The sequence below is a fragment of the Acinetobacter ihumii genome (genome assembly GCF_900625095.1).
Lineage (GTDB): Bacteria > Pseudomonadota > Gammaproteobacteria > Pseudomonadales > Moraxellaceae > Acinetobacter > Acinetobacter ihumii.
Genome location: NZ_LR130760.1, coordinates 62,125 through 119,795 on the forward strand (window position 1 = coordinate 62,125; position 57,671 = coordinate 119,795).

General features: G+C 40.6%; 49 protein-coding genes, 1 tRNA gene and 2 pseudogenes (1 of these 52 running past the window's edge). 39 read left to right on the top strand and 13 right to left on the bottom strand.

Annotated features, from left to right (window positions below):
- Positions 1–1,478 (bottom strand): alkyl hydroperoxide reductase subunit F (gene ahpF, locus E0D95_RS00350; protein ID WP_130804805.1); only part of this gene is annotated, 1,478 nt, incomplete at its 3' end.
- 545 nt (positions 1,479–2,023) lie between these two features.
- On the opposite strand from ahpF, the gene E0D95_RS00355 reads away from it, so the two are divergent.
- Positions 2,024–3,271 (top strand): OprD family outer membrane porin, encoded by a 1,248-nt coding sequence (locus E0D95_RS00355; protein WP_130802016.1) that lies wholly within the window; start codon positions 2,024–2,026, stop codon positions 3,269–3,271.
- A gap of 33 nt (positions 3,272–3,304) precedes the next feature.
- A complete protein-coding gene (locus E0D95_RS00360) occupies positions 3,305–4,702 on the top strand; it encodes an MFS transporter (protein WP_171478520.1) in 1,398 nt (465 codons plus the stop codon).
- A gap of 83 nt (positions 4,703–4,785) precedes the next feature.
- Here the strand turns inward: E0D95_RS00360 and benM are convergent, their stop codons facing one another.
- Entirely contained in the window at positions 4,786–5,700 is a 915-nt protein-coding gene (benM, locus tag E0D95_RS00365; RefSeq protein WP_130802017.1) for a benzoate utilization transcription regulator BenM, read from the bottom strand.
- A gap of 190 nt (positions 5,701–5,890) precedes the next feature.
- On the opposite strand from benM, the gene benA reads away from it, so the two are divergent.
- The 8 genes from benA to E0D95_RS00405 all read left to right on the top strand — a co-directional run bounded on the left by benA (position 5,891) and on the right by E0D95_RS00405 (position 15,496).
- The gene (gene benA, locus E0D95_RS00370) at positions 5,891–7,276 is read left to right on the top strand and encodes a benzoate 1,2-dioxygenase large subunit BenA (protein ID WP_130802018.1); all 1,386 of its coding nucleotides are present in this window, start codon (positions 5,891–5,893) and stop codon (positions 7,274–7,276) included.
- The gene (gene benB, locus E0D95_RS00375) at positions 7,273–7,782 is read left to right on the top strand and encodes a benzoate 1,2-dioxygenase small subunit (RefSeq protein WP_130802019.1); all 510 of its coding nucleotides are present in this window, start codon (positions 7,273–7,275) and stop codon (positions 7,780–7,782) included. The genes benA and benB overlap by 4 nt, the downstream gene beginning before the upstream one ends.
- A gap of 75 nt (positions 7,783–7,857) precedes the next feature.
- On the top strand, positions 7,858–8,874 hold the full coding sequence (benC, locus tag E0D95_RS00380) for a benzoate 1,2-dioxygenase electron transfer component BenC (RefSeq protein ID WP_130802020.1): 1,017 nt from the start codon (positions 7,858–7,860) through the stop codon (positions 8,872–8,874).
- Positions 8,875–8,904: 30 nt separating this feature from the next.
- Positions 8,905–9,690 (top strand): 1,6-dihydroxycyclohexa-2,4-diene-1-carboxylate dehydrogenase, encoded by a 786-nt coding sequence (locus E0D95_RS00385; RefSeq protein WP_130802021.1) that lies wholly within the window; start codon positions 8,905–8,907, stop codon positions 9,688–9,690.
- Between the two features lie 47 nt (positions 9,691–9,737).
- Complete coding sequence (benE, locus tag E0D95_RS00390; protein WP_130802022.1) at positions 9,738–10,958, top strand: benzoate/H(+) symporter BenE; 1,221 nt, start codon at positions 9,738–9,740, stop codon at positions 10,956–10,958.
- A 717-nt stretch (positions 10,959–11,675) separates the two neighbouring features.
- On the top strand, positions 11,676–12,611 hold the full coding sequence (gene catA / locus E0D95_RS00395; protein WP_130802023.1) for a catechol 1,2-dioxygenase: 936 nt from the start codon (positions 11,676–11,678) through the stop codon (positions 12,609–12,611).
- Between the two features lie 99 nt (positions 12,612–12,710).
- Entirely contained in the window at positions 12,711–13,970 is a 1,260-nt protein-coding gene (locus E0D95_RS00400) for a GTPase (protein ID WP_130802024.1), read from the top strand.
- A complete protein-coding gene (locus E0D95_RS00405) occupies positions 13,967–15,496 on the top strand; it encodes a dynamin family protein (protein WP_130802025.1) in 1,530 nt (509 codons plus the stop codon). Before E0D95_RS00400 ends, E0D95_RS00405 begins: the two co-directional genes overlap by 4 nt.
- A gap of 92 nt (positions 15,497–15,588) precedes the next feature.
- Here the strand turns inward: E0D95_RS00405 and catM are convergent, their stop codons facing one another.
- Positions 15,589–16,500 (bottom strand): cis,cis-muconate-binding transcription regulator CatM, encoded by a 912-nt coding sequence (gene catM, locus E0D95_RS00410; protein ID WP_130802026.1) that lies wholly within the window; start codon positions 16,498–16,500, stop codon positions 15,589–15,591.
- 103 nt (positions 16,501–16,603) lie between these two features.
- On the opposite strand from catM, the gene E0D95_RS00415 reads away from it, so the two are divergent.
- The 12 genes from E0D95_RS00415 (at position 16,604) to E0D95_RS00470 (ending at position 28,189) form a co-directional block, all read left to right on the top strand.
- Entirely contained in the window at positions 16,604–17,716 is a 1,113-nt protein-coding gene (locus E0D95_RS00415) for a muconate/chloromuconate family cycloisomerase (RefSeq protein ID WP_130802027.1), read from the top strand.
- A 17-nt stretch (positions 17,717–17,733) separates the two neighbouring features.
- The gene (gene catC / locus E0D95_RS00420) at positions 17,734–18,024 is read left to right on the top strand and encodes a muconolactone Delta-isomerase (protein WP_130802028.1); all 291 of its coding nucleotides are present in this window, start codon (positions 17,734–17,736) and stop codon (positions 18,022–18,024) included.
- 84 nt (positions 18,025–18,108) lie between these two features.
- Complete coding sequence (locus E0D95_RS00425; RefSeq protein ID WP_130802029.1) at positions 18,109–18,795, top strand: 3-oxoacid CoA-transferase subunit A; 687 nt, start codon at positions 18,109–18,111, stop codon at positions 18,793–18,795.
- 10 nt (positions 18,796–18,805) lie between these two features.
- A complete protein-coding gene (catJ, locus tag E0D95_RS00430) occupies positions 18,806–19,459 on the top strand; it encodes a 3-oxoadipate CoA-transferase subunit B CatJ (RefSeq protein ID WP_130802030.1) in 654 nt (217 codons plus the stop codon).
- 415 nt (positions 19,460–19,874) lie between these two features.
- Positions 19,875–21,080 (top strand): 3-oxoadipyl-CoA thiolase, encoded by a 1,206-nt coding sequence (pcaF, locus tag E0D95_RS00435; protein ID WP_130802031.1) that lies wholly within the window; start codon positions 19,875–19,877, stop codon positions 21,078–21,080.
- Between the two features lie 10 nt (positions 21,081–21,090).
- The gene (pcaD, locus tag E0D95_RS00440; RefSeq protein ID WP_130802032.1) at positions 21,091–21,894 is read left to right on the top strand and encodes a 3-oxoadipate enol-lactonase; all 804 of its coding nucleotides are present in this window, start codon (positions 21,091–21,093) and stop codon (positions 21,892–21,894) included.
- Positions 21,895–22,011: 117 nt separating this feature from the next.
- Positions 22,012–22,995, top strand: a complete 984-nt coding sequence (locus tag E0D95_RS00445; protein WP_130802033.1) for an AraC family transcriptional regulator — start codon at positions 22,012–22,014, stop codon at positions 22,993–22,995.
- A gap of 268 nt (positions 22,996–23,263) precedes the next feature.
- Entirely contained in the window at positions 23,264–24,511 is a 1,248-nt protein-coding gene (locus E0D95_RS00450) for a dienelactone hydrolase family protein (RefSeq protein ID WP_130802034.1), read from the top strand.
- 31 nt (positions 24,512–24,542) lie between these two features.
- A complete protein-coding gene (locus tag E0D95_RS00455) occupies positions 24,543–25,334 on the top strand; it encodes an SDR family oxidoreductase (RefSeq protein ID WP_130802035.1) in 792 nt (263 codons plus the stop codon).
- Positions 25,335–25,387: 53 nt separating this feature from the next.
- Positions 25,388–26,626: a styrene monooxygenase/indole monooxygenase family protein gene (locus E0D95_RS00460; protein WP_130802036.1), complete on the top strand. Its 1,239-nt coding sequence runs from the start codon at positions 25,388–25,390 to the stop codon at positions 26,624–26,626.
- A gap of 28 nt (positions 26,627–26,654) precedes the next feature.
- Positions 26,655–27,191, top strand: coding sequence for a flavin reductase family protein (locus tag E0D95_RS00465; protein WP_130802037.1), 537 nt, complete (start codon positions 26,655–26,657; stop codon positions 27,189–27,191).
- 50 nt (positions 27,192–27,241) lie between these two features.
- Positions 27,242–28,189 carry a SphA family protein gene (locus tag E0D95_RS00470; protein ID WP_130802038.1) on the top strand — a complete coding sequence of 316 codons (948 nt, stop codon included), beginning with the start codon at positions 27,242–27,244 and terminating at the stop codon, positions 28,187–28,189.
- A gap of 324 nt (positions 28,190–28,513) precedes the next feature.
- Here E0D95_RS00470 and E0D95_RS00475 read toward each other — a convergent pair whose 3' ends face one another.
- The 4 genes from E0D95_RS00475 to antA form a co-directional block, all read right to left on the bottom strand.
- Positions 28,514–29,572, bottom strand: coding sequence for an AraC family transcriptional regulator (locus tag E0D95_RS00475; protein WP_130802039.1), 1,059 nt, complete (start codon positions 29,570–29,572; stop codon positions 28,514–28,516).
- A gap of 578 nt (positions 29,573–30,150) precedes the next feature.
- Entirely contained in the window at positions 30,151–31,188 is a 1,038-nt protein-coding gene (antC, locus tag E0D95_RS00480) for an anthranilate 1,2-dioxygenase electron transfer component AntC (protein WP_171478548.1), read from the bottom strand.
- A gap of 8 nt (positions 31,189–31,196) precedes the next feature.
- Positions 31,197–31,688 carry an anthranilate 1,2-dioxygenase small subunit gene (gene antB / locus E0D95_RS00485; protein WP_130802041.1) on the bottom strand — a complete coding sequence of 164 codons (492 nt, stop codon included), beginning with the start codon at positions 31,686–31,688 and terminating at the stop codon, positions 31,197–31,199.
- 2 nt (positions 31,689–31,690) lie between these two features.
- Complete coding sequence (gene antA, locus E0D95_RS00490) at positions 31,691–33,106, bottom strand: anthranilate 1,2-dioxygenase large subunit (protein WP_130802042.1); 1,416 nt, start codon at positions 33,104–33,106, stop codon at positions 31,691–31,693.
- 208 nt (positions 33,107–33,314) lie between these two features.
- Here antA and E0D95_RS00495 point away from each other — a divergent pair, with 208 nt between their 5' ends.
- The 6 genes and pseudogenes from E0D95_RS00495 to E0D95_RS15980 all read left to right on the top strand — a co-directional run bounded on the left by E0D95_RS00495 (position 33,315) and on the right by E0D95_RS15980 (position 38,356).
- Entirely contained in the window at positions 33,315–33,734 is a 420-nt protein-coding gene (locus tag E0D95_RS00495; protein WP_130802043.1) for a RidA family protein, read from the top strand.
- Between the two features lie 15 nt (positions 33,735–33,749).
- Positions 33,750–34,421 carry a DUF1028 domain-containing protein gene (locus tag E0D95_RS00500; RefSeq protein WP_165443220.1) on the top strand — a complete coding sequence of 224 codons (672 nt, stop codon included), beginning with the start codon at positions 33,750–33,752 and terminating at the stop codon, positions 34,419–34,421.
- A 36-nt stretch (positions 34,422–34,457) separates the two neighbouring features.
- Positions 34,458–35,444 (top strand): LysR family transcriptional regulator, encoded by a 987-nt coding sequence (locus E0D95_RS00505; RefSeq protein ID WP_130802045.1) that lies wholly within the window; start codon positions 34,458–34,460, stop codon positions 35,442–35,444.
- The gene (gene argE / locus E0D95_RS00510; RefSeq protein ID WP_130802046.1) at positions 35,445–36,584 is read left to right on the top strand and encodes an acetylornithine deacetylase; all 1,140 of its coding nucleotides are present in this window, start codon (positions 35,445–35,447) and stop codon (positions 36,582–36,584) included.
- Between the two features lie 308 nt (positions 36,585–36,892).
- Positions 36,893–37,489 (top strand): annotated as a pseudogene (locus tag E0D95_RS15975) (amino acid ABC transporter permease); the annotation flags it as partial.
- A gap of 144 nt (positions 37,490–37,633) precedes the next feature.
- Positions 37,634–38,356 (top strand): amino acid ABC transporter ATP-binding protein, encoded by a 723-nt coding sequence (locus E0D95_RS15980; RefSeq protein WP_228258875.1) that lies wholly within the window; start codon positions 37,634–37,636, stop codon positions 38,354–38,356.
- Between the two features lie 179 nt (positions 38,357–38,535).
- Here the strand turns inward: E0D95_RS15980 and E0D95_RS00520 are convergent, their stop codons facing one another.
- Positions 38,536–39,261, bottom strand: a complete 726-nt coding sequence (locus tag E0D95_RS00520) for a class II aldolase and adducin N-terminal domain-containing protein (RefSeq protein WP_130802048.1) — start codon at positions 39,259–39,261, stop codon at positions 38,536–38,538.
- A 165-nt stretch (positions 39,262–39,426) separates the two neighbouring features.
- On the opposite strand from E0D95_RS00520, the gene E0D95_RS00525 reads away from it, so the two are divergent.
- The 3 genes from E0D95_RS00525 (at position 39,427) to E0D95_RS00535 (ending at position 42,775) form a co-directional block, all read left to right on the top strand.
- The gene (locus tag E0D95_RS00525) at positions 39,427–40,287 is read left to right on the top strand and encodes an ABC transporter substrate-binding protein (RefSeq protein ID WP_130802049.1); all 861 of its coding nucleotides are present in this window, start codon (positions 39,427–39,429) and stop codon (positions 40,285–40,287) included.
- A gap of 39 nt (positions 40,288–40,326) precedes the next feature.
- Positions 40,327–41,124 carry a phytanoyl-CoA dioxygenase family protein gene (locus E0D95_RS00530; protein WP_130802050.1) on the top strand — a complete coding sequence of 266 codons (798 nt, stop codon included), beginning with the start codon at positions 40,327–40,329 and terminating at the stop codon, positions 41,122–41,124.
- Between the two features lie 376 nt (positions 41,125–41,500).
- Positions 41,501–42,775: a flavin-containing monooxygenase gene (locus E0D95_RS00535; protein WP_130802051.1), complete on the top strand. Its 1,275-nt coding sequence runs from the start codon at positions 41,501–41,503 to the stop codon at positions 42,773–42,775.
- Positions 42,776–43,227: 452 nt separating this feature from the next.
- Here E0D95_RS00535 and E0D95_RS00540 read toward each other — a convergent pair.
- Both E0D95_RS00540 and E0D95_RS00545 read right to left on the bottom strand, forming a co-directional pair.
- A pseudogene (locus tag E0D95_RS00540) lies at positions 43,228–43,365 on the bottom strand (transposase); the annotation flags it as partial.
- 399 nt (positions 43,366–43,764) lie between these two features.
- Positions 43,765–44,940, bottom strand: a complete 1,176-nt coding sequence (locus tag E0D95_RS00545; RefSeq protein ID WP_130802053.1) for a hypothetical protein — start codon at positions 44,938–44,940, stop codon at positions 43,765–43,767.
- A 462-nt stretch (positions 44,941–45,402) separates the two neighbouring features.
- Here E0D95_RS00545 and E0D95_RS00550 point away from each other — a divergent pair, with 462 nt between their 5' ends.
- Positions 45,403–46,155 (top strand): class II aldolase/adducin family protein, encoded by a 753-nt coding sequence (locus E0D95_RS00550; RefSeq protein ID WP_171478521.1) that lies wholly within the window; start codon positions 45,403–45,405, stop codon positions 46,153–46,155.
- 3 nt (positions 46,156–46,158) lie between these two features.
- Here the strand turns inward: E0D95_RS00550 and E0D95_RS00555 are convergent, their stop codons facing one another.
- A complete protein-coding gene (locus tag E0D95_RS00555) occupies positions 46,159–47,046 on the bottom strand; it encodes a LysR family transcriptional regulator (protein WP_130802054.1) in 888 nt (295 codons plus the stop codon).
- Positions 47,047–47,477: 431 nt separating this feature from the next.
- Between E0D95_RS00555 and E0D95_RS00560 the strand changes: the two genes are divergently transcribed.
- From E0D95_RS00560 to E0D95_RS00590, 7 genes are all read left to right on the top strand, one after another.
- Positions 47,478–48,416 (top strand): sugar phosphate isomerase/epimerase family protein, encoded by a 939-nt coding sequence (locus tag E0D95_RS00560; protein WP_228258815.1) that lies wholly within the window; start codon positions 47,478–47,480, stop codon positions 48,414–48,416.
- The gene (locus E0D95_RS00565) at positions 48,417–49,493 is read left to right on the top strand and encodes an isopenicillin N synthase family dioxygenase (protein ID WP_130802055.1); all 1,077 of its coding nucleotides are present in this window, start codon (positions 48,417–48,419) and stop codon (positions 49,491–49,493) included.
- A gap of 10 nt (positions 49,494–49,503) precedes the next feature.
- Positions 49,504–50,307 (top strand): ABC transporter substrate-binding protein, encoded by an 804-nt coding sequence (locus tag E0D95_RS00570; RefSeq protein ID WP_130802056.1) that lies wholly within the window; start codon positions 49,504–49,506, stop codon positions 50,305–50,307.
- 22 nt (positions 50,308–50,329) lie between these two features.
- Positions 50,330–51,862 carry an amino acid ABC transporter permease/ATP-binding protein gene (locus tag E0D95_RS00575; protein ID WP_130802057.1) on the top strand — a complete coding sequence of 511 codons (1,533 nt, stop codon included), beginning with the start codon at positions 50,330–50,332 and terminating at the stop codon, positions 51,860–51,862.
- Positions 51,863–52,267: 405 nt separating this feature from the next.
- On the top strand, positions 52,268–53,227 hold the full coding sequence (speB, locus tag E0D95_RS00580; protein WP_130802058.1) for an agmatinase: 960 nt from the start codon (positions 52,268–52,270) through the stop codon (positions 53,225–53,227).
- A 247-nt stretch (positions 53,228–53,474) separates the two neighbouring features.
- Positions 53,475–54,425 carry a LysR family transcriptional regulator gene (locus E0D95_RS00585; protein ID WP_250645226.1) on the top strand — a complete coding sequence of 317 codons (951 nt, stop codon included), beginning with the start codon at positions 53,475–53,477 and terminating at the stop codon, positions 54,423–54,425.
- Positions 54,426–54,499: 74 nt separating this feature from the next.
- Entirely contained in the window at positions 54,500–55,459 is a 960-nt protein-coding gene (locus E0D95_RS00590; RefSeq protein WP_130804808.1) for a D-2-hydroxyacid dehydrogenase, read from the top strand.
- Between the two features lie 765 nt (positions 55,460–56,224).
- On the opposite strand, the gene E0D95_RS00595 is transcribed toward E0D95_RS00590, so the two are convergent.
- Positions 56,225–56,300, bottom strand: a tRNA-Gly gene (locus E0D95_RS00595).
- A gap of 64 nt (positions 56,301–56,364) precedes the next feature.
- Positions 56,365–57,671 carry the 3' portion of a cysteine--tRNA ligase gene (gene cysS, locus E0D95_RS00600; protein WP_130802059.1) on the bottom strand. The gene runs 115 nt beyond the window's last position, so the window shows 1,307 of its 1,422 coding nt (coding positions 116–1,422); its start codon lies beyond the right edge, outside the window — the gene reads right to left on this strand; it ends in the stop codon at positions 56,365–56,367.

Sequence of the window (57,671 nt, forward strand, 5' to 3'; positions counted from 1 at the left end):
GGCACAGTGGTACAGTCACCCGCTGCAAATACCCCTGCAACATTGGTTTCATTACGCTCATTGATGATAATCTCACCACGTGGGCTTAACTCCACCGAACCTTTTAAGAAATCGGTGTTCGGTAATAAACCAATCTGTACAAAGATCCCTGCAAGCTCTATGCTATGTTCAGTGTCTGTAGCACGGTCTTTATATTTCAACGCCGTGACCTGAGCACCATCACCGACCACTTCTGTTGAAAGCGCATGGGTTATGACGGTCGCATTGGGCAAACTATTCAATTTGTCTTGCAGTACTTGGTCAGCACGGAGCTTAGTATCAAACTCCACCAAAGTCACATGTTCAACAATGCCTGCTAAATCAATCGCTGCTTCAACACCAGAGTTACCCCCTCCAATCACCGCGACTTTCTTACCTTTAAACAGTGGACCATCACAGTGTGGACAGTAGGCAACACCACGAGTGGCATATTCCTGTTCACCCGGAACGCCCATTTTTCTCCAACGTGCACCAGTCGATAAAATCACAGTTTTCGATTCAACTTTCGCACCATTTTCAAGTTCAACTTCAACCAAACCTGAAGCCGTTTGATCAGCACCCACAATTTTACTGACACGTTGCAGATTCATGATATCGACATCGTACTCACGCACATGTTTTTCCATATCCGCCGCAAACTGTGGTCCTACAGTTTTTTGCACTGAGGTGAAGTTTTCAATGTCCATGGTGTCCATCACCTGACCACCAAAACGTTCTGCAATCATGCCAGTACGAATGCCTTTACGCGCTGCATAAATCGCGGCTGTACCACCCGCAGGGCCAGCACCCACCACCAATACATCAAACGCTGCTTTGGCGTTGATTGCCGCAGCATCTTTTTCTGCTACACCACTATCCAGTTTCGCCACAATTTCTTCCAAAGTCATACGACCTTGACCAATGTGATTGCCATCTTGGAATACCATCGGTACAGCCATGATTTTGCGCTCTTCCACTTCGTCTTGGAAGAAGGCACCATCAATCATGGTCGCAGTGGTATTTGGATTATAAATTGCAATCAGATTCAGTGCCTGTACTACATCTGGACAGTTATGACAGCTTAAAGACACAAATACATCAAAGTTGGCTGTTAAGTTTAAGCTTTTGATCTGATTTAAAACTTCATCAGAGACCTTCGGTGCATAACCTGAAGTTTGCAACAAGGCTAAGATTAAAGAAGTAAACTCATGCCCCATCGGTAAACCAGCAAAGAACACACGAGGTTGTTCACCGACTTTAGCAATCCCAAAACTTGGACGACGAGTATTCTGTCCGTCAAAACGCGCCGTGACTTGATCAGAAAGTTCAGCAATTTCAGTGACCAATTCTTTGATTTTGGCAGCTTTGTCTGAATCATCCAGCGCAGCAACCAATTCGATTGGACTTTCTAAACGTTCCAAGTAGGCTTTTAACTGAGTTTTGATGTTTTGGTCTAACATTTTAAATCTCCAAAGGAGTAAATTTTTAACTTGTTGAGAATATTACGATAAAACTTTTCTTGACTCAAGCATTAATGCAGTACGATCTTCAAAGTTAAGATGATGGTATGACAATTTTATATACTCCATAAACCCTTTAAATTAATTAGGTGGTTTATGTCGCACTTCAAGTTTTACTCTGCCAGGTTATGTCTGTATTGTAGTAAAGATAATAAGATTACATAAAATATAGGTTATTATCACATAATGATTAAATGACTAATATTTTGATATATTATTCATACTATAATGACTTTTTCTCATACTATTTTTTATAAATTTTTCTATTTGTTTTTTCAATAAAATCTCATTTTATTACATTTTTTCTTTTTACGTTGAATGTCTTTTTTTACTTCATAATATTGAGTCATCAAATATACTTAAAAAGTATAAATATATGTTTTTACGTGTATCGACAGCGCATAATAAAAAACATAAATTGAATTTCTAATTATATTTTCTACGAACTGGTCGGGAAGATCATTATTTAACTTACGGATGAAGTTATGTTGAATTTGAAATCAGCATTCAATTTAAATGCATATAAAAATGGAATTGTGTTTAGTGTAATCGGGGTCTCTACATTATTTTCAATATCAGGCTATGCCGAAGATAATTGGACCTTTAATTTAAAAAATGCCTATATTGATCGTAATTTTGACAATAGTGCTGTTAAGGATTTTGGCAGCTGGTCGCAAAGTGCTTCCTTGTTTTATAAGTCGGATTATTACTCGACACCAATTGAAAACTTATACATTGGTGTGGATGGCACGGTTCAATATGCAGTACGTTTAAGTCATGATAAAGGTGTTGCAGATACCGTATTACCTTTTGATAAGGAAGAGAAAAAACAAGCCCGTGATTTTTTGAAATATGGCGGAACACTCAAGCTCAAATATGATCAAACTGAGCTACGTGTCGGTGAGTTGTGGCCTGATCTTCCTGTAACCGCAGTGGATCGTAGTCGTCAATTATTGGCTTCTTATCAAGGGGTGAGTTTAAACTCGAAGCTTACGGAACAATTGAGTGGTGAAATTGGGGTCATCAGTAAAGTTTCACCACGTAATCAGGAAGGGTTTCATAAGCTTTCATTTACTAAAAATGGCATGACTTATTATTCAGATGGTTTGAATTATATTGATCTCAAATATCAACCTATTCAAAACTTAAAATTAGAATATTATTTTGGTAATCTGGATAATCTGTACAATAAACATTATCTGGGTGCGGAATATATCACTAAATTTTCTTCAGATTTATCGCTAACGTCTAAGCTTAAATACTTTAAAGCCAGTGAAGATAATAAAAACTATGAGATTGATAGCCAAAATATTGGTCTATTAGAGATTGCTAAATATAAAAACCACACGATGGGCGTAGGTTATCAACAAATTATCGGAGATACCTATCCTTTACCTGATGGTTTTTTGCCTGAAACCTATTTTATTAACTGGAACGCGACTGGGTTTTTCAAGGAAAACGAAAAGTCTTTCCATTTTATGTATGGCTATGATTTTAAAGATCATGTACCTGGCTTAAATGTCATGTTGAAACATGTCTATGGCTATGATTTTAAAAGTGCACAGGGGCAGCGCAATAAAGAACAAGAAACCAATCTGATTGTGAACTATGCCTTTCAGAATCCTGCCTTGAAAGGTGTGGCATTCCAGTGGTTATACATTCCTTACAGAGTCCGTTATGGCAATGATTTTGATGAAAATCGTGTGTTTTTAAGCTACACCAAGAAATTCTAAAGATTTAAATATTCCTTAGGGAAGGAGGAAAAGATGTCCAAGGAAATCAATGTCAATCAGATGATTGATGAATCCAAACTCACCCCATTTCATTGGCGTGTGATTATCTTAAGTACCCTGATCATTATTTTTGATGGATATGATTTGGTGATTTATGGCGTGGCTTTGCCTTTATTGATGAAAGAGTGGGCCATTGATCCCGTCACCGCGGGTTTTATTGGAAGTGTTGCGTTATTTGGCATGATGTTTGGTGCGCTGATCTTCGGTACCATGGCGGATAAATTAGAACATCTGAATATCAGTCGTAAAAAGGTGATCGCGGTCTGTATTATTTTATTTAGCCTTTGTACGGTACTTTGTGGTTTCTCTAAAACCACCACTCAATTTGCCATTTTTCGCTTTTTGGCAGGGGTTGGGATTGGTGGGGTGATGCCGAATGTCATTGCTTTGGTCAGTGAATATGCACCGAAGAAATTTAAGAGTTTCTTTGTGACCTTAATGTTTAGTGGTTATGCGATTGGGGGTATGGCGGCCGCAGCTTTGGGTTCCGTCCTCGTTCCTGTATATGGCTGGAAAATCATGTTTATGATTGCCGGGATTCCATTAATTATTTTATTGCCACTTATGAAGTTATTACCTGAGTCGATTGACTATCTGGTGCGTAAGAAAAAGGATGAAACAGTGCGTTATATTTTATCCAGACTCGTGCCGAGCTATCAAAATCAGCCAGACCATATATTTGTGTTAAATGCCAGTAATCAAACGCAGGCTCAAGCACCGATTAAAATGATTTTTACCGAGCAACGTGCTTTTAGTACGGTGATGTTTTGGTGTTCGATTTTTATGACCTTAATCATGGTGTATGCGCTTGGCAACTGGTTGCCAAAACTCATGATCGAAGCAGGTTATAATCTGTCAAAAAGCTTGGTGTTTTTATTTTCACTCAATGTCGGTGGCATGATTGGCTCGATTTTGGGCGGTTATCTGGGTGATCGTTATAATGTGAAATATGTCACGATGGCACTGTTGTTATTGGGTGCAGTGTCATTAAGTCTGCTGTCATTCCAGTTTGATAGTGTGGTGTTATATGTGCTGATTGCTTGTGCAGGGGCGGCTTCGATTGGTACACAAATTATGTTGCTCGCCTATATGGCGCGTTTCTATGCGCCAAATATCCGCTCAACAGGGATTGGCTGGGGGCTTGGCATGGGGCGTGTCGGTGCTATTCTCGGGCCGATCCTGACAGGCTGGTTATTGTCATTGCAACTGCCACATTTTTATAATTTTCTGGCACTGAGTATTCCTGCGGTGATTGGGATTGTAACGGTGTTTTTGATTAATGATCGTCGGGCTTATCATGCCGATCAGCAGGACAGCGTCCCCGCTGATCCACAGGCAAAGGCAAAAATGTCTGAGCCTGCTGTGCAATAAATCAAAAAACCAGTTGAATGCAGTCCTCAATACTGCATTCTTCAATCAAGAAGCAAGGTCTGTTGCAAACAACAGGCCTTGATTTACATCAGGGCATTGTTGGGAAAACCTTCGTAGGCATAAATTTGGCGAATGGTTTCAAGCATAGAGTAGAGATAGGTACTTTCTTCCATATTCCGTGCGGCAATAAAAATTGGGCTAATGGCATCAGGATCAAGCAAAGGCACATAGCTTAAGTTATATAATTGAATACTGGTGGTACTCTCTGGAACAATACAAATGCCTTCGCCTGCTGCCACCAGTCCCAAAGCCAATTGTACTTCACGGACATCATTGAGTTTGGTCGGTTCGAGTCCGTGTTCAGAAAAGATCGAGAGTACATGGCTCGAAAAATTGGGCTTGGCCGTGCTTGGATAAAGTAAAATTCGTTCATCAACGATATCAGCCAGATTCAACCCAGTTTCTTTCATGCGATTGAGTGGGTGGCTGGCATGTACTGCCACCATCAAGCGCTCATTTCTGAGCAAAGTTCGTTTGATCGCAGGATCACTAATTTTGAGCCGTCCAAAGCCGACATCAATCCGTCCATCTTTAAGCGCTTCAATTTGGGCATTGGTGCCCATTTCATACAATTCAATTTTTAGATTGGGATGCGCCTGACGATATAAATAAATAATACGCGGCAATAATCCAAACAATAATGAACCGACAAATCCAATTTTAATGGTGGCTTCGACTGAAGCGATACGTTTCGTCATCGACACCATTTGATCGGCATTCGACAAAAGTTTAACAGCGTATTGATAAAAAAACTGACCGACAGAGGTGGTTTTGACAGGGCGGCTGCCGCGTTCGAGCAGTTGTAAACCTAGTTCTTCTTCAAGATTCTGGATTTGTCGGCTTAATGGCGGCTGTGCGATACACAGTTTATCTGCGGCTTTGGTAAAGCTTTGTTCTTCGACCACTGCAACAAAATACCGTAAATGTCTAAGTTCCATTTAAAATACTCCAAAGGTATTTTAGTATACAAATAATGTGTTTGAATTTATTAAAACATTCTTTTAAGGTATAAACAAGTGAGAATCATTGATCATAGGACCTAAGGATTGCCCAGTTAAATTTTAACTGAGTACAGATCTTGAAGCTCATTTATAGGACTTTTTTATTCTGGAATGTTGGAGAAAGGATATGCCACGTATTCCCGTCATTAATACTAGCCATCTTGACCGTATTGATGAATTACTTGTTGATAATATCGAAACAGGTGAATTTAAACTTCACCGTTCAGTGTTTACAGATCAAGCCTTATTTGACCTTGAAATGAAGTATATCTTTGAGGGCAATTGGGTGTACTTGGCACATGAAAGCCAGATTCCAAATAACAATGATTATTACACCACTTATATGGGTCGTCAGCCGATTCTGATTGCACGTAATCGCAATGGCGAGCTGAATGCCATGATCAATGCCTGTTCGCATCGTGGTGCGCAATTGTGCCGTTACAAGCGCGGCAATAAAGCAACCTATACCTGTCCGTTTCATGGCTGGACATTCAATAACTCAGGTAAATTACTGAAAGTTAAAGATCCAAGTGATGCAGGTTATTCGGATTGCTTTAATAAAGAAGGTTCGCATGACCTGAAAAAAGTCGCACGTTTTGAAAGTTATAAAGGTTTCCTATTCGGAAGTCTGAATCCAGAGGTGCCTTCACTGCCAGAATTTTTAGGTGAAACCAGCAAGATTATCGACATGATTGTCGATCAATCTGAGCAAGGTCTGGAAGTTTTACGCGGCTCATCCACCTATACCTATGAAGGCAACTGGAAACTGACTGCTGAAAATGGTGCTGATGGTTATCATGTTTCTGCGGTGCATTGGAACTATGCCGCAACCACGCAACATCGTAAGGAAACTCAGGCGGGCGATAATATTCGTGCGATGAGTGCGGGTTCATGGGGCAAACAGGGCGGTGGTTCTTATGGTTTTGAGCATGGACATATGTTGCTCTGGACCCAATGGGGCAATCCAGAAGACCGTCCGAACTTCCCTAAAGCAGCAGAATATACCGAGAAGTTTGGCGCGCCGATGTCCAAATGGATGATTGAGCGTTCGCGCAATTTATGCCTTTATCCAAATGTCTATTTGATGGATCAGTTTGGCTCACAGATTCGAGTATTACGTCCAATTTCGGTCAATAAAACTGAAGTTACGATTTACTGTATTGCGCCTGTGGGTGAAGAAACAGAAGCGCGTACACGCCGTATTCGCCAATACGAAGATTTCTTTAATGCATCGGGGATGGCAACGCCTGATGATCTTGAAGAATTCCGTGCTTGTCAGGCAGGTTATGCAGGGATTGATCTGGAATGGAACGACATGTGTCGCGGCTCAAAACACTGGATTTATGGGCCAGATGATGCGGCCAATGAAATCGGCTTAAAGCCAGCCATTAGTGGTATCAAAACCGAAGATGAAGGATTGTACCTCGCACAGCATCAATACTGGCTTCAAACCATGAAACAGGCGATTGCGGCTGAAAAAGAGTTTGCCTCAAGTCAAGGAGAGACTGCATGAACGTTTCAGCAAGCCTAGATAAAATTACGATTGAGAAGGTCTGCCAATTTTTATATCGCGAAGCGCGTTTTCTGGATGATGAACAATGGGATCAATGGCTAGAATGCTATGCACCCGAAGCTTCTTTCTGGATGCCTGCTTGGGATGACAATGATCAACTCACTGAAGATCCTCAATCAGAAATTTCACTGATTTATTACCCTGACCGACAGGGGTTGGAAGATCGAGTATTTCGTATCAAAACCGAACGCTCGTCAGCCACCATGCCTGATACACGGACTTCACACAATATCAGCAATGTTGAAATTGAAGCTCGCGAAGGTGATCAAGCCACCGTCCGTTTTAACTGGAATACCTTGAGTTTCCGTTATAAAAACAGCTTCAGCTACTTTGGCATGTCACGCTATGTGATCGATTTTTCAGGGGAAAGCCCAAAAATCCTGAGCAAGTATGTGGTACTTAAAAATGACTACATCAATCAAGTGATTGATGTCTACCATATCTAAAAAAAGAGATCAGCCTCAGCCAAATGGATCGTTGGCTGAGATCTCAAATTTCAATCGTTTTTTAGGATTCATGCCATGTCAAACCATCATGTAGCACTTCAATTTGAAGATGGCGTTACCCGTTTTATTCGTGTCGCGCAAGGCGAAACTTTATCTGATGCTGCGTATCGTCAGCAAATCAATATTCCACTCGATTGCCGTGAAGGTGCATGTGGAACCTGTCGGGCATTTTGTGAATCAGGCAGTTATGACATGCCTGAAGATAACTATATTGAAGATGCCTTAACCCCAGAAGAAGCAGAACAGGGCTATATTTTAGCTTGCCAATGTCGTCCGACGTCAGATGCAGTCTTTCAAATACAAGCGTCATCGGACGTATGTAAAACCAAAATTCATCGTTTTGAAGGCACATTGGCGCGGGTTGAAAATCTGTCCGACTCCACCATCACTTTCGATATTGAACTGGATGAAGGTCAGCCTGATATTCATTTCCTTGCAGGACAATATGTCAATGTCGGGATTCCAGGAACCGAAGAAACACGTTCCTATTCATTTAGCTCTAAACCGGGTCATCGCTTGACAGGTTTTGTGGTGCGTAATGTACCCAATGGCAAGATGAGTGATTTTTTGAGTAAACAGGCCAAAGCAGGCGACAAAATGAGCTTTACTGGGCCATTTGGGAGCTTCTATTTGCGTCATGTAACGCGTCCTGTATTGATGTTAGCGGGAGGTACGGGCATTGCGCCGTTTATGTCCATGCTGCAAGTACTCGAAGAAAAAGGCTCCGAACATCCAGTACGCCTTGTTTTTGGCGTAACCAATGATTTTGACTTGGTGGCGATTGAAAAATTAAACGACCTTCAGCAGAAATTGCCGTGGTTTGAATATCGTACCGTGGTGGCGCATGCAGACAGTCAACATCAACGTAAAGGTTATGTCACAGGTCATATTGAAAATGACTGGCTCAATGGCGGCGATGTCGATATCTATCTGTGTGGCCCAGTGCCTATGGTTGAGGCGGTACGCGGCTGGCTCGATACGGAAGGCATCCAACCTGCCAATTTCCTGTTTGAAAAATTCTCTGCCAATTAATTTTGTGGCCTGAATCATATGGAGCAAAACATGACTCAAATGCAGCGCTTTAATCAAAAAGTCGTCATTGTCACTGGCGCAGCACAAGGCATTGGTCAAGGAGTTGCACTGCGAATTGCCGCAGAAGGTGGCATATTGGTCTTGGCTGATCGTTCTGATCTGGTGGATGAAGTGGTGCAGCAATGCCAAAACTTGGGTGCAACGGTCAGTTGTATTCATGCCGATCTGGAAACTTATGCGGGCGCACAGGCTGTAGTGGCGCATAGCATTGAACAGTATGGTCGAGTCGATATCCTGATTAATAATGTCGGTGGTGCGATCTGGATGAAACCTTTTCAGGAGTTTACTGAGGAGGAAATTATCAAAGAAGTGAATCGCTCATTATTTCCAACGCTGTGGTGTTGCCGTGCCGTACTCCCTGAAATGATTAAAAATCAAAAAGGCACGATCGTTAATGTTTCGTCTATTGCCACACGGGGAATTAATCGTATACCGTATTCTGCTTCCAAAGGTGGGGTAAATGCGCTAACGGCTTCTTTGGCTTTTGAACATGCGCAAGATGGGATTCGCGTCAATGCGATTGCGACAGGAGGAACCGAAGCTCCGCCGCGTAAAATTCCACGTAATGCCCATCCATTGTCTGAAAATGAAAAGACATGGATGCAGCAAGTGGTCGATCAAACCATTGATCGTACTTTTTTAGGTCGATATGGCAATATTGAAGAACAAGTCAATGCCATTGTATTTTTGGCCTCAGACGAATCTTCCTATATCACGGGTAGTGTGATTCCAGTCGGTGGAGGTGATCAGGGTTAAGCTGATCATTTCTCAAAAATAACAGGATGATTCTGCAAGGAGGCAATATGACATCCCTGTTGAAAACCTTAAAACAGGATTGGTCGTTATCTGCGACTGTGGCTGGTTTTTTAGCTGTACTAATCTCTTATTCTGGGCCATTGATTATCTTTTTTCAGGCCGCTCAGAAGGCGCAAGTTTCACCCGAAATGATGATCTCTTGGATTTGGGGAATTTCTATCGGGGCTGCGCTAACTGGGATTTATTTATCCATTCGTTTTAAAACACCGATCATTACCGCGTGGTCAGCACCGGGTACTGCGCTACTGGTCAGCTTATTTCCCAATATCAGTTTAAATGAAGCAGTTGCGGCCTATATTACGGCCGCCATTGTGATTTTAATCGTGGGAATGACAGGCTATTTTGATAAATTGCTGAAATGGATTCCACAAGGAATTGCCGCAGGGATGATGGCGGGTATTTTATTTCAGTTTGGACTTGGTCTTTTTCACGCGACCGACTCTTTGCCACTGATCGTGTTGAGTATGTTGTTATGCTATTTATTGGCTCGACGATTTTCACCGCGGTATAGCATGCTGTGGGTACTGTTATGTGGTGTCGCGCTGAGTTTCTTATTGGGTAAAATGAATCCTGTCAGCATGGATTTGCATTTAGCAATTCCACAATTGATTCGACCTGAATGGTCATGGTATTCCACCCTCAATCTGGCAATTCCTTTAATTTTAGTCAGTTTAACCGGGCAGTTTTTACCGGGTATGGCGATTTTAAAACTCAGTGATTATGATGTTCCCGCCAAACCGATTATTGCTTCGGCCAGCCTTGCATCGCTTGCAGTGGCATGTGTGGGGGGGATTACCATTGTATTGGCATCGATTACTGCGGCCTTATGTATGGGCAAAGATGTGCATGAACGCAAAGATAAGCGTTATATCGCAGGGGTCGCAAACGGTCTGTTTTATATTTTAGGTGGGGTGTTTGCGGGTAGTATCGTGGCTCTTTTTAGCTTGCTTCCCAAAGAGTTGGTTGCAGCACTGGCAGGGCTGGCGTTGTTGGGTGCAATTGCCACCAATATTCGTATGGCAATGCAGGAAGATACGCAACGTGAAGCGGCGCTGATTACCTTTCTGGCCACGGTGTCGGGGATGCATTTTCTGGGTTTAAGTTCAGTCTTTTGGGGAATGTGTATTGGGATGTTGGCTTATCTGATTCTGATCAAACGTCATAGCGTTCTTGTGGCAGTTCCTCAATCTTCCTCAGATTCAAATTAATTATATAAGTAAAGTTCAGCAGAAATGCAGCGCAATTGCTAAAAAGCAGCGTTTTAATGGAAATGCTGCTTTGATGCTAAGCGGCGGCTTTGACATAACTATTTGAATCACATGATGGACTGACGATTTACCCCAGATAAAAGCTTAAATTATGCTGACCGTCAGGTTTAGGATGAGATTATTCTAATCATTTAAAGTCATTTTTCTTTATAGAAATCGGTCGCATATCGTCTGATTTGGCTTTTACTCAAGGTCTGCCTTTGGTCTAAGTTAATATTCCTTTTATGATATTAAGATAAAACATTGACTTACTAAAGCTCTGTTGCTTAACACATTAAAATATAAGATTGAGAAGATGTTTTTGTATTTTAATTTTTTGAAAAATAATGAATTTATTAAAATGTACATGATTTTTTATTGTGAATTTTTGGAGATATCTTTAAAAACTAAAAATAAAATAGCATATCTAAAAAGTATAAAAACATACTTTTATGGGTGTTGGATAAAATCAGCTTTTTCGATACAGTGATGCTTAAGGAACAGATAAAAGCAAGCTGCATATCCAGAACGCATTTGCCATTACACAATAAAACAGCCCAATCTTGATCGCTAAATTTATTGTGATATGACCATGCTCAATGTTGGAGTTGCTTGCAAGTAGGGCGAGCAGAGTAAGCCACCCTATGTATTCATTTTGGCGATTTCAAGGAGACAGCCATGGATGTAAAAATATTCGATACTCAGGAAGTACAAGATTTTCTACGCGTAGCCAGTGGTTTGGAACAAGAAGGCGGTAATCCAAGAACCAAACAGATTATGCATCGTATTTTGTCAGATTTATATAAAGCGATTGAAGATCTCAATATCACTTCCGATGAATATTGGGCAGGTGTGGCCTATCTGAATCAATTAGGAGCCAATCAAGAAGCAGGTTTACTTTCACCGGGATTGGGTTTTGACCATTATCTTGATTTGCGTATGGATGCCGAAGATGCGGCATTAGGCATTGAAAACACGACGCCACGTACCATTGAAGGCCCGCTTTACGTTGCAGGTGCGCCTGAGGCAGTCGGTTATAGTCGTATGGATGATGGTAGTGATCCAAATGGTCATACCTTGATTTTACACGGTACAATTTATGATGCAGAGGGCAAGCCATTGCCAAATGCAAAAGTCGAAATCTGGCATGCCAATACCAAAGGTTTTTATTCACACTTTGATCCGACAGGTGAACAGCAAGCATTTAATATGCGCCGTAGCATTATTACCGATGACAATGGTCAATACCGTGTACGCACGATTTTACCTGCGGGTTATGGCTGCCCACCAGAAGGCCCAACACAACAGTTGTTAAATCAATTGGGTCGTCATGGTAATCGTCCTGCGCATATTCACTACTTTGTTTCTGCGGACGGACATCGCAAATTAACCACGCAAATTAATGTCGCGGGTGACCCGTACACCTATGATGACTTTGCTTATGCAACACGTGAAGGTTTGGTGGTTGAGGCGATTGAACATACTGATGAAGCTATTATAAAAGCCAATGATGTAGAAGGCCCATTTGCTGAAATGGTATTTGATCTGAAATTGACGCGTTTGGTCGATGGGGTGGATAACCAAGTGGTAGACCGCCCACGTCTTGCTGTGTAAACACAGGTTTTAAAATTGAAAATAAAGTTCAGGCTAGTGGATCAATCACTGGCCTGATTCATTTGTAGGGAAGCGTAAGTTAGGCAAAGAGATCAGCAAATGGATATGCAAAGTTTTGATGGTGTTGTAAACGCTATTTTAGCGGTACTTCCTGATCGTGTCACCGATTTGGCAAGGCTACAACGATTAATCGTAGCAAATACTGGTCCGACCATCACGGTGATAGGAAAATATAATCATGGAAAAAGCCGATTGCTCAATGAACTGATTGGGCATGATATTTTCTCTGTTGCCGATAAGCGTGAAACCATTCATCTTGCCGAACATATTCATGATAATGTGAGCTGGTTAGATGCACCCGGACTCGATGCGGATGTTGCCGCAGTTGATGATGAGCATGCGTTTAATGCGGTATGGACACAGGCGGATATCCGTCTTTTCGTACACTCGGTACGTGAGGGCGAGCTAGATGCTCTTGAGCATCAACTCTTACAGCAATTCGTGCATGATTTTCAATCGAGCCAACGCCAAACTCTATTGGTGCTGACACAGATTGATCAAATGCCAGATCCGCAGATATTGGCACAGATCCAACAGTCGATTGCCACGCAGGTTCCAAGCTTAAATGCTTTATCGGTATCGGCGACACGGCATCGTCAGGGGATTGAAAAAGGCAAAAACTTGCTGGTTGAAAAAAGTGGGATTGTGGCCTTACAGCAGGCGATTGAACGCGCCATTCGCCAAGTGCCAGATGCGCGTCAGTATGAAAAAAATCAATTGTTTTCAGGGATGCAGCAACAACTGGAGCAATTACAGACGGAACAACAGCGGTTACAGCAACAATTACAACAGACGCAACGCCAGCAACGTCAGAATTTTGATCAAGGTTTGATCAAAATTTTAGATAAAATCCGTGAAGATTTACAGCCTATTTTGGATATTCAGGGTCAGGATGATGCTTTAGTGCCTGATTCATTTGCAACGATGTTTAAAAATACCGCAGGTAAACAGCAACGTGCCAAAGTGCAGATTGCCTACTCTCGTGCATGTATTGAGATCAATAGCCATCTGATTCGGCATGGTGTGGTCGGGTTGCCAGAAGATCAGCAAACCCATGTCAAAAGTCTGGATACGGTGATTGTTGCCGTGTTTGGGATCTCGGTGAAATTCCGTGAACATTTACGCAGGTTGTTTTATAGCGATGTTGAACGAGAAAGATTGCAGCGCGAGTTTGCTTTTTATTTTGAAAAATCAACAGGCCGTGAAGCTTTGTTGGCGCAGTTAAAACAGATTGAAAAACAGCTTGATCTGATCATGCAGGCACAAGCAGCATTGCAAATGTTGGAGGATGTAACATGACCAGTGGCGGACAATTACAGCATTTTATTGAACAGACACAGCGCATTAGCGCAGCACAAACTGACTTAAGTTCGATGTTGGATCGTTTACAACAATGGCAACAGCGTTTTGCACATGGTTTAAGCACGATTGCTTTTGATGTGAGTGGATTGCAACCTGTATCTACTTTGGCCCAACAGATTGCGCTGATGAATCAGCAAGTGATTGAGCAAATTCGGCTTTGGGACTTGAAATGGGCTGAACTCGCTGAGGCCCAATCGGTGGCAGATGCGTTTCACGATAAAGTCATGCTCTTGGTCTTTGGTAAATTTAATGCAGGCAAAAGCTCTTTGTGTAATCTTTTGGCAGAATGTTTTCGTCGCCAAGGGCAGTCCGTACGCTATTTTTATGTACAGCACGAGCAGATTCACTATAGCGAAGCCTTACTGCGTGAAGGTGCGACCGAAACCACAGCACAATTGCAAGGCGTTTGTTTGGGCGAAAGATTGGTATTGCTGGATACGCCGGGTCTGCATTCCGCGACAGCCGAAAATGCAGCATTGACACAACGTTTTATTGATAGTGCTGATGGCATGTTATGGCTCAGTAGTTCTACCTCACCGGGACAGGTACAAGAACTACACGCATTGGCCCGAGAGTTAAAACGGCACAAGCCTTTATTTCCAGTGATTACCCGAAGTGATCAAGTAGAAGAAGATGAAGTCGATGGTGAAATTTGCACGGTATTGTGCAATAAACCTGTCGCGCAACGTCGCTTACAAGAAGCCGATGTAAAAGCACGAGCTGAAGATAAACTACGGGAAATGGCGGTAGATGTTCATTTGCTCAAAGCGCCAGTATCGATCTCTACGCAAATGGCGCGTCAAGCCGATATGAATCAAAAAGCCATGACTGAGGCGGGGTTTGAGCGGTTGTTTGCGGCACTGTTAGAGATGATTCAACCCGCTTTATGCTATAAACAACGTAAACCCGCAGAAGTGTTTTTACATCATTTACAAGAACAAGTGCTTGAGGCATTTGTTCAGGATATACAACCGATCTCGGATCAAGTGCAACTCAGTCTTCATCATATGCAAACAGCATTATTGCAACAGCAACGTCGTATTGCAGAACAAGTCTGGAAAAGCGTATTACCCGAACTACCGCAGTTACTTGAACAGCATGCATCAACGCAGGCAATCGATCAGGTCTACACAACACTAAACCAGTGGTTGGCGGAGGCACGTGATCAACACGTCCAACAACAATTGGCAGATTATCGTCTGCATACCATGCCTCATATTCAACTTGAAGCTCATCCACATCTCAGCTATGAAAGGGTTGCAGGTATAGTTACTCACGATCGTTTATATGCTGAACTCTGCCGCCAGATCAATGACGCGATCAAACATGACACCGATCAAGTGATCAGTCAGTGTGAACAGCAATTGAGCAGGATTGAACAGGATCTTCAACAATTGCAAGCGTTGTTGGTTGCTCACGGTAATGATCTGAATAGATTGGCTTCAGATTTACGCCAGTATTAGATGAGAGGGTATCAGGCGTATTCATTGCCATTCAATATCGCCTGATGCAGCGCTAATGTCGATGCACATCCAACAGGATACGCCAAGATGTTTTACTCAATCAGTGGGGTAATATTTTGTGATGCGAAAACATCCTGAACGCAAGATAAAATTTTAGGAATATAGTTGCTATGATCCATATTGCGAACAGCCAGTGAAATAGGACTATAAGCATCTTCATCTAAAATAGGAATATACATTAGGTTTTTCATGCCGATATCCATTGCTGATTCTGGCACGATACAAATTCCTTCGCCTGCTGCGACCAAACCCAAAGCCAGTTGCATCTCTCGAACTTCAGAAAACTTGGTCGGCACTAAGCCGAGTTCAGTAAAAAGAGATTGAATAAAGGTGGCGAAATTTGGCTTTTGCGAAACAGGATAGAGCAGGATCGGCTGATCGATAATTTGAGAAAGATGAATCCCAGTTTGTGCAAACTGATTCAGATCATGATTTTTATGGATGGCCAGTTTTAAATGCTCTTTATGCAATACCATGCGCCGAATCGCAGGATCAGCGATTTTAAGCCTTCCGAAGCCTAAATCAATTTTTCCCTGTTTTAAGGCATTAATTTGATCTTTGGTGCCGCACTCGATCAATTCAATATGAATTTCAGGGTTTTGTTGCCGAAAAAGATAAATAATTTCGGGTAATAATCCATAAAGTAAGGAACTGACATAACCAATCCGTAGCGTCTGGCTGACAGTTGCAATTCTTTTGGCCATGGAAGAAGCTTGTGCAGTATGGGTTAAAATTTGCACGGCATGTTGATAAAAAAACATGCCTGCTTCAGTCACTTTTGCGGGACGTGAACCACGTTCAAACAGTTGAATGTCGAGTTCTTCTTCGAGTTTTTGAATTTGGCGACTCAAGGGTGGCTGAGCAATGCACAATTTTTCGGCTGCTTTAGAAATGCTTTGTTCTTCTACCACCGTCACAAAATACCTAAGGTGCCTAAGTTCCATTTATATACCTTTTTAGTATGCAAAAATACCGAATTATCTATCGTTTTAATTATGACATTAATTTAAGGTATGTTAATAGTATTTGTTGAAAGAAGATGGAACGATGTATAAATCAGTGGAAACTATTTTAGTCGATATTCCTACAATTCGTCCGCACAAACTTTCTGTGACTACCATGCAGACCCAGACACTGGTTTTGGTCAAAGTGACCACTCAGGATGGTATTGTGGGCTGGGGAGAGGCGACGACGATTGGTGGTTTGAACTATGGGGAAGAAAGCCCTGAAAGTGTCAAAGCCAATATTGAAACTTATTTCAAACCGTTACTGCTTTCAATCCAAAATGTATTGAATGTTGCACAGACTTTAAAGCTGATTCGTAAAAGTATTAATGGCAATCGTTTTGCCAAGTGCGCGATTCAAACCGCTTTGCTCGATATCCAAGCCAAGCGTTTGGGCTTACCCTTAAGTGAAGTACTTGGTGGGCGTCTACGCGATCGTTTGCCTGTATTGTGGACATTGGCATCTGGTGATACCGACAAAGATATTGCCGAAGCTCAGAAAATGATCGAGCTTAAACGACACAATACCTTTAAGTTAAAAATCGGTTCAAATCCCTTACAACACGATGTTGATCATGTGATTGCCATCAAAAAAGCCTTAGGCCCAGAGATCAGTGTACGCGTGGATGTCAATCGTGCTTGGTCAGAGTTGGAATGCATTAAAGGCATTCAGCAATTGCAGGAAGGTGGTATTGATCTGATCGAACAGCCTTGTGCAATTGAAAACCTGGATGCATTGGCACGACTAACAGCACGTTTTGATGTGGCGATTATGGCAGATGAAGTGCTGACGGGGCCTGATAGTGCTTATCGTATTGCCAAAAAGCATGGTGCAGATGTGTTTGCGGTCAAAGTAGAGCAGTCTGGTGGTCTGATTGAAGCCTGTGAAGTTGCAAAAATTGCACGTTTAGCAGGGATTAGTCTGTATGGTGGTACGATGCTTGAAGGGCCAATTGGCAGTATTGCTTCGGCACACGCGTTTAGTACCTTTGAAACACTGGAGTTTGGTACTGAATTATTTGGCCCGTTATTGCTGACTGAAAATATTCTCAAAACACCATTGCAGTACGAAAACTTCGAATTGGTTGTGCCAGAGGCGGCTGGCTTGGGTATTGAAATTGACGAAGATAAGATCGAGCGCTTACGCCGTCATTGAGCAAGAGGAAATTAAACATGTTATTTCAAGTACGTATGGATGTGCATTTACCTGTTGATATGCCAGCAGAGCAGGCCAATCAAATTAAATCGGTCGAAAAAGCCTATTCACAAGATTTACAGCGTCAAGGTAAATGGCGACATATTTGGCGAATTACAGGTCAATATTCCAATATCAGTATTTTTGATGTTGAAAGTAATGAAGAATTACACAATATTTTACAGGGTTTGCCACTTTATCCTTATATGAATATTGACGTGATGCCACTCAATCGTCATCCATCATCTGTTCGTGATGATGATTCTTAATCAATGATCAAGGCTGAATATCATGATATTCAGCTTTTTTTATAGATCTTCTTTATTTGCCATTTTCACCTCAAGGTTGATGACATGATAGATAAAAGTGCAGCGACCCTTTCGGAAGCGCTTTCCCAGATTAAAGACGGAGCCACCATATTAATTGGCGGCTTTGGAACAGCAGGCCAGCCTGCTGAACTGATTGACGGCTTAATCGAACTTGGACTCAAAGATCTGACCATCGTCAGCAACAACGCAGGCAATGGCGACTACGGACTGGCCAAGCTCCTCAAAGCGGGCGCAGTCAAAAAAATCATTTGTTCTTTCCCACGTCAAGCTGACTCTTACGTGTTTGATGAACTGTACCGTGCGGGCAAAATCGAACTGGAAATCGTACCACAAGGTAACCTTGCTTGTCGTATGCAAGCCGCAGGCATGGGACTTGGCCCGATCTACACCCCAACAGGCTTTGGAACACTACTGGCAGAAGGCAAACCGACTGTTCAATATGAAGGCAAAGACTACGTACTAGAAAACCCAATTAAAGCCGACTTCGCCTTAATTAAAGCGCATAAAGGCGACCGATGGGGCAATCTGGTCTATCGCAAATCTGCACGCAACTTCGGTCCAATTATGGCGATGGCTGCCGACATTACCATTGCCCAAGTCAGTGAAGTGGTTGAGCTGGGTGAACTTGATCCAGAAGTGATCGTGACCCCAGGCATCTTTGTACAACACGTGGTACAGGTACAAGCTGCACCAGCACCTGTTTCAGCATAAGGAGAACGACATGAGTTACCAAAAACTAAGCCGTGACCAAATTGCACAGCGTGTGGCACAAGACATCCCAGAAGGTTCTTATGTCAACCTCGGCATCGGCTTACCGACCAAAATTGCCAGTTACCTGCCTGCGGACAAAGACATCTTCCTGCATTCAGAAAATGGCTTATTGGCTTTTGGTCCACCTCCTGCACAAGGAGAAGAAGATCCAGAACTGATCAATGCAGGCAAAGAATACGTCACCATGCTCAAAGGCGGTTGCTTCTTCCACCATGGAGATTCCTTCGCGATGATGCGTGGTGGACACCTCGACATCTGCGTATTGGGTGCTTTTCAAATTGCAGCCAATGGTGACCTTGCCAACTGGCATACCGGTGCGCCTGATGCGATTCCATCGGTGGGTGGAGCCATGGACTTGGCCGTCGGTGCAAAGAAAGTTTTTGTGACCACGGATCACGTCACCAAAAAGGGTGAACCGAAGATTGTGGCAGAACTGACTTATCCTGCTACAGGGCAAAAATGTGTGGATCGCATCTACACCGATCTTTGCATCATCGATGTCACACCAGAAGGGCTGAAAGTGACTGAGAAAGTGGAAGGTTTAAGTTTTGAAGAATTACAAAGCTTAACGAGTGCAACGTTGATTGATGCAACGACAATCTAACTTAAAAGTTTTTAAATGTAATGAACTATCTTGACAGGCGACATGGAGGTCGTCCGTTGGGCAGGGAGGCAAGGAAGCTTCCTCTGTTCAACAAAGGGTTTTGTCACTTTTGCCCTGTCAAAAGTGAGGCATCGCTTACACAGAAGACCTCTGAATATTTTGGTAAGTCATAGCCGTGATGATATCAGCCTAGTCTAAAACTTAGGCAGCATCACGGTGGGATCTTACCGCTTAAGCCAAATGCCAGTAGCTCATTGGTATTACTTTTTTAAAAAAGTAACCAAAAACTTGGTCATCAACAAAACCTGTTCACTGTTTTCATAAATCGAAAGTGATTGCAAAAACAGTATTTTTCAAGTTTCGGGCAGGTTGTTGATGACGATCAGCACCAGATTTCAAAAATGGAAATGTAAGAATGAAAAACGCCTATATCGTAGATGCGATTCGTACCCCATTTGGCCGTTATGCAGGTGGACTTGCTCCTGTACGTGCCGATGATCTGGGTGCATTGCCGATTGCTGCCTTGATCGAACGCAACCCAAGCGTCAACTGGCAACAAGTCGATGATGTGATCTATGGCTGTGCCAATCAAGCCGGTGAAGACAACCGTAATGTTGGACGTATGTCAGCACTGCTTGCAGGCTTAGCTGTTGAAGTCCCTGCAACCACAGTCAATCGTTTATGTGGATCATCACTGGACGCGATTGCCATGGCAGCCCGTGCCATTAAAGCAGGTGAAGCCAACTTAATCATCGCAGGCGGTGTCGAAAGCATGAGCCGTGCACCGTATGTGATGGGCAAGTCAGAAGGCGCATTTGGTCGTAGCCAAAAGATTGAAGACACCACCATGGGCTGGCGTTTTATCAATCCAAAACTCAAAGCGATGTATGGTGTAGATACCATGCCACAAACGGCTGAAAACGTGGCAGAGCAGTTTGGCATTAATCGTGAAGATCAAGACCAGTTTGCCTATATCAGCCAACAACGCACGGCGGCAGCACAAGCCAAAGGTTACTTTGCCAAGGAAATCGTACCTGTCAGCATTCCACAGCGTAAAGGCGATCCAGTGGTAATCGATACCGATGAACATCCACGCGCATCAACCACATTAGAAGCATTGGCCAAACTCAAAGGCGTGGTTAAGCCAGAAGGGACGGTCACCGCAGGCAATGCCTCAGGAATTAACGATGGTGCAGCAGCTTTACTGATGGCATCAGATGAAGCGATTGAACAATACAATCTAAAACCACGTGCCAAGATCATTGCAGCAACCACAGTGGGTATTGAACCACGGATTATGGGTTTTGCACCGGCGCCTGCGATTAAGAAATTACTCAAACAAGCCAACATGACTTTAGATCAGATGGATGTGATTGAGCTAAATGAAGCTTTTGCAGCGCAAGCTTTGGCATGTACCCGTGATTTAGGTCTACAAGATGATGATGCACGGGTTAATCCAAATGGTGGTGCGATTGCACTCGGTCATCCCTTGGGTGCATCAGGGGCGCGTTTGGTCACAACCGCATTGAATCAGCTTGAACAAATCGGCGGTCAGTATGCGCTATGTTCTATGTGTATCGGTGTGGGTCAGGGCATTGCCCTGATTATTGAGCGGGTTTAAGGAGAGAGCTATGCCAATAGTGACATTTCAAGATCAAATCACCTCACAAGAAGTGACCTTACATTATCAAATTTTTGGTGATGCCCATCAGTCTGCTTTAATTTTCTCAAATTCTTTGGGAACCAATCTGAGCATGTGGCAAAAACAGATTGATGATTTCAAGCAAAACTTCTTTGTGATTTGCTATGACACGCGTAGTCATGGCGCATCTTCTACGCCGCAAGGTTGTTATAGCCTAGACCAGTTGGGGAATGATGTCATTCAATTGTTAGATCATCTGAATATTGCCAAAGCAAGTTTTTGTGGTATTTCAATGGGAGGACTGACTGGACAATGGTTGGCTATTCATTTTCCTGAGCGTTTTAATCAGGTGATTGTTGCTAACACTGCGGCCAAAATTGGGCAAGCACAGGCTTGGCAAGATCGCGCTAAACTGGTTCGTGAGCAGGGTTTAAAACCGATTGCTGAAACAGCGGCATCACGCTGGTTTACCGAAGATTTTATCCAGCAGCATTCTTTGACGGTAGCATCGCTTTCAAATGACTTGGCTGCGGGCAGTGCAGAGGGTTATGCCAACTGCTGTGAGGCTTTGGCACAGGCCGATTTGCGTGACGAGTTAGGACAAATTGATATTCCTGTACTGATTATTGCAGGTCAACACGATCCTGTAACAACTGTTGCCGATGGACAATGGATGCAGCAACAGATTGCCCATGCACAGTTGGCCGAAATCAATGCTTCGCATATTTCCAATATCGAGCAACCAGAACAATTTAATCAGTGTATTAGGCACTTTCTGGGAACCAAAATTTAATTTTGTTTATGAGCTAAACAATGCTATATAAATGTATAGCATTGCATTACTAAACAGGATGTTTGGTATAGAAATTGCAAATTAAAAAAGATTAAACTTTAGCTAGGTGAAAAGGATATGTTATCACTCAGCCAAGAAATGGATTTAAGTCATCACTCAAGTCAGGCAGACTTTGCACATCACTTAATGTCCAGCATATGCGGTGAACATCGGCTGGAAACCAGCTGCCGAGATAGATTAAATTTTCATTATGAAGGTATTCGTTTACCACGCAAGCGTTTGGCTATGGGTAAAATTGGTTATGGTGCAGGTGTGTGCATCAATACCTCTAATTTACGTGCTTATAGTATCAGTTTGCCTATTCAGGGTAAGCAGATCTTAAATGTACGTGGTGCTGAATATACTTCGAATTGTGATAAAGGATTGATCCTCTCAAATAATGAATTTCAGGATCTTGTTATTGATAAAGACTGTATTAAATATCAAGTTGTTATTCCTGAGCATAGTATGCAGCAAGTACTGGCTGAGCTTCTGCATCAGCCGATTGATTGTCCCATTGTTTTTAATCCAGAAATGAATTTGAATGCAGATAATTCGCTATTGGTCTGGTGGAAGAATATTGATAACTTTCTGAGCCTACGGGCTCAGTTCAAAGGTATGCAAGGCATGCAGCTTTGGTCTGAAGACTACGAGAATTTTCTGATCAAAGCGTTATTGCTTTCACAAGAAAATAATTATTCTGAGATACTTCGTACCTTATGTAATCAGTATGAACCTGAATATCTACGTAAAATACGTAATTTTATTCAGCAACATGCCCATGAGAATATTTGTGCAGATGATTTACATCGTATCGCTGGCGTCTCAAAAACTAAATTGTACGAAGAGTTTCAACATTATTATGGAACTAGCCCATTATCTTTCTTGCGTAAATATCGTTTACAGCAGATTCATCAAATTTTAAGTCATTCATCGAACAAAAAATTATCAATTTCTAAATTGGCTTACGATTGGGGTTTTAATCATTTAGGGCGTTTTTCTCAGGAATATCGTGAAGAGTTTGGAGAAAGTCCAAGTGAAACTAAAAATAAAATCTGTTAATTAAACCTTCGCACACGTTCAGTTTTATCAATTTTTCTGTTTGATATAAGATCAATTTTAATGGTCTTGTTTTGCTACGTCTTAAATCATTGATATCAATAAAAGAACCTAGATTAAGCTGATAGTGCTTAAAGGGTTGCCATTTTCTAATTTATTGCTTTTTCACCATTCTTTCGCACTGGTTGGATAGTCCTCGCAGATTTTGGACAGACGATAGTTGCCTTTCACAGACATTATAACTGCAAGAGTTAGGTCTGGAGTTGGTGAAATGGCAGGTCAATATATTGAAGTAAACACACAAACAGGAAAGTCATTTGCTGCATATCTAGCAATTGCAGAAGGTGGAAAAGGGCCGGGAATCGTACTGTGTCAGGAGATTTTTGGCGTTAATGCTGCCATGCGTGCCAAGGCTGATTTTCTGGCAGAAGAAGGTTATACGGTTATCGTTCCAGATTTATTCTGGCGCACTGCACCACGAATTGAATTAGGCTATAGCGAGCAAGATTTTCAAAAAGCCTTTGAACTTTATCAAAATTTTGATGAAAACTTGGGTGTGGAAGATATTCAGGATAGCTTGGACTATCTTAAAACACTTCAAAGCTGTGATGCTGATGCAGGCTTAGGTGTGGTGGGATATTGTCTCGGTGGCAAGCTGGCTTATCTAGCAGGCTGTCGTATTCCAGAAGTTGCCTGTGCAGTTGGCTATTACGGTGTAGGCATCGAAAAAGCATTACATGAGCTTGCCAATGCCAAAGGTCGTATCGTTTTACATATTGCGGAATTAGATAAATTTACTCCGCCAGAAGCACGCCAACAAATTTTGCATGCCGCCGCACAATATAACAATGTCAATGCTTATGTTTATGAAGGTGTAGATCATGCCTTCGCTCGCCCAAACAGTGAACATTATCACAAACCATCCGCGCGCTTTGCGCATGAGCGCAGTGTAACTGCATTGCATCAAAGCATTGGGCCTGTATATGACCTCGTTGCACTCTGGGAAGAACATATCCGTCACGAATTTGATACCCGTGATGTACCGGCCACTATGGCAACCATGGTTGCCGAGCCCTATGTCAATCATATTCCAACCCTCACAGGTGGCGTAGGTTATAGCCAGCTTGCACGATTCTATCAATACCATTTTGTGCATCAAAATCCTCAAGATATGAAGATTACATCCATCTCTCGTACTGTCGGTTCAACACAGGTGGTAGATGAATTTATTATGAGCTTTACCCATGACAGTGAGATTGACTGGTTGTTACCGGGTGTTGCGCCTACAGGGAAATATGTAGAAATCCCGATGTTAGGTGTCATTCAGTTCCGTGGTCCAAAGCTGTGTCATGAACACATCTATTGGGATCAGGCTTCGGTTCTGGTGCAGATCGGATTGTTGAATCCTGAAGGTTTACCTGTTGCAGGTGTTGAAACCGCTCAAAAATTACTGGATGAAGATTTGCCCTCTAACACTCTCATGCCGTCTTGGTCGAGTAGTGAAGGCAAAGCAATTTAACGATCTAAATGAATCATCAGGAGCTTGAGAGATGAATTTTGAATTGAATCAGAAAATTGCTGTAGTGAGTGGCGGTGCAACGCTGATTGGTCAGGCAGTGGTACAGATATTAGTCGATGCGGGTGCAAAAGTCGTCATTCTGGATATTGATCCGTATGGTCAACAAGTCGCAGATGCCATGCAAGGGCAAGCAACATTTATCCAAACTGATTTGAGTAGTGATGTCGCTATTGCCCGTGCGGTGAAGACTATTCATGAAACTGTTGGAAAAGTCGATTACTTGGTCAATCTGGCTTGTACCTATCTGGATGATGGTTTTAAGTCTTCACGTGGCGACTGGTTACAGGCACTCGATATCAATCTGGTGTCGGCGGTCGAGCTAACTCGTGCTTTTTATCAAGATTTAAAAACTAATCGCGGGGCGATTGTGAATTTTACGTCCATCTCTGCCAAGTTTGCACAAACAGGTCGCTGGCTTTATCCCGTTTCAAAAGCAGCAATGCGCCAACTCACTCAATCCATGGCAATGGACTTTGCAGCTGATGGTATTCGTGTGAATTCAGTATCACCGGGTTGGACATGGTCACGTGTGATTGCAGAAGTCAGTGGCAACAATCGAGCAAAAGCAGATGCTGTGGCAGCCGATTATCACATATTGGGTCGTTTGGGCCATCCAGAAGAAGTTGCAAATGTTGTTCTATTTTTACTCTCACCCGCCGCAAGTTTTGTGACAGGTGCAGATTATGCCGTCGATGGAGGTTACTCCGTCATGGGGCCAGAAGGGAATCAACCTGCTATTCCACGTTTAGCCGATGAAGCGTAATAGCAAATCAATATTTAAACCTTAAATGATTTAAAAAATATGGGAGAACTACCATGCGTCGTATTGCAATTGTTGGAGCGGGTCAGTCTGGATTACAGCTCGGTTTAAGCCTGTTAGACACAGGTTATGATGTCACAATTTTGACCAACCGCAGCGCAGATGAAATCCGTCAGGGCAAGGTGATGTCAAGTCAGTGTATGTTTCATACTGCCTTGCAAACTGAGCGTGATGTTGGACTTAACTTCTGGGAAGAACAATGTCCTGCTGTTGAAGGGATTGGGTTTACATTGGTGAGTCCAGAAACTGGAGAACCTGCATTTTCATGGAGTGCCCGATTGGAGCGTTATGCTCAATCGGTCGATCAGCGCGTGAAAATGCCGTACTGGATTGAAGAATTTGAACGTCGTGGTGGCAAACTCATCATTCAGGATGTCGGAATTGATGAACTGGAACAATTGACTGCCGAATATGAACTGGTGCTATTGGCAGCAGGTAAGGGCGAAGTCGTGAAACAGTTTGTACGTGATGACGAACGGAGCACATTCGATCAACCACAGCGTGCACTGGCTTTGACTTATGTCACTGGAATGAAACCGATGTCACCATATTCACGTGTGACGTTTAATGTTATTCCGGGTGTTGGTGAATATTTCTGTTTCCCTGCACTCACCGTGACAGGCCCTTGTGAAATTATGGTATTTGAAGGGATTCCGGGTGGTCCAATGGATTGCTGGCATGAGGCCAAAACGCCTGAACAGCATTTACAAATGAGCAAAGACATTCTTAGCAAATATGTACCTTGGGAAGCTGCGCGTTGTGAACATATCGAATTGACCGATGCTGGCGGTTATTTGGCAGGTCGTTTTCCGCCAAGCGTTCGTAAACCTGTACTGACTTTACCCTCAGGCCGTCAAGTATTTGGTATGGCAGATGCGTTGGTGGTAAATGATCCAATCACGGGTCAGGGCTCAAACAATGCAGCCAAATGTAGCAAAATTTACTTCGATGCCATTTTAGCGCATGACACTCAAGCATTTACCCCTGAATGGATGCAACAAACCTTTGAACGCTACTGGGCTTATGCCGAAAAAGTGGTGGCTTGGACCAATAGCTTACTCGTTCCGCCTCAGCCACAGATGATCGAGATTTTAGCCGCAGCGAGTCAGAATCAAGCCATTGCATCAAGCATTGCCAATAACTTTGATGATCCACGTAATTTTGCGCCATGGTGGTTTGATCCAGCACAGGCACAACATTTTATTGAATCGAAAAGCTGTCAAAAAGTGGCTTAAAACTCAAGGAAAATCAAAGGTGAATATCATGAATATAAAGACTTCACATGCGCTCGGTTTAAAACCGATTGATACAGAGAACCCAAGAGAAATTCGTAACTTGCTTGGACAGTTTGCAACGGGTGTGACCGTGATTACCACACGTGGTCGGGATGGACGCAAAATTGGAATGACCGCCAATTCATTTTCATCATTGTCGCTGGATCCACCCTTAATCTTATGGAGTTTATCGAAAACTGCACCGAGTTTGCCAGACTTTACAGAAGCTGAATATTTCGCAATTCACATGTTAGCTCAGGAACATCACTCACTATCTGGACATTTTGCAAGAGGCTCAGATGATAAGTTTGCCAGTATTGCACATCATGAATGCGAGCGCGGCTTGCCTTTACTTGAAGATGTACTTGCTACCTTAATTTGTAAAAACATCAATCAGTATGAAGGTGGTGATCATCTCATTTTCATTGGACAGATTGAACACTATCAACAACGTATCGGTGAACCCTTGGTCTTTCATGCCGGTAAATATCGTATCGCGGCAGAGCACCCAGAGCTTAGCCTTTAATCATAGTCATCACGATCAATTGTTGATCGTGATTTTTTCGGGGATCGAAGATGAAAAACAATGTTATTAAAAGAGGTTTTCTTGCGGGAACAGTCGTGATGACGTCGGTTACAGCACAGGCATATGACTTACCCACTGTGAATTTGGGCATGACCAGTTTTTTAGATGGAGGCTTGCCAGCTGGACCGGGTTGGTACTCACAAACCTATTTTCAAAATTATGATTCAAGTAAATTACAAGACCCTCGCGGCGATAAACTCCCTTTACCAAAAACAGATTTAAATTATCAGGTCGTGGTAGAACAACTCAGCTATATGTCGAATGTACGTGTAGGTGAACATGCGGCATTCGGGCTAAATTTTCTGATTCCATTTGTCAGTAAAATGGATATGGACGATGGTTTGAATAATGCTGCGATCAAAGCGCAAGGTGGTTTTGGCGATCTGATGATTGGGCCATTTATCCAGTTTGATCCGATTATGGGCACCAATGGTCCCAAATTTGTACAGCGCATTGAATTTCAGGTCAATCTACCAACGGGGCAATATGATCGGGACAAGAATATTAACCCGGGAAATAATGCGGTATCACTGGATCCATACTGGGCAGCGACTTACTGGTTTAATCCAAAATGGACTGCGTCGACTCGGATTCATTATTTATATAACTTTAAAAATGATGACCCAAATTATACCTATGGCACTGCGGATGATATGCAGGCGGGACAGGCGATTCATGCCAATTTTGCAACGGATTACGCAATAACACCGCAATTACGATTAGGACTTAATGGTTATTGGCTGAAGCAAATCACGGACAACGAAGTCGCGGGTGACAAAGTCAAAGGCGCACGTGAGCAAATCTGGGCAATTGGTCCCGGTGCAATGTATAGCTTTTCAAAAAATGATCATGTGGTTGCGAATGCTTATTTTGAACAGGATGCAGAAAATCGACCTGAAGGCACACGGTTACAAGTACGTTATATTCATCATTTCTAATCAAGGAAACTTGAATAATTTTAATCAGCCCCCTTTGCCTATTTAGAAAATTCTAAATGGGCTTTTTTTATATTAATTAGGGATTAAAGATTTTTGGATAAGATTTTGATTTAGATTGTATTTTTTTATAATTTTAAATTGCACATCAAATCTTTAAATAGAGTATACGTTGTATTCGATACCAAACTTATTTTATCCAGCATAATAAACTTCTTTCATAAGTTCCTTTTATTTCTCCTGAGGGAGAAAAATAAACAGGGTTTAAACAATCATGAAAGAACTCTCATGTTAAATATGAATCATAATTCAAACGTTAAGATGGAATTATGAATAGGTTCTCAATACTAAATCCTGATGTTCTACAGTGGCACGGCGCGTGCAAGAGGGAAGTTCACCATAACGGCGTTTGTATTCCTGCGAAAAACGTCCGAGATGACTAAATCCCCATTTAAAAGCAACATCGGTCACCGAGATATGTTCATTCTGCATGAGTTCAAGATGTGCTTGTTCAAAACGTAACTCTTTTAAATACGACATAGGAGTGGTATTGAGGAAACTTTTAAATCCAGCAAATAGGGTTCGCACACTCACACCAGCATGTTCAGCTAATTGTTCAATGGTAAGCGGTAAATGTAGATTTTCACGCATATATGCCTCAGTTCGTTTAATGAAATAAGGCGAAATGGCTTGTTCTTTGGTGTGTTCAATCCGCTGCAATAAACTATTTGGCTGACCATAAATGAGCGCATTCAATAGACTGGATTCAAACTGTTTAAATGCCATAGGATGATGCAGAGGATGTTGCTCGCAAGCAAGCGCATCTGTGAGAGTGCGCATAAGCTGTAAAAAATAAGCACCACTTTGAGTTGAAAAATCAAGTTTAGGTTCAAATACTGGTAAATGATTGGCGGTATCCGTAAGGTGTTGACGACAATGTTGTAAAAGATCCTCTTTATCAATTTTCAGGATGAGTTGTGGAGAGTTTGCATGCCAACGCATTTTCAAGCACTGATCTGGAGAAATGAGCGATGCAACTTGTGTATAAGAAATAAATTTTTGCCGATTAATTTCAATTTCGGCATAACCTTGGGTCGGAATTTGAATGAGATAAAATTTTTCTAAATGATCAGGTTCAATATAGACATCGGTGCCGTATTCAAGACGACTAATGGATAAGCGACCTGCCTTAATATGGTGCATAGATGAGTGAAAATCGTTGCGTTGTTGTACAATTTTTAAGAGGTGTGGCTTAAAGATTTGCCCGACACTTTTACAGGTTTCGCCCAAATCCTGATGTTTAAACACCAAGTTCTGTGATGAAAAAATGGAACATTGCTGTAAATGGCGTCCATTTAATTCCATAGTGGGATTAACCTGACTCATACATATTCCTTTTGGCTGGCTTACTGAAAACATTAAAACTGTGTTTGCCGAATCATCAGATTAAAATGTTGTCAGTAATACTTAAACGTTTAAGTGGCTCGCAATTGATATAAAGAATCAAGCAAAAAATAGACCAACTAAAACAGTTGGAATACTATTTTTAAGCTTATTTTGGCATGATCAATGATTTTAAAAATGAGGGTAATGATTTCAAACTAAACAAGAAAACTTGATCACGCCTTGTGCTCTTTATATGACCTTATTCCTTAAGGTCAATATTTTATATATAGCAAATATGACTAAAATGATCAATTTATTTTAGTTGTATTATGTTCTTTTAACTACATGAAATTTATAAATTATTTTAATAAAATTGTAATTTTTTAAATCAAATTGAAATAGGTACAATCAATATGATAAAAATGCTGCAAGAGATGCTAAATTTCAAAAATAAGTGCAGATAGTCTTTGATGAATGATGTTTATTTATTCAAATATTACTTAAATTCGTGATTTATCAGGAGCAGAATGCAAAAGAATGTCATATCTTGGAATATGACACTCAATTGATGGAGAGGATTAAGTTTTTGCTGTGTTACTTTGCAAGAATTTTTCACTGTAAATGTGACAATTTGCAATGGCTTGTTCATCCAGCCATGTTTTAACAGCTTCAATCATGGGCGGTGGACCACACAAGTACATATCGAAGCTTTGTTCCGCCAGCAGATTTTTGTCGAGATGCTCGTGAATAAAACCTGATTTGCCTTGCCATTGCGCTGACGCTTTAGAAATAATTGGATGATAACTAAAGTCTTGAATTTTTTCTGCATAAGCATTTAAGCGTGTTTGTTCACACAGATCTGCTTCAGTATTTACACCGTAATACAAGCGGATTGGTGGCTGATGCGATTGTTCTGCAAGATTATCCAGCATACCTAAAAATGCGGATAAGCCTGTACCGCCTGCAATAAATACTAATGGACGTTCAACTTCACGCAGATAAAAGCTGCCGAGAGGTGCTTCCATCATCAGAGTTTGTCCAACCTGACAACGTTCTCTCAAATAATTGCTCATCACGCCGTTCGGGAGTAAACGAATGAGAAATTGAAGTTGATTGTTGGCATTTGGACGATTGGCAAATGAATAAGAACGCCAGTCATCTGTATCAGGAATCTGTAAACGTGCATACTGACCGGGTAAAAAGTCGAGCTGTTTGGCATGACTGCTGGCGTCTAAATACAAAATAGCTGTTGTTTCTGAAACGAGCTCTACACCAGTTACCGCAGTCGCAATTTTTAAAGTCTCGCCAGTATTACAAATGCTAGAACTATGATCAAAATAAAAAGCGGCATTGGATTTGACACGAGTTTGGCATGCCAACATTTTGCGCTCTGCTAGATCACGTTCGCTTAATGCATCTTCATCGACGTATTCTTGTTCGTAAATACCCGTTTCACATTTTCCCTGACAGGTGCCACAAACCCCTTCGCGGCAATCTAATGGTAGGTTAATACCTTGACGCACTGCTGCATCAAGCAACAATTCATCTTCATTTATAGAGATAAAAAAAGTTTTACCATCGGCAAAGTTGAGTGCAACAGAATGATTCATGTCGATGCTCCTCCTTAGACGTGATAGAAATCGAGGACTGAATCGATCTTGTCATTCAGTAGTACACTGTGCTGACGACGGATACGAAAACTATCTTCTGTTGGACGCAATAAATAAGTCGCATGTCCATAAAAGCAACCCTCAAGCCCTTGACGGTTATATAAGGTTCTCCAACTCACTTTGGCTTCGACCAAGCCATCATCCAGTGTCTTGACCTGAACATTGTGAATATTGTGCTGCGTACGTGGCAGAGGTGTTGCCGAAGCAGCTTTGCCTGTACGGATACGAAATACGCGATCTTCAAGGCCAGAACGATCCTCATAATAAATGTAGGATAAGCCTTGATTGGGATCTTGAACGTAATTGTGATCATCAATCCATTGCGGGATATGGTATTCACTGTCTTCATCGTATAGGTCGATGTAAGCATCCCAGTCATAGTGATCGCATAGTTCAGCTTTTTTATAGAGGAACTGTGAAACTGCAAAATGAAGTTCGAGAGACATGATTACACCTCATCCGTAACTGATTGATTGTCAAAAGTAACATCGTGCATTTTGAGGGCTTTTTTATTCAGCCCATCTAAAATAAGACGTTGCCAATGTCTATGTTGATTGACATACAGACCTTCGTGTGTAAATTCACGACCTGTCATGACGGGTTCAATGCCTAGATCCTGCGAATTTTGTGTTGGACCATATGTCCATTGATGATAGCCACGAGAGATATCGCTCCAGCGTTCGATACGACCCTGAAAACCCTTTTGTTGTTCGCGAAATTCAACCAAATCGTCAGGTGTACCTAGACCAGAGACATTAAAGAAGTCTTCAAACTGGCGAATACGGTTACGACGAGCTTCACTCGACTCACCTTTGACGCCAATACACTGACTGATGACCTCAGTTTTATTCCATGCGACTGGGCGGATAATACGTAGTTGTGAACTGATCTGATCCATAAAGAACAGGCTTGGGTATAAGTTCAAGTTACGTAAGCGGTGCATTGCCCATTCGGCACGTTTATCGCCAAATTTTTCCACCAAGTACGGCATAACCACATCATAGCCTGGACGCACGGTTGGATTTGGCATATCACTAAACAATACGCTATGACCATTTTTAAAGCTAAACCAGCCATCATCGGTCTCTGAATCACCTGCGCCCAGTTTGCTATAATCCAGTGTGTCGAGCTCATCACCTTTGGCTGCATTCACTTGCTGACGGTGTTGTACAGTAGAGACATAGTTATAATGTACGGTACTGACGTGATAGCCATCGAGGCCATTTTCATTTTGAAGTTTCCAGTTGCCTGCAAAGGTATAGGCAGATTTACCTTGTAGAACTTCAAGTTCACCTGTCGGAGACTGATCGACCATCAGGTCTAAAAATACTTTGGCATCTCCTAAAAAGTCTTCAAGCGAATCTGTTGCTTGAGTATCCAGACTAACAAACACAAATCCACGATAGCTGGCAACTCGACCTTGTTTTAAGCCACGGCTTGATTTGTCAAAATCTTCACAATATTCGCCAGGGGCTTTAACCTTGACCAAACGACCATCAGATTTATAGCACCAAGCATGGAAGGGGCAGGTAAAGACAGACTGATTACCTTTGGCAACACGGGTCAGAGTTGCACCACGGTGTTCACAGGCATTGACCATGGCATGTAATTTACCTTGACCATCACGGCTCACAATAATAGGTTGACGACCGATCTGTACAGTAACGAAGTCGTTATTATTTGGAATTTCACTTTCATGACAAGCGTAAATCCAGACCTTTTCAAAAATGAGTTCCATTTCGAGTTCGAATAGCTCTGGCTCAGTAAACATATCGCGAGCAATTCGATAGACTCCATCATTTGGGCGAAAATCGAGACAAGCTTGTACAAAATTTTGCCATTCGGCGAGGTTACGTGCAGTCATGGGCTCTTCCTCTATCCATTCAGTGCTTTTATCTGATTGAAACGCGAAATGAAGAAGAGCTCTATCCAGATTTTCCTAGTTTTTATCCACTTTGTGCAGGTTATTTCCCTTAATACGGAAAATTTGAATCACTAACAAGGAAATCGAAAATTGCCTTTGTAGACCAATTGTAGATACTAAATTCATTCGTTAAAGGAAAACAGCAGCAATGAAACATACCCGTATTCGTACATTTAATACTAAAAAAACATATCCAGAACAAAACCTTGATAATGATTTATGTCAGGCTGTCGTGGCACGTGGCAGTATGGTATTCCTGCGAGGACAGATTGGACAAAATCTTGATACGTCTGAAAGTGTATGTATCGGTGATGTTCGCGGTCAGGCAGAACAAGCCATGTATAACATTGATATGCTGTTAAAAGAAGCAGGTGGCGAGCTTGAGGATATATGCAAAATCACTATTTATATCATTGATCCACGTTATCGTGAAGATGTTTACCAAGTCGTTGGAAAATGGCTAAAAGGTGTTTTTCCAGTATCCACTGGCATTGTGGTGTCAGCTTTGGCACGACCAGAATGGTTGGTTGAAATTGATGCGACTGCTGTCATTCCCGATCACCCCTAATTCAGGACAATGCCCATGACTTTTTCAATTATTGCCCGTTGTAAAAAAACCGGGCAGTTTGGTGTTGCAATTTCATCGTCTTCACCTGCTGTTGCAGCACGGTGTATACAGGCCAGAGCAGGTATTGGTGTGGCTGCTAGTCAGAATATTACTGATCCACATTTGGCAAATATATTGCTCGATATGATCAAATACGATATTACCCCTGTAGATGCAATCTCAGAGTTGGTCAAGAATACAGATTTTATTGAGTATCGACAATTGGCAGTCATTAATCTAAATGATGAGCCTGCTATATTTAGTGGAAAAAATGTTTTGGGTCAGGCGGCGCATTGTATAGGTGAACATGCTGTCTGTGCTGGTAATTTGCTCGATAATCCAAATGTTCCACAGCAGATGTTAGAGGCATTTCAGGGTGCAGAAGGTGTTTTGGCAGAGCGTCTGTTAATTGCACTTCAGCAAGGTTTAAGCGCAGGCGGAGAGGCAGGTCCGGTACATTCTGCGGGCATAATGGTCGTGGATAAACTGCAATGGCCAATTATCGACTTGCGTGTAGACTGGTCTGAAACGCCTATAGATGACTTATATCAACTTTGGAAAGTGTATGAGCCACAAGTCGAAGCGTATGTTATTCGCGCACTGAATCCAGCAGATTCACCGAGTTATGCTGTTCCAGGTGATGAATAATACATTGATAGTATTCACTCATAAGGTCTAAAACACGTGTTAAATCGTATTTCACTACGTCAAATGCAATATTTCGTTGCCACTGCTGAAAGTGGCAGCATTATTATTGCCTCTGAAAAAATTCATGTTTCTTCACCATCAATTTCAGCAGCGATTGCCCACATCGAATCGGAACTTCAGGTTCAACTGTTTATTCGCCAGCATGCTAAAGGACTAATTTTGACCGATATTGGTCAAAAGGTAATGCAGGAATGCAATTTAATTCTAAGTCAGGCGGGTAATCTTTACTCATTGGTCGCGGATTTTTCTGGTTCAGTACGTGGACCTTTGAAATTAGGCTGTTTTACTGCATTTGCACCGATGATTCATGCCGAAGTCATTCAGGGTTTTTGTAATTTGTATAAAAATGTCACGCTGAATGTCGTTGAAGATGATCAACAGGTTTTGATCAACAGTTTAATCCGTAATGAATTGGATGTGGCACTGACCTATGATTTAAATCTGGATGATGATTTAATCAACTTCGAATCATTGGCGAGTTTACCGCCACATGTACTAGTGAGTGAATCTCATCCTTTGGCCTTACATAGCGCTGTGACCTTAGAGGAATTGACAGAATTGCCAATGGTACTTCTGGATATGCCTTATAGTAATGATTATTTCATTTCTCTATTTAGAAAATATAAATTAAGCCCGAAAGTTGCGCATTCTTCCCGACATGTCGATGTGGTTCGCTCCATGGTAGCCAATAATTTAGGCTATACCATTTTAAATGTAAGACCAAAAAATAATTATTCCTTAGATGGCAAGCGGCTGGTCAGACTGCGTATCGCAGGTTCACACCGTCCTATGCATATTGGCTTGGCCACTGCCAAAAATGTCACGCTTAATACCGTAGCACAAGCATTTATCAGCCGTTGCCGAGCTTTTATTTCTAATCATTATATTTCTGGCATGACTGATGCTCATTCTTTTGATCCTCATATCAAATCCAATACCCTTGATTTACTGGAAGGTGATTAGATGAATAAACACATTAAAAGTTTAGCATTGTTACAACGTTTGATTGCCTTTGATACCACCTCCTATAAAAGTAATATTGAACTGATTAACCAGATCCAACAGCTTCTTGAACAATATCAGATTGATGTCCAGCTCAATTTTAATCAGGACAAGACTAAAGCGAATCTATTCGCCAGTACCGGGCCAGTTGGTGAGGCAGGTATTTTACTGTCGGGGCATTCTGATGTTGTGCCTGTGGCTGGTCAGCAATGGGATACCCCTGCTTTTAGTGCGGTGATCAAGCAGGATCGTGTTTATGGTCGTGGAACTGCCGATATGAAAGGTTTTTTGGCCTGCGCTATCCATGCAATGCTCGATGCTTCTCAGTGTCAACTCAAAAGACCATTACAACTCTGTATTTCTTATGACGAGGAAATTGGCTGTATTGGGGTACGAGGAATTTTGCAGCATTTATCTGAAACCCTAAAACCACCTCTGGTGTGTGTGATTGGTGAACCCACTATGATGCAAATGGCACTGGCACATAAAGGTAAAACAGTCTATCAGGCGCGTTGTTGCGGTGAAGAAGGGCACTCTGCCTTGGCACCACGCTTTGTCAATGCCATCCATGTAGCTGGACAGCTGATTCAGTCCTTACAGCAAACCCAGCAATATATCGCATTACAAGGTCAGCAAGATCATGGCTACGATATCCCTTATAGTACCATTCATGTGGGTAAAATTTCAGGTGGAATGGCTTTAAATATTGTTCCAAATCAATGTATTGTAGATTATGAAATTCGAAATTTGGCACAAGATAGTAGTGCCGAGATTCAGCATTTGATCTTTGATCAAATTAGCGAAGACTATCAATCACATATTGAAATTAATCAAGTCAATGAATATCCAGGACTGAAAACCTCTCCAACTGTACAGGCAGTTGAGTTTATTCAGCAATTACTGCCATCTGAGACCACACAGGCCAATATTTCCTTTGGGACTGAAGGTGGACTTTTTCAAAATGCCATGAATTGTCCAGTGATTGTCTGTGGACCAGGCGATATAGCGGTTGCTCACAAACCGAATGAATATGTGTCGCTGGATCAACTGCAACAATGCGAGATCTTTTTGGAAAAACTGGTCGCTACCATTACTGCCTAAATGATCATTTTAGGATGATCCTATTTGGCCAGATAACTTTTTTGAATTCGATGTTGATGCATCGGGTTCAGCTTTTTTATTGCAACAGATTTAGATCGTTTTTTATATTTTATTATAAAAAATAATTGCTTATATTAAAAAATTCATCGCTTTTAATTTTTAAGAGAATTAATTCATTTTTTCAAAATTACTTATTGGACAGATTTCCGTTATAACAAAAACATTAAATTAGGGCTTTAGCATAGGGGTACCATATGCAGTTTGATTGGACATATACCTTCGGGTTACTGTTGAACAAAAATTTTTGGATGGCAACGTGGACCGTTATTGAGCTCAGTATATTGGTCTGGCTGCTTGGGATTTTCTTAGGTTTTGTATTGGCTTTTGCTAAGCAATCCAGATTCAAACCCCTCTCATGGCTAAGTGCTACCTATATCTGGTTTTTTAGAAGTTTGCCTTTGTTGGTCTTGCTGGTTTTTGTGTATAACTTGCCTCAAATTTTTCCAGCTTCAAGTGTCATTTTGGCTTCGCCCTTTTTGGCTGGTTTAATTGCAATGACCTTAAGTGAGGCGGCATATATTGCAGAAATCCATCGCGGTGGTCTGAGTTCGATTACCAAAGGCCAGATTGAAGCAGGTAAAGCATTGGGAATAAAATATCTGGGCATTCAGCGTTTAATTGTGATCCCTCAAGCATTTCGCGTGGCACTTCCTTCTTTAGCCAATGAATACGTATCGATTGTTAAATTGACTTCATTGGTGTCAGTGATTTCATTGACAGAGATTTTATTGGTTGGACAGCGTCTATATACGCAAAATTTTCTGGTACTTGAAACCATGTTGGCGGTTGCTTTTTACTACGTTTTAATTGTGACGGTATTTGGCTGGCTAATTCAATGGTTCGAACAAAAAATAGATGTCACCAATCGAAAGCCAGGTTTGTTAAATGAACTTGATCCTTTAAATAAGCTGCCGAATATTTCCAATGCATCAATTAGTGTTCGTAAAATCATCGTACCTGAACGTCAGGGTGAGTTTGCACTCGAAGCAATCAATATACATAAAGCATATGGCGATCATGAAGTACTCAAAGGGATTGATCTTAAAGTACGCTGGGGAGAAGTGATCTCGATTATTGGCCCGTCGGGGTCAGGTAAGACGACCTTTATTCGTACCCTGAATGGTCTGGAATCTCTAAATCGTGGAACGATTAATTTACTCGGTCAATCGTTTCTTAAAGATGATGTACTCACTGAAGATTCACCTGAATATAAAAAACAGATTGTGCGTGTCGGAATGGTGTTTCAAAGTTTTAACTTATTTCCCCATAAGACCATTTTAGAGAATGTCATGCTTGCCCCGAACTATCACAAAATGGGCAGTACCTTAGAAAATAAAGTGACGGCTTTGGCAATGCTAGATAAGGTGGGAATGAAACAACACGCTTATAAATATCCTCATCAACTTTCTGGAGGACAACAGCAACGTGTTGCGATCGCACGTGCATTGGCGATGAAACCTTCGATTATTTTATTTGATGAGCCTACTTCTGCGCTAGATCCTGAGTTGGTCAACGAAGTGTTAAAAGTGATTGAGGAACTAGCCGAAGAGGGCTTGACCATGATCATTGTGACACACGAAATGAGTTTTGCTTTTAAAGTTTCAGATCGTGTCATGTTTATGGAAAATGGTCATGTCGTGGCTGAGGATACTCCAGAAGCCTTATTAAATTCATCAAATGAACGTTTAAAGCAGTTTATGCGCAAGGCATAAACATTGATAGATTTTTTATCAAATGCGATTTTATTTTGAGATCAAAGCCATTTATAAAAAATGGCTTTTTTTTTATTTCTTAGATTAGCGTTTAAAGTTTAACAGCATGTTGTTGTCATAATACCTGACTCGGACTTTTTTGGGCAGAGTTTGATCCATGACCTAAAAGATGAGGGGCATTAATCCATAAAACTCGGATCTTCTTTCATTAAAATAATTTTCATTTCTTCAAAATGTGCCAAAGAATAGTCATCAATTTTTTCCCAATCTTTTGCTGTTTTTTCAGCAACATCATCATCTAGAACACTGAGCTCTTGTCCTGTTGCATAAGCGTTAACCAAAAGTTGACTGGCACGCTCTATGGTGTACATATCATCAAAAGCAATGCCGATCTTATGCGAACTGACAATTACGCCATGATTTCCCATCAGTAAACGATTTTTGTCTTGAAGGAGTTGAGTCAAACGTTGACCTTCGGCGCGCTGGTCAGCCATACCTGAATAGTTAAAATCATAGGCAACACGCTTGAAATAACGCGCACTATTTTGATCTATGGGTAAAATGGTGGGATTCTTTAAACATGAAAGTGTGGTGGTGTAAATAGGGTGTAAATGCATCACCACCCGAATGTCTGGACGCATGCTATGAATTTGACCGTGAATCGTCCATGCTGTTGAATCAATTTCACCCCGATTAAAACTTTGTGGATCATCTGCATCCACTAAAACCAGATCACTGGCTTTAATGCGAGAAAAATGCATCCATTTCGGATTGAGGAGAAATTTCTTTCCATCCTCTGAAACTGCAGCGCTAAAGTGATTGGCAACACCTTCATGTAAGCCCAGTTTTGCACATGCTCGAAAGGCTGCTGCTAAGTCGATTCGGATTTTTTGTTCATTTAACATTGGTACATCTCGAGATTAATTTAAGTGAAAGTCTATGACTTTTTACTTGAACTTTTGCATCGCTTTTTTTGGAGTAATGACTAGGAATTTCAAAATTACTTTCTGAGAAAATCTCACGTATAACTAATCATAAGAAAATTTAACCAGTCAGAATTGGAGTGAATCATGACATTAAAATCAACAGTTAGAAAAATGATGCTGGGTGCTTGTGTTATATCAAGTCTAACGGCTTGTAGCAAAAGTGAGAATTCTACGGCCACTGCGTCCGATAGTGAGTCGGTACATCCTGCTACGAAAACTTATCAGATTGGCAGTGATATGACTTTTCCACCTTTTGAATCGATGGACAATGACAAACCAGTTGGATTTGATATTGATGTTGCCCGTAAAATTTTTGAAAAATCTGGCGATCAGGTGAATTTTGTCGATACTCGGTTTTCAAATTTAATTTCAGGTTTGGATGCGAAAAAGTTTGATTTGGTGTTTTCAGGACTGTACATCACACCTGAACGTCTAAAAAAAGTCGATATGGTGCCTTACTACATGACACGGGAAGCATTGATTTCTATCGCAGATGCAACTTATCAGCCGAAAGTACGTGATGAACTATGTGGTAAAACCATTGGTTCACAAAAAGGGACTTTGTTTCCTGAACAGTTACACCAAATTTCTCAGGAGAACTGTGTTTCGAAAGGAAAACCTGCGATTGTGGTTCGAGAGTTTGAAACCTCTCCACAGGCTGTTCAAGCCTTATTAGCCAAGGCAGTTGATGCTCATTATGATGATTTAAGTGTTGCAAAAAGTACCGTAGAAAAACTCAAAGGACGTGTGGTTATCAGCTCCACCGATAGTTTCTTCCCGATTCTAGGCGGTATTGCAGTCCGTAAAGGCGATAAAGAGACCTATGACAAACTGCAACATGGTTTGGATGAGATGAAAAAGTCTGGTGAATATACTGCATTGATTGAAAAATATAATTTGCAACCTCTCACTGATGCGGATATCGAAAAATATATGCCGAAGTAAGTCAATCAAGAGCGTAATTTGAAGAATGAGGGATTTGATATGTTCAAGACCGAACAAGAAATGTTTTCACAAGATGGTGTCACCGTAATTCGTGGGTTATTTAAAGACTGGGTCGAGCTTTTACGCCAAGGGGTTGAAATCAATGAGCAACAACCTGGTCCAAGCTTTCGTGATTATACGCCTGATCAGCCACAGAATCGTTTTTGGGCAGACTATTGCAACTGGCAACGGATTCAGCCTTTTTACGATTTTGTCTATCAGAGCCCAGCAGGACAAATTGCAAAAAACCTTATGCAATCCAGAGATGTGCGCCTATTTCATGAGCACGTATTGGTGAAGGGTCGAAATTCATCAAAAATTACGCCTTGGCATCATGATGCACCTTACTATCCTGTTAGCGCTAAACAAACTTTGAGTATGTGGATTCCTCTTGATCCTATTTCCCGTGAGTCCAGCATTGAATTTGTTGCTGGATCGCACCGTTGGAATAAGCATTTTAAAGCGCAAAGTTTTAATGGACAATATTACGAGCATCAAGGGATGCAGGAAGAACCCTTACCTGATATTGAAGGGCAACGTGAGCAGTACAACATTTTAGGCTGGGAGCTTGAACCCGGTGATGCGATTGCATTTGATTATCTCACTATTCATGGAGCACCTGGTAATTTATCAAATGAACATATGAGACGTGCTGTATCTTTTCGCTGGTTAGGTGATGACGCTGTTTATGTGAATCGTGGTGGTAAAACGTCACCCGATTATCCTCATTTAAATGCATTGTTAAAAACAGGCGATCCATTGCCACAGGATGAATTTCCGTTTATTCCTACATTTTAATAAAGGCTCAATTTTTTAAGCACTTAAAAACCAATTTCAAGGCATTTCTGAGATTGGTTTTTAATTTTTTTTGAGAGTGATCACCTCAAAATGGCTTCATGCTTTTAAACCTTATCTTATGTAAAAAATAATAAAGATCTGATTTTTATTTTAATGGAAAATTTAAAATATCTTAGATCAAGATCATTCAGGTTAATTCGTTTTTTTTGATTCAAGCATTCTGCTTATATGATTTTCGTTTTGTATAAGGCCTGATTATATTGGATTCATAAGAGTGAGCTTCTTAAGTTCAATCGAGGTATTTGATTGAAGAGTGAAGTTACAATCAAAATTGATACAAGATAGTTAAAGATCTATCTTGTAAAGGAATACAAAGATGAAATTAGATCATATTCAAGTGGATACTCTGGTTGTTGGTGCAGGTCAAGCAGGCATAGCCATGAGTGAGCATTTAACGACAGTGGGTATTTCCCATATTGTTATTGAAAAAAATCGCATTGCAGAAGCATGGCGGAGCAGACGTTGGGATTCTTTGGTTGCAAATGGTCCTTGCTGGCATGATCGTTTTCCAAATATGCAATTTGATGCAGATCAAGACAGCTTTATTCATCATGATCAAGTTGCAGAATATTTTGAAAATTATGCAAATCGATTTAATGCACCTGTTGAAACAGGAGTAGAAGTTTTAAAAGCCTACAAGAATAAAAATAAAAAGGGTTTCACTGTAGAGACGACTGAAGGAATCATTCAAACACAACGAATCGTGGTGGCAACTGGTGCATTTCAAAAAGCCATCATTCCCTCCATTGCTCCTCAGCAGCCGGATTTTTATCAAATTCATTCTGATCAATATCGTAATCCACAGGATTTACCAGAAGGGAATGTTCTGGTGATTGGTTCTGGTTCTTCTGGTGTACAAATTGCAGATGAAATCAATCGCTCAGGGCGAAAAGTTTATTTATCAGTTGGGCCACATGAGCGTCCGCCACGAAAATATCGTAATCGTGATAACGTTTGGTGGTTAGGTGTTTTAGGTGGTTGGGACTATATGAAATCCGATAATAGCCCACTTAAAGGTTTGGCGGTAAGCGGTGCAAGAGGTGGGGTCAGCATTGATTTTCGTAATTTGGCCCATGAAGGGATTACTTTACTGGGAATGACCAAATCTTTTGAAGGAAATAAAATTTATTTCCAAGATGATTTACAGAAAAATTTAAAAGATGGAGATCAAAGCTTAGTTGAGTTTTTAGATAGTGCCGATGAATATGTACGTCAAAATGAACTCAATTTACCTTTGGATCCTAAAGCTCGTGAGATCACCCCAGACCCATTATGTGTTACTGATCCTATTTTGGAACTTGACCTAAAACAAGCCAATATTACCACTGTGATTTGGGCGTCTGGTTTTGGGTTTGATTATGGCTGGTTAGAGGTTAATGCGTTTAATGAGCAGGGCCGTCCTGTTCATAAACAGGGTATTTCCAATGAACGTGGCGTTTATTTTCTAGGCTTGCCTTATCTTACAGGTCGGGGCTCAAGCTTTATTTGGGGAGTATGGCATGATGCAAAGCAGATTGCTGATCATATCCAGATTCAACGATCCTATTTTGATTATCAAACAAGTCAAGATTCACTTGACCATACGGCTTAACAATACTGGCTAGATATATTTTTTTCTAATTCGGTAAACTCCTTACCTATCGAACTATTCTTATATCTAGCCTAGTATGATTCAAGTTTTTGCTTACTCTCACTCTGATAAATCAAGTATCTATGCATTAGAGTAGGGTATATAGCAATCTAAAGTTGGTTAGACGCAAGGATAAATGTCTTGCAGTCAATTTATCTGCTAGTAGCTACTATAGTAGTATGGCGTATTTGGGTTTTAACCCAAATACCGTAATGATAATCCGACTTTTCGCAAAGACGTCTTGCTAAAGTTTGACCGTTGTTAGTTATTCATTTCTTTCTAGCGCATTCGATCTTTGTCTTTAATGATGAGGTTATATCATTGGCAACGATCAGCCGTGTACGGTGTAAAATAGTTTAGCACGACTTTTTTGATGGCTAATCGTAATATCAAATCATGTTTGTGTTCTGAAAATAGTCGGATTGTGGTGCTTCTAATCTACAAAGTTTAATGAGGCTTTGAACAAAGCCTGTAATCATACGCAAAGACAGTTGAAATAAGGAATTAATCATCAAACAACATCGGATTGCTGTATTCGCATAGTTTTGATGTGTCCTTATTGATGTGTTGATTGTGCATACTGCTGAGAGTTGGAATCAAGCTAAAGGATTATTTCCACGATTGGTTAAAGCTTAATAGTGACGTGACTAATTCATTATGGGATAAATTTTGAGATACAAGCTTATTACATTTGGAAACTATGTTGCTAGATAAGCTTTTAAAGGGGGATAGCAAAGCATAATGCTATAATTTGACATATTCAGGTGATCATTAGATCTTCTTGCGTCAGTAGATTTGTGATGATTTTCAGTCTAACCAAAGCTTTCAAAATCAGTCTTGAGATCTGCTCAAGTTTTAACTTTTGCAAGAAATCTAATAAAATAAGCCAATTTTCAAAATATGAAATATTGGCTTAAGAGACATCAGAATATTTGGTTTTTAGTGAGTATTTAGAAGCGATAAGCCGCTGTCAGTTTAAGTAAGTGTTGTGTCTTATCGCCAATATTGCCTTGCGCAAGAGAGTATTCATTGCCGCCGATCAACAGGTCGTTTTTACCCATAATATATTCAGCAGTAAAGCCTAAGCTTTTATGATCTAAAGAAACTCCGATAATATTACGAGTGGAGGTTTTGTAGCTGCCTTTTTTATCATAAGCACTATACATGGCATAAGGTGTAATTGTTCCGATTTTTCCAACATCCTTAAATGCATAGCTCATATCAACGGTATAAAAATCGCCTTCATTGGCTAAATAATTATAATAGTCAAAAGAGCCTGCTACTGACACATTTGGAAAGATTGGATCTTTATTATCAATTTTATGATGACCACCAGTAACGGTGACCTGAAAATTCTGATAGCCTAATTGACTGAATAATGCCCATGCTTGATGATCACCTGTTTCATTATTGGTTTTATTTTTAACATCGGCATACCAATATGAGCCGCCTAAAGAGGCAGTGAAATCTGGATCATTCAATTTGAATTTATGATTGACCCGTGCTGCCCACATATTTTTTTCTTGCAAGTAAGTTTGAATCTCACTGCTTGGATCAGGCTCAACAAAGTTGGAAGAATAACGTGCCGAATCTACACTTTTGCCATGATAGTTACCGCCGTCCGTTGGGAAAAACCCTAGATCAATATCAGTGTTTTTAAATAGGGTAGTATTGTAGTTAATCCCGACATTGTGAACATCTTCAAGACCGACTTGAGTGACGATACCGCCATAATTGTTACTTTCCCAGAAGCGTCCAGGACCGAATGGCATCGGCTGTAAACCCACTGTGATCTTATTGCTTGGATTAATTTTATAGCCGACATAACCATCAACAAGAGCAGAGAAATCACACAGTTTATCGAATTGATAGCAACGATATTCGATATGACCAAACATTAATGAGGATTGATAATCCAGATTAAATTTTGCAGCATCAAAAGTTAGTTTTTGATCGTTTTTAGACCAACCTTTGTCTTCATATTTGGCTCTTAAAAAGCCAGAAAGCTTAAGTTCACCTTCTTTTGAATCTGGATCTCCGATGCTAAGATCCGCAGTATGACCCATTTGGCAAAGTGCTAAAAAGCTTAAGGTGGTGATTGAAACTTTTAATTTACGATGCAGCATAACGATAAACCCCAAATGATAAAAAAATAATAATTGGTCCAATATCTGGGTCAGCAGTCAATTTTGATAAGAAATGACAGATCAATACGGGCTGATATCAGATCAATTTATTCATCAAATAGTTGATATTTAAAAATGGAACACATGGATTCATTTGCCTTAATGAAGATGAAAAAGCATATTGGGGTTACTCTATAGCTTGACCAGTTTCTCTACACGACTATATGATGCGTGGAGCCAGTGTGAGCAAAAATTAACCACTTTGAGCCATGTATTGTTGTAAATAATCAACTAAACTCATGTTAGAACTTATACCCAATATTTTTTTTAAATGAAATTTTGAAATTTTGAATTAAGATTCGGTAAATACGAATCAAAAAAAAGTAAAAATAAAGGATGATGTTTGCGGAACTCTATTCACGTTCCAAAGTAGCTTCAATATTTTCTTCAGAGGGCATGCAAATGAATCAAAAACTCACGATAAAATCGGTTGAGTGGCAGGCAAGATGTCAATTGGCAGCACTTTATCGTTTAATTGCCTATTATAAAATGACGGACTTAATTGATACACATATTAGTTTACGTGTGCCTGATGAGCCGAATCATTTTTTGATTAATCGTTATGGAGTTGTATTCGATCGGATGTGTGCATCTGATCTGGTTAAGATTGATCATGAGGGAAATATTATCGAAGATTATGATCAAGGAAAAAAAGTCAATTTGGCAGGATTCATCATTCACTCGGCCATTCATCAGGCAAAACCACATTTAAATTGTGTGATTCATACTCATACGGCAGATGGTGTAGCTGTATCTGCGCAGCAGGATGGGTTATTACCGATTTCTCAACACGCATTAAAATTCTATCGCCGTTTGGCTTACCATACTTATGAAGGGATTGCTTTATCACTTGAAGAACGAGAACGATTAGTTAGCGATCTTGGCAATCATAAAGCCATGATATTAAGAAATCATGGTTTGTTGGCAGCGGGGGAGTCTGTAGCACATGCCTTTCATGAAATTTATTTTCTGGAACGTGCCTGTCAGATTCAAGTGAAAGCATTATCAGGACAAACATTAATTTATCCTGATGAAGCCTTATGTGAATATACCGCAACTCAATTTGAACAGGATGATGCTGAAGGGATTATTTGGGATGCATGGCATGCTGCTTTATCCTTAATTGAGCAAGATAAAGCAGACTTTTGCAGTTAAAACTCAAATATATTTTGACATAATCGTGCGAAATTTTTGAATGATCGGATCTTTGCTACGCCCGCGTCGCATGATTAATGAAAATGGAGCGCGATAACCAAAGGTCGATGGAAGTAAAACTTTTAGGCGTTTTTGATCGACCCAAGATTGGGCAAAATGTTCAGGCAAATAACCGAGATACTGACCCGATAAAATCAGAATTAATTGAGCTTCCATTGACTCTACAGACGCAGATGAATTGTTAAATCCATGTTTAGCCAGTTCACTGTGGCTCCAATAGCCGCGTCGAACCATTTTTTCTTGTGTAATCATTTTTTCAGTCAGATGGCGTTGTTGAAATAATTGATGTTTGTCACTGCAAAACAACCAGTGTTGTTCTTTATGTAAAGGATGATAGGTAATACCATTCATTTTGATAAAGAATGCACCCACGGCCAAATCGTAGCGATTTTCTAATACGCCCATTTGCAATTCATAAGGACTTTGTATCTGAAGTTGTATGTAGATATATGGATTTTCCTGAGAAAATTGCCCAATAATTTGATCAATTGGGAACAGTTTCTCGGTCACAATTGAATCTAAAATGCCAATTTTTAATATCCCGTTTAACTCACCTTTGACTTGATTGCTATAGAGTGCGAATTTATCGATTTCCTGAAAAAGTTTTACAGTTTCCTGATAGTAAAGTTCACCCTTATAGGTCAGAGAGAAGCCACCTCGACCTCGTTCGCATAATTTCATCCCTACATTGGCTTCCAACTGACTCATATAGGTACTAATAGCCGAAGTCGATAAATTAAGTTCCTGCTGAGAGTTCGCAAATCCCTGATACTTCACTACGGTTTCAAAGATACGCAGAAGTTTGAGATCTGGAAGATGCTGAATATCCATAATCTAATGATCATTGAAATGATTATTCCAAAGTAATTATTTAGTTCAGGAATGTCAAAAGTAAATCTAAAAAAGAGAGCACTTGTTTGGAACTGTTGATGTGCTTATGTCAATAGCAGGAGGATCACTGCTAAAAAAATGCATAATAATGATTATTTTAATTTCAAATACTTTTCTAACTCAGAATAAAAAATAATCTGCAATATCTGTGAGTGAAAAAGGCATCAGTTTAATTAGCCAACTTAAATCAGGCATTAGCTGAGCTAAGTTTGAGTTATAAATGGATGGATAGAAGAAGGAACAGCATGGTCTAGGTGATCGTTGCCTGATTTAGTTTAGAAAATTCAAAACTAATTATTTAGAAATTGCTATTTAATTGCTGATCACTTTGGGTGATAACATCAATAAAACAGCTAGATATAGATTTAAAAATGACTAAGCATCTATCTCAATCCAGTCAAATAAGTCAAACGCATCCTAGACAAAATACCATATCTCAGCATAGCGCGATGCAACTGAAAACCTTCCGTACTTTATGGGGCGTGAATACTTCTTGGGAGCAAACACTTTGTGAATTAATCAGTGCAGGTTGCTGTGGTATCGAGGCACGAGTGCCGCTAACTAGTATGGAGCAGCAAACTTTAGCCGCACGTCTTAAGGCGGCGGGATTAGATTATATTGCAATTATATTTAGTGGAGGGGATGTCATCCCAGCCCAACATGAAAGCCCTGAACAGCATCTTGAACGTTTAAAACAGCGTTTTGATACAGCGAAAACCTTACAACCATTATTCGTGAATTTACTTGCAGGGAATGATCGTTGGCCTTTAGCACAACAAGTTGATTTTTTGGGTAAAGCCCATGAGTTGGCACAGCATTTTGAGTTGAATTGTAGTTTTGAAACGCATCGAGCTACTTCCCTTTATAGCCCATGGTTGACATTGGAAATTATTCAACAACTGCCACAGTTGCAATTTACGGCTGATATTAGCCACTGGATTGTAGTCAGTGAACGTTTACTCAATGATCCATGTGATGATTTTACAGCCTTTATTGATCGCGTACATCATGTTCAAGCCCGGGTTGGATATGATCAAGGACCGCAGGTTCCTCATCCTGCGGCTCCTGAATATCAGGATGCATTGAAGTTTCAGCAAGATTTTTGGCAAAAAATCTGGCAATCACAATATCGTCGTGGCTATCGGCAAACTACATTGACGCCTGAGTTTGGCGCTGATGGTTATCTACATCATTTACCTTTTACCAATGTCCCAGTGGCTGATTTATGGTCACTAAATGCATGGATGGTTCAGCAGGAACAACAGCATTTTAATGAATTTTTATCTTTAATTGAAAAGGAGGCAGGATAAATGACCCAGATTAAAGGTGCTTTTACGGAGCTCCCAGTCATTGATATACAGGACTTGAGTAGCGATGATTTAGTAAAGCGTCAGGCTGTTGCGGATGCAATTGGGCAAGCATCGCGAGACGTTGGTTTCTTTTATGTCACTGGTCATGGTATTGCACCAGAGTTAATTGCAGGAGTTCGCGCCGCAGCAAAAAACTTTTTCGCCTTACCTATGCAGGAAAAAATGAATTACTACATTGGCCAATCTAAAAGCCATAAAGGTTATGTTCCTGAAGGCGAGGAAATTTATGGTTCTGGCAAACCTGATCTTAAAGAAGCTTTTGATATCGGCTTTCAGGCAGCGGAGAATCATCCTTTTGTGTTGGCTAAAACTCCGCTGATTGGTTCAAATGAATGGCCAGAGCTTGCAGAATTCAAGTCACAGGTGCTGGATTATTATCAGGCTGTTTTCGCGCTGGGGCATCGTTTATTTGATGCTTTTGCACTCGCACTTGGTTTGCCAGAAGGTTACTTCAAATCCATGGTGACTTGCCCACCATCAAAGCTACGTTTGATTCATTATCCTTTTGATGCCACGGCAGAGGATAAGCCTGGGATTGGTGCACATACTGATTATGAATGCTTCACACTATTGCTTGCAGATCAGCCTGGTCTGGAAGTGCTGAATGAAGATCGAGTCTGGATTGATGCACCACCAGCTAAAGATATCAAAGGTGAAGAAGCCTTTGTTATTAATATCGGTGACATGCTTGAAGTGTTGAGTGCTGGCACTTTTATTGCGACTGCACACCGTGTTCGCAAGGTACCCCAAGAGCGTTATTCTTTTCCGCTATTCTTTGCATGTGACTATCACACGCTGATTCGTCCATTACCGCATTTTTTAAACGCAGATGAAGCTGATCAATATAGAGAACTTAGTATTGGTGAACACATGTGGAGTCAGGCATTACAAACCTATCGTTATTTACGTGAAAAAGTCGCCAAAGGTGAGTTGCAACTTCCTGAACGGGCAAGGGCAACCAATACCTTTGGTCATTTGAAACAACAAGCCAAGCAAAAAACCACGATCAACTCATAAGGATGAATTTATGAAACAATCGCTTAAAAAAATTCCATATCATATGGCTTTATCTGTCGCCCTCGCTACATGTTTTTCATCAGTGACTCATGCAGCACCATTACTAACCAATGGCGTATTTAAAGTGGGTCTAGAGGCAACTTACCCCCCTTTTGAATCTTATGATAGTAAGAAAAATATCGTTGGCCTTGATCCGGATTTTGCTGCATTAATTGCCAAAGATTTAAATGCAAAACCTCAGCTTATAGATACGAAATTTACCAGTCTGATTTTAGGTTTGGGTAAAAAGTATGATGCTGTCATTTCAGGATTATATGTCACCCCAGAGCGTTTAAAACAGGCGGATGCAATTCCTTATGCCATGACAGGGGCTTCGATTATTGCACTTAAAAATAGTAGCACTTTACCTAAAACAGAAAATGATTTGTGTGGTGTAAAAGTGGGTTTACAGCAAGGCACAGCATGGGTATCCAGTCTGAAAAAACTTTCAGAATCTTATTGTGTCAAAAATGGAAAAGCTGCTATTCAGGTCATGGAGTTCCCCACAGCTTCTGAGGTATCTCAGGCATTAATGTCCAAAAATGTAAACGCACAATTGGAAATTGCGCCAGCGGCCAAAATTTTGGTTGAAAAAAGTCGTGGCAGACTAGTGATCAGCTCTTCTCGTCTGGTCTATCCATTACCACTTGGAATTTATGTGACCCAAGGCAACACTGCTCTGGTGACAGCGATCAAAGCATCACTCGCTAAAGCGAAAGCGAATGGTCAATATGACGTACTTATCAAAAAATATAATTTAGAACCTATTCATTAATTGATTGAGATTAGGAGCCAGTATGGAATTCGATTGGGGATATTTTTTCTCATTATTTGGTTTTGCTGATTTTTGGCGAGCCTGTGTGACTGTGATTGTAATCAGTTCATTATCTTGGTTTATTGGGATGATACTGGGATTTATTCTGGCATGTGCAAAGTTATCTGCGCCACGATGGATAAAAATTCCCGTCGAACTCTATATCTGGTTTTTCCGTAGTATACCTTTAATGGTGTTATTGGTTTTTGTGTACAATTTACCACAAATGTTTCCAGTTACTCAGCCTCTACTGGGGGTGCCATTTATTGCCGGTTTAATCTCGATGACCGTGACTGAAGCTGCCTATATGGCAGAAATTCATCGAGGTGGTTTGTTGTCTGTGAGCAAAGGACAAAATGAAGCTGGGCATGCTTTAAGTTTTAGTTTTTTCGGCATTCAACGTTTGATCGTCATTCCACAGGCTTTTCGAATCGCACTACCTACTTTAATTAATGAATTTATTACTGTCATTAAACTCAGTTCAATCTTGTCCGTAATTTCATTGCCTGAATTATTACTGACAGGGCAGCGTTTATATGCAGATAATTTTCTTGTTATGGAAACATTACTTGCTGTTGCCGTGTACTACGTCATGATTGTGACTTTATTTACATGGTTATTTAAATGGCTGGAAAACTTACTGAATTTGCAACGACGTACACCGCAAACACTGGACGAGCACCAATGCAATACATTAAGGCAGCATTTACATGTGCCTGTCGCTGTAACTCAAACACAAGCAGTGGCTTCAGGTCGTCCTGCTGCATTGGATTTGCGTGATATTCATAAATCATGGGGGCAACATCATGTGTTAAAGGGGGTGAACCTTAAAGTAGAAAATGGAGAAGTGTTAAGTATTATTGGTCCATCTGGATCAGGTAAGACGACACTGATCAGAACAATTAATGCACTTGAAAGCATTGATCATGGTGAGATCATTCTCTATGGAGATGACTATCTCAAAGGCGATGCGGTCATGGATAAAGCCAAGATGCGTGCTGGAGTTCGTCGTATTGGGATGGTGTTTCAGGGATTTAATTTATTCCCACACCGTACTGTTTTAGATAATGTCATGCTTGCACCTTTATATCATAAGTTATTCGATCGCGAGGTGGCAAAAGAGCAGGCACTTTATTTACTAGATCGAGTGGGCTTACTTGCACATATTCATAAATATCCGCATCAGCTTTCTGGTGGTCAGCAACAACGTGTTGCGATAGCAAGAGCACTGGCACTCAAGCCTGATATCATGCTTTTCGATGAGCCAACCTCTGCGCTTGACCCTGAATTGGTAGGTGAGGTTTTAAAAGTGATCCAGTCACTTGCCCATGAAGGAATGACGATGTTGATCGTGACCCATGAGATGGAGTTTGCCCTGTCGATTTCTGATCGAGTGATCATGATGGAGCATGGCGTGGTTCAATGTGATGCTTCGCCCGAAAAGATTCGCCATGATGATTCATCTGTTGCATTGAGTCGGGTACGTGAATTTATGCAGGTTAAATTCTCACCTTAAAAGTCCGACAATTCAAAGAGAAACTGATGTTGTAAATGCCATGCCAAATACTCAAATCAAAATGATAAGAACGAGATCATAAAATTAACATTATCTTTATTAAAGCCTATCAGTTCAAGATAGGTTTTTTTTATTCCATAGGATAATGACAAATCAGCATCTAATTGAATTTAATCATTTTATTTTTCCGTATTTCCTCTATATTTTATAAGTCTTGTAAAATGCTATTGATGGCTGATCAATCTCTAGCATGATCTGACCTCTAATTTATCAATCGCGACTGTTTAGGGCATATGGCCCTTGCATTAGTTTATAAAAATCAAAACTAATTATTTAATAAATGCTATTTAAAGCAAGATGATTTTATTAGATAAATAATGAAAACAAACAGATATGGGTACATAAATGGCCAAACATTTACATCAACCTCTGGGTGGAAACGAAATGCCACGCTTTGGCGGTATTGCATCCATGATGCGTTTACCTGTGATTGAAACACCTGATGAATTGGCTAAATTGGATGCTGCTTTTGTAGGTATCCCTCTGGATATCGGAACTTCACTCCGATCTGGTACACGATTTGGACCGCGTCAGATTCGAGCAGAATCCGTCATGATCAGACCCTATAACATGGCTACAGGTGCGGCACCGTTTGATTGTATCAATGTGGCAGATATTGGTGATGTAGCGATTAATACCTTTAATTTACTACATGCAGTTGAGATTATCGAACAGGAATATGATCGCATTTTGTCATATGGAATCACACCTTTAACGCTAGGGGGTGATCACACTTTAACTTTACCTATTTTACGTGCACTCAAGAAAAAATATGGCAAAGTCGGTCTGGTTCATATTGATGCCCATGCTGATGTAAATGATCATATGTTTGGTGAAAAAATTGCACATGGCACGACTTTTCGACGTGCGGTTGAAGAAGATCTTCTAGACTGTGATCGTGTAGTTCAAATTGGTCTAAGGGCACAAGGATATAGCGCGGATGACTTTGATTGGAGTCGCCGTCAAGGATTTCGTGTTGTACAGGCAGAAGAATGTTGGCATCAATCGCTTGCACCACTCATGGCAGAGGTAAGAGAAAAAGTAGGCGGTGGACCTGTTTATTTATCTTTTGATATTGATGGGATTGATCCTGCTTGGGCACCAGGAACAGGTACGCCAGAAGTGGGTGGACTGACGACTATTCAAGCTTTAGAAATCATTCGGGGATGTCAAGGGCTCGATATTATAGGTGCTGATTTAGTCGAAGTATCACCTCCTTATGACACGACTGGAAATACTGCATTATTAGGGGCAAATCTGTTATTCGAGATGTTATGCATCCTTCCGAACGTTACTCAAAAATAGCTTATTACTTTGATACGTTGGGTAGGGGATCAAGGATTTTTTAACAATTGACAATGTACAACGATCAATTTATCGCAGAGAAAATTTGATTGTACTGAAGGTAAATTATCTAAGTGCTTAAAGAAAATATAAGTACTCGATCATTCTGATTTTGCAGTGAATCTGATTTTCTATGTATGTTTGATTTTAAAAATATGGAGAAACGACTGTGTTGAATCGTATATCTTTTAGACAAATGGAATATTTTGTGTCAACGGCCCAACACGGCAGTATCATTGTAGCTTCGGAGAAAATACATGTTTCTCCGCCTTCAATTTCGGCTGCGATTTCTCATATTGAATCAGAGTTAAAAGTGAAATTATTTATTCGCCAACATGCGCGTGGTTTATTGTTAACCCATATTGGTGAAAAAATTCTGAAAGAGTGTTTGTTTATTTTAGGTCAAACCTATTCACTTTATACATTGGCTTCTGAATATTTTGGTTCAACACAACGATCTTTGCATATTGGGTGTCATCATGTTTTAACACCATTAATTTATTCAGATATTGTGCATGAGTTTAAGTTGTTACATCAGGATGAAGAGATCTGTCTGATCGATGGTCACCATGATGAACTTATGAATGCGTTATTGTCGAATAAAGTCGACATGGTGATTACCAGCCATTTAGAGATTGATCATGATTTAATTTGTTTTGAGCCGATTGTAACTTTACCACCTCAGATATTGGTGAGTGAACATCATCCATTGGCGAAAATGAATACTGTGACCTTGCAAGAGTTAACCCAGTTTCCCATGATTTTACATGATTCACCTTATTATATGGATTATTGTACAGAATTATTCAAACAGCATAATCTGCTTCCAAACATTAAGGAAACTTATAAAAATTATGATTTGGTACGAACGATGGTGGCCAATGGATGGGGTTATAGTATGACCAATTTAAGGCATAAGTTAGAGCATACGCTAGATGGTAAGAAACTTGTACGTTTAGCGCTTGAGGGAGATCATGCGCCAGTGAGCATCGGCCTTGCTACACTTTCTGGCGTCAACACAAATGAAGCTATAGAAAACTTTAAACGGTTTTGTCATGATTTTATTTCTGATTATTACCATAAAAACCATTACGCTTCATGCAGTTTTAATTTAACGCCACCTATGCAGGAAAGCCGAGCTAAGGCACGTCTTAACTAGAAATTACGTATACGAAATATCAGATGACTCATATGTCATCGACAATCCGTATCAGTAGAATAGAGATAAATAATATGCAGCCTATCAGAATTACATGCACTGAAAAGCAGTATTTGGGTCATGAGCAGTTTAAATTTGATTTTCCTGTGGATTACACTGAATTTGAAAGACTTACTCAACAACAGTTTTATGATCAGGTCAAAGATCAACATGTTTTAATTGTGAATGATTTGCAAGTCGATCAACGAGTGATGGAAAATAATCCTGATCTGAAATTGATTGCATTGTGTTCAACGGGGTTTGATCATATTGATATTCAGCTCGCAAAGCAAAGAAATGTTAAGGTATGCAATATTAGAGAATACGCGGGTGATACTGTTGCAGAGCATGCTTTTTTACTGATGTTAAATCTCATTAAAAACTTCCAGTTTTATCAAAACTCAGTGATGTCAGGCGCATGGAGTGAAAGTCAGTGTTTTTGTTATCAGGATGACTTGAAACCAATTTATGATTTGAAAGGGAAGAATCTGGTTATAGTGGGGCGAGGAGAAATAGGACAATCCTTAGCAATTAAAGCACAAGCTTTTGGCATGCAAATATTTTTTGCTGAGCGCCCGAATCAGACAACCTGCCGTGAGGGATATATTCCATTTCACAAGGCACTCCATATTGCCGATGTATTATCACTGCATTGTGCTTTAAATGATGATAATCGGGGGGTAATTAATCGCGAAAATCTGAGTTTAATGAAACCTAATAGTTTTATTATTAATGTGAGCAGAGGCGCTTTAGTTAATGATCAAGATTTATTGCTGGCACTTCGTTCGGGACATATTGCGGGTTATGCTGCTGATGTGATTACTCCAGAGCCTCCATCTAAAGATCATCCTCTTTTAAACAGTGGATTATCTAATATCTTGCTTACTCCCCATATTGCTTGGGCAAGCGAAGAAGCAAAAAAGAGAATATTGAATATACTCATCCAAAATATTGAACTGAATTTGCAAGGATTTGATAGTAATAGAGTGATTTAGTTTTTAGATTTGAAAAATATATGGAATATGAGGTTTAATTTTTCTTGTGGATTCAATAATGAAGTGCAATCTATTTGTCAGTGGTTAAGAAAGTTAGAATGCATTACATTTAATTTGATTTTTTATAACTTTTAATGAGAAAGCACGCGCTGAAGTAATATACCCAACTTTCTCAAGATGAAAGATACTAAATTGGAGTTGCTCTGAATAGCAAAATGTCAAAAGTTAAAATCACTAGACAACTGAAGGGTTCCAAATCAGCCATTTCATATTAACTATGACTGAATCAAGGATTGTGCGGTTATAGAGCAAAGCAGGTTTAAGTATTATCGAGACAGCATTCTTATCGTGAGGCCTCGATTTTAACGACCTTTGGCTATTCCTATATTTGGTTATAACAGAGTATCTGCCATAACCATTTGTCAATGCATAAAATGACTCATGTTTATCACATGATATTTTATAAGGGCAAGGAGTGGAGTTAACAACTAAGAAATAAACATGTATTCCACTGATCCATCTCGATCAAACCAATGGGCAAGAAATAACAATACCAATTCGTCAATCTCTGTCAAAATCGTTATGATTTGAGCATGTCACATCAGAGCGAATTCAAGCCATCGAAGCTGCACTGCATTCGTCCGAGAAAGTGTTTAGGATGCTAAACACAGAGTGAAGTAATGGCTGCTTTTATACTGGTTCACTTGTTAATTGAATTCGCTTAACAAAAAAGCCCCAGTTTTTAAACTGAGGCTTTTAAAATTTTGGAGCGGGAAACGAGACTCGAACTCGCGACCCCAACCTTGGCAAGGTTGTGCTCTACCAACTGAGCTATTCCCGCAATGTGAGATGCATTATAGACAGTTTCATTTCACTGTCAATATGCATCTGTTTTAATTGTTGATTTAATCAGCACGTCGCCAAACCGTTCCTTGACGCGTATCTTCAAGCACAACACCTTTTTCCAATAAAGACTGACGAATGCTGTCAGCACCTGCAAAATCCTTTGCTTTTTTTGCATCAGCACGTTGTTGAATTAAACTTTCAATTTCTGCATCAGACAAAGACAGTGCTTCTTGTCCAATATCAGATTTTAAAAATTCATCGACATCATGCTGAACCAAACCTAGAATTGAAGTCAGATGACGCAAAGTTGCATAGTAAAGTGTCGCAGGCTCGGCTTGTTGCTCTTTCACTGCTCGATTCAGTTCACGATTTAGTTCAAAGAGTACAGCCATTGCTTCGGGGGTATTAAAGTCATCACGCATAGCAACGTTAAAACGTTCTACAAAGGCTTGATCTAATTGTTCAGCGCGAGTTTGACCATAGACTTGTTCATAGGCTTTAAAAGCATGATAAAAACGGGTCAATGCGGTTTTCGCTTCTTTTAAAGCAGTATCAGAAAAATTAACTGGACTGCGGTAGTGCGAAGATACAATAAAATAGCGAATCACTTCAGGGTGGAATTTTTCCATCACATCACGAATGGTAAAGAAATTCCCTAAAGATTTCGACATCTTTTCGCCATCGACATTGATAAAGCCAACATGCATCCAATAATTGACATACTGTTCGCCTGTTGCTGCTTCACTTTGTGCAATTTCATTTTCATGATGCGGAAATAACAAATCCGAACCACCGCCATGAATATCAAAATGATTACCCAAGCAGCAGGTCGACATTGCAGAACATTCAATGTGCCAACCTGGACGACCATTGCCCCACGGCGATTGCCATGACGGTTCATTGGTTTTGGCATGTTTCCAGAGCACGAAGTCAAACGGATGTTTTTTCTCAACTTCAACATCGACGCGTTCACTGGCACCTGCTTGCATATCATCTAGTTTACGCCCAGAAAGTCGACCGTATTTGGCAAATTTATTGACTTCGAAATATACATCGCCATTGGTCGCTGCGTAGGCCGTGCCGTTATCAACCAAAGTACCAATCATGTTTTGCATTTGATTGATGTATTCAGTCGCCTTAGGTGATTCATCGGGTTCTGCACAACCCAAACTCGCAGCATCCTCATTCATGGCAGTAATGAAGCGTGCGGTCAGTTCTTGAATGGTTTCGCCATTTTCATTGGCGCGAGTGATAATTTTATCGTCAATATCAGTAATATTACGGATATAACGAACTTTCCAGCCTTGGCTACGCAGGAAACGGATTATATAGTCAAAGGCGACCATGACTCGAGCATGTCCAATAT

What these genes read in the sequence shown, in the direction of transcription:
- E0D95_RS00355 (WP_130802016.1), top strand. Translation starts at nt 2,024, where the DNA reads ATGTTGAATTTGAAATCAGCATTCAATTTAAATGCATATAAAAATGGA.
- E0D95_RS00360 (WP_171478520.1), top strand. Translation starts at nt 3,305, where the DNA reads ATGTCCAAGGAAATCAATGTCAATCAGATGATTGATGAATCCAAACTC.
- benM (WP_130802017.1), bottom strand. Translation starts at nt 5,700, where the DNA reads ATGGAACTTAGACATTTACGGTATTTTGTTGCAGTGGTCGAAGAACAA.
- benA (WP_130802018.1), top strand. Translation starts at nt 5,891, where the DNA reads ATGCCACGTATTCCCGTCATTAATACTAGCCATCTTGACCGTATTGAT.
- benB (WP_130802019.1), top strand. Translation starts at nt 7,273, where the DNA reads ATGAACGTTTCAGCAAGCCTAGATAAAATTACGATTGAGAAGGTCTGC.
- benC (WP_130802020.1), top strand. Translation starts at nt 7,858, where the DNA reads ATGTCAAACCATCATGTAGCACTTCAATTTGAAGATGGCGTTACCCGT.
- E0D95_RS00385 (WP_130802021.1), top strand. Translation starts at nt 8,905, where the DNA reads ATGACTCAAATGCAGCGCTTTAATCAAAAAGTCGTCATTGTCACTGGC.
- benE (WP_130802022.1), top strand. Translation starts at nt 9,738, where the DNA reads ATGACATCCCTGTTGAAAACCTTAAAACAGGATTGGTCGTTATCTGCG.
- catA (WP_130802023.1), top strand. Translation starts at nt 11,676, where the DNA reads ATGGATGTAAAAATATTCGATACTCAGGAAGTACAAGATTTTCTACGC.
- E0D95_RS00400 (WP_130802024.1), top strand. Translation starts at nt 12,711, where the DNA reads ATGGATATGCAAAGTTTTGATGGTGTTGTAAACGCTATTTTAGCGGTA.
- E0D95_RS00405 (WP_130802025.1), top strand. Translation starts at nt 13,967, where the DNA reads ATGACCAGTGGCGGACAATTACAGCATTTTATTGAACAGACACAGCGC.
- catM (WP_130802026.1), bottom strand. Translation starts at nt 16,500, where the DNA reads ATGGAACTTAGGCACCTTAGGTATTTTGTGACGGTGGTAGAAGAACAA.
- E0D95_RS00415 (WP_130802027.1), top strand. Translation starts at nt 16,604, where the DNA reads ATGTATAAATCAGTGGAAACTATTTTAGTCGATATTCCTACAATTCGT.
- catC (WP_130802028.1), top strand. Translation starts at nt 17,734, where the DNA reads ATGTTATTTCAAGTACGTATGGATGTGCATTTACCTGTTGATATGCCA.
- E0D95_RS00425 (WP_130802029.1), top strand. Translation starts at nt 18,109, where the DNA reads ATGATAGATAAAAGTGCAGCGACCCTTTCGGAAGCGCTTTCCCAGATT.
- catJ (WP_130802030.1), top strand. Translation starts at nt 18,806, where the DNA reads ATGAGTTACCAAAAACTAAGCCGTGACCAAATTGCACAGCGTGTGGCA.
- pcaF (WP_130802031.1), top strand. Translation starts at nt 19,875, where the DNA reads ATGAAAAACGCCTATATCGTAGATGCGATTCGTACCCCATTTGGCCGT.
- pcaD (WP_130802032.1), top strand. Translation starts at nt 21,091, where the DNA reads ATGCCAATAGTGACATTTCAAGATCAAATCACCTCACAAGAAGTGACC.
- E0D95_RS00445 (WP_130802033.1), top strand. Translation starts at nt 22,012, where the DNA reads ATGTTATCACTCAGCCAAGAAATGGATTTAAGTCATCACTCAAGTCAG.
- E0D95_RS00450 (WP_130802034.1), top strand. Translation starts at nt 23,264, where the DNA reads ATGGCAGGTCAATATATTGAAGTAAACACACAAACAGGAAAGTCATTT.
- E0D95_RS00455 (WP_130802035.1), top strand. Translation starts at nt 24,543, where the DNA reads ATGAATTTTGAATTGAATCAGAAAATTGCTGTAGTGAGTGGCGGTGCA.
- E0D95_RS00460 (WP_130802036.1), top strand. Translation starts at nt 25,388, where the DNA reads ATGCGTCGTATTGCAATTGTTGGAGCGGGTCAGTCTGGATTACAGCTC.
- E0D95_RS00465 (WP_130802037.1), top strand. Translation starts at nt 26,655, where the DNA reads ATGAATATAAAGACTTCACATGCGCTCGGTTTAAAACCGATTGATACA.
- E0D95_RS00470 (WP_130802038.1), top strand. Translation starts at nt 27,242, where the DNA reads ATGAAAAACAATGTTATTAAAAGAGGTTTTCTTGCGGGAACAGTCGTG.
- E0D95_RS00475 (WP_130802039.1), bottom strand. Translation starts at nt 29,572, where the DNA reads ATGAGTCAGGTTAATCCCACTATGGAATTAAATGGACGCCATTTACAG.
- antB (WP_130802041.1), bottom strand. Translation starts at nt 31,688, where the DNA reads ATGTCTCTCGAACTTCATTTTGCAGTTTCACAGTTCCTCTATAAAAAA.
- antA (WP_130802042.1), bottom strand. Translation starts at nt 33,106, where the DNA reads ATGACTGCACGTAACCTCGCCGAATGGCAAAATTTTGTACAAGCTTGT.
- E0D95_RS00495 (WP_130802043.1), top strand. Translation starts at nt 33,315, where the DNA reads ATGAAACATACCCGTATTCGTACATTTAATACTAAAAAAACATATCCA.
- E0D95_RS00500 (WP_165443220.1), top strand. Translation starts at nt 33,750, where the DNA reads ATGACTTTTTCAATTATTGCCCGTTGTAAAAAAACCGGGCAGTTTGGT.
- argE (WP_130802046.1), top strand. Translation starts at nt 35,445, where the DNA reads ATGAATAAACACATTAAAAGTTTAGCATTGTTACAACGTTTGATTGCC.
- E0D95_RS00520 (WP_130802048.1), bottom strand. Translation starts at nt 39,261, where the DNA reads ATGTTAAATGAACAAAAAATCCGAATCGACTTAGCAGCAGCCTTTCGA.
- E0D95_RS00525 (WP_130802049.1), top strand. Translation starts at nt 39,427, where the DNA reads ATGACATTAAAATCAACAGTTAGAAAAATGATGCTGGGTGCTTGTGTT.
- E0D95_RS00530 (WP_130802050.1), top strand. Translation starts at nt 40,327, where the DNA reads ATGTTCAAGACCGAACAAGAAATGTTTTCACAAGATGGTGTCACCGTA.
- E0D95_RS00535 (WP_130802051.1), top strand. Translation starts at nt 41,501, where the DNA reads ATGAAATTAGATCATATTCAAGTGGATACTCTGGTTGTTGGTGCAGGT.
- E0D95_RS00545 (WP_130802053.1), bottom strand. Translation starts at nt 44,940, where the DNA reads ATGCTGCATCGTAAATTAAAAGTTTCAATCACCACCTTAAGCTTTTTA.
- E0D95_RS00550 (WP_171478521.1), top strand. Translation starts at nt 45,403, where the DNA reads ATGAATCAAAAACTCACGATAAAATCGGTTGAGTGGCAGGCAAGATGT.
- E0D95_RS00555 (WP_130802054.1), bottom strand. Translation starts at nt 47,046, where the DNA reads ATGGATATTCAGCATCTTCCAGATCTCAAACTTCTGCGTATCTTTGAA.
- E0D95_RS00560 (WP_228258815.1), top strand. Translation starts at nt 47,478, where the DNA reads ATGACTAAGCATCTATCTCAATCCAGTCAAATAAGTCAAACGCATCCT.
- E0D95_RS00565 (WP_130802055.1), top strand. Translation starts at nt 48,417, where the DNA reads ATGACCCAGATTAAAGGTGCTTTTACGGAGCTCCCAGTCATTGATATA.
- E0D95_RS00570 (WP_130802056.1), top strand. Translation starts at nt 49,504, where the DNA reads ATGAAACAATCGCTTAAAAAAATTCCATATCATATGGCTTTATCTGTC.
- E0D95_RS00575 (WP_130802057.1), top strand. Translation starts at nt 50,330, where the DNA reads ATGGAATTCGATTGGGGATATTTTTTCTCATTATTTGGTTTTGCTGAT.
- speB (WP_130802058.1), top strand. Translation starts at nt 52,268, where the DNA reads ATGGCCAAACATTTACATCAACCTCTGGGTGGAAACGAAATGCCACGC.
- E0D95_RS00590 (WP_130804808.1), top strand. Translation starts at nt 54,500, where the DNA reads ATGCAGCCTATCAGAATTACATGCACTGAAAAGCAGTATTTGGGTCAT.